The following is a 54672-nucleotide window of genomic DNA, read 5'->3' as shown; positions in this document are numbered from 1 at the left end:
GGTGGCCCAGGGTCGCGGCGCCGCTGCCCGCGGTCCCGTCGAACCAGGCCGTGCCGTCCTCGGTGTACAGCCAGGGGCCGCTGCCGCTGGTGAAGTCCGGCCCCAGGGTGCTGCCCGTGGACCGCGCTTCGGTACTCGCCTCACTCGTCATCACAGGGGGTCCTTTGCGATCCGGGCGCCGACGGCCCGCTGCACATCGGCGAAGTCGGGAAATGACGTGCGGTGGCAGGCGCCGCCGCGCACCGTGGTGCGCCCCGGCAGACACCCCGCGAGCGTCGCGGCGGCCATGGCGATCCGGTGGTCCTCGAACCCCGGCACCACACCGGCCCGCAGCGGCGCACCGCCGCGCACCGTCAGCCCGTCCGCCGCCACCTCGACCCGGGCGCCGAAGGCTCCGGCCATCCGCGCCGTGGTCGTCAGCCGGTCCGTCTCCTTGAACCGCAGCTCCTGCGCGCAGCCGATCCACGAGGTCCCCGGCAGCCGGGCCGCGACCACGGCCAGCAGCGGCACCTCGTCGATCAGCGCGTGCAGCAGCCACGGCTCGTCCACCCGGACGGGCCCGGCCTGCTCCAAACCCCCTCGGACCACCACGGTCCCCACCGGCTCCCCGCCGCGGGGCCGTCCCCCCTCAGTCCCTCCGTTTCCGTACTCGTACGCGATATCGGCCCCGGCCCGCCGCAGCACCTCGAAGAATCCGGTGCGGGTCGGGTTCAGGCACACGCCCGGCACACGCAGCGTGCCGCCGTCGCCCCACAGCAGGTGCGCCGCCACGGGATACGCGGCCAGCGACGGATCGGCCGGTACGTCGATCACCTCCGGCACCGTGAACGCCCCGCCACCCCAGCCGAGTTCGTGGTCCCCCTCGTCCAGCACACCGCCGAACGAGGCGAGCATCCGCTCGGTGTGGTCCCGCGAGCGCACCGGGTGCCGTACGGTCGCGGGCAGCCCCGCGGCGGCCACGGCCAGCAGGACGCCGGACCGTGCCTGCGCGCTCCCCACGCGCAGCTCCACCGTGCGCCCCGGCCGGAACACCGGCCCCTTCACCCATACGGGCAGGCAGCCGTCCTCCCCGAGGTACGCGATGTCCGCGCCCAGCTCGGCCAGCGGATCGACCAGCCAGTCCATCGGCCGGTGCCGCAGCACCTCGTCGCCGTCCACCACCGCCGCGGTGCCGCTCCCCGCGAGCACCCCGATCAGCAGCCGGGCCGCGGCGCTCGACCCGCCGGTCTCCAGATACGGCACGCCCTCGGGCCACCCGGTCACGCCCGGGTGGGGCCGCACCTGCTGCGGCACCGGTAACGCGCCACGCCGGACGGTCAGCGTGCCGCCGTCCGCGTCGACCGCCACACCCAGGGCCCGCATCGCGGGCAGCAACGCCCGTACGGCGCCGCCCAGGTTGGCGTTGCGCACCGTCAGCACCTCGGGCGCGCCGGGAAGCAGCGCCGCCAGCAGCGCCCGATGGCTGACCGACTTGTCCCCCGGTACCTCGACGCTCAGCGCACCGGCACCGACGGCCTCCCCGGCCCGCCCGCCGTCCACCACCAGATCCGGTGAATCGGTATCCGGCCGGTCGAATTCCTTCCGGGGCCCGCTGCGGGCGTCAAGCACACCTTGCTCCTGTTCCTGGGCCTGGGCTCCGGATCAGCGGACTTTCCGAAAGCCCCTTTACCACCTGTGGGTGAACGGCTTTCGGACTTCCGCATTCGGCGAGCCCGACTCAACCACCGATCCGGAGCAACTGTCAATGAAACATTGACCACTTCCACAAGTCCTGACCACCGCCGGCGCCCCCCGAAATTGACCATCTTTCCCTCATACTCGCAACGCCAATCACCGCATCCCCAAAAAGATGTGAAAGCAACTCGGCCCGCGCCACTTCAGCCGCATTCTTGACGCAAACTCCAGTGGAATCACTGAACTTCGTCCGCCTAACGTGGCCGCATGCGCAGGCGAGGGTGGGTCGCGGGCTGGCTGGGCGCCGGAGCCCTGGTTCTCACGGCGTGCGGGGGTGGCGGGGAGGGGCCGCCGCACCACCCGTCGGAGTCGGCACGGCCGTCACCGGGGACGGCCGACTCCCCCTCGGCGAAGCCCGCGGAGCGGCGCGGGGACGGGGCCGAGCTGATCCACCGGGAGTCCGGAAAGGGCAGCGCACAGAATCCGGCGTTCGCGCCCGACGGGAAGTCCCTGCTGTTCACGGTCTTCCACGGCGGTTACAACGAGGGGGCCGCCGCGCTGCGCGTACTGCCCCTGGCACACCGCGACGGCCGGGACTCCCGCACGGCCGTCCGCGACTTGCTGGACGAGCACGACCGGGCGGCGGTGAACCTGCCCGGTTCCAGCTGGCGGCCCTCGGCAGGAGTGACGTTCGCCTCCGACCGGGCGGGCAAGGACGAGATCTGGGTGCTCAGGCCGGGCGGGCGACCGGAGCGGGTGACCGAACACCCGGGGAATTCAGGGTATTTGGAGCCGAGTTTCTCGCCGGACGGAAAGTGGATCGTCTTCCAGGAGAGTGTGGAGCGGGAGGACCCGGACGAAAAGGCGGCACTCGCCGACCGGTCGGCGCTGGGTTCCCTGTGGAAGGTCAGACGGGACGGCACGGAGCAGACGCGGCTGGTGAACGGTCCCGCGAGCCGTACGGACAACCGGGAGCCCAACTGGTCGCCGCGCGGCGACCGCCTTGTCTTCCAGCGCCGGGAACTGGGCAGCGACGCTTGGGCGTTGTATGTGATGAACGCCGACGGGAGCGGCGTGCGCAAGCTGACCACCGTGGCGGGCGAGCACACCGACGCGAGCTGGTCGCCGGACGGCAGATCGGTGGTCTTCTCGTCCACCACGGGCGGGCTCGCCCTGCCGAAGATCTTCGTCATGCCGGTGTCGGGCGGCGCGCCGGTCCAGGTGACGCGCGACCCCGGTACGTACGACGGAGCGCCGAGCTGGTCACCCGACGGCCGCTGGATCGCCTTCGAGTCGCACCCCGGAAGCGAGGACCGGCCGACGTCCTTGTGGCGGGTCCCCGCTCCCGGGAAGCAGTGACGACTACCTTCAGAGCGCGCTCAGTTGATGGTGACGTTGAGCAGGGAGTACTGCGACACCGTCAGCTCCACGCTCGCCTTGTCGCCGTCCGTCTTCCAGGTGACCGGCTTCGGCCCGGGGCCGCCGGAGCCGTCTGGCGAGCTGACCGTGGCCGCCCGCACCTGCCGACCGGCCGGGACGGTGAGGGTGACGGTGCAGGTGGTGGGCTTGGTCGTGAAGGCCGCCGGGGTTTCGCCGAACGCCGTGAAGTTGACCAGCTGCACGATGGTGGCGTCGCCGAGGCGGCTCAGCTCCAGGTGGATACGCGGGTCGCCGGTGAGCGTGACGGCGGGCGGAGCGGCCGTACGGGCCGGTTCGAGGAGCCGGTCGGCGGTGGGCTGGTCGGTGCGCGTGAGGTACTTCAGGCCGAGCAGGTCCTTGATGAACCAGCAGGTGCCCTGACCGAAGGCGTTCCGTTTGGCGGCGGGTACCGGGTCCGCCTTGCGGAAGCCGAGGACATCGGCCAGGGCGTATTCGGCGCGGGTGCCGCCGTGCTCGTCGAGGCCGGTGGGCGCGGGCCCGGTGAGCACGACGGTGCCGCCGCCCGCCACGTACGAGCGCAGCACGTCCGCCTCCGCGTCGGCGACGGCCTGGAGGTTGGGCAGGTACAGCACGCGGTATCCGGCCAGGTCGTCCGCGCTGACGCCGGGGCTGGGCACGGTGTTGAACGGGATGTGCGCGAGGACCAGCGACTTGACCGTGCCGCGGAACTCGCCCAGCCACTGCTGCTTGGTGCAGCTCTCCTCCGGCGTGTCGAAGCTCCACCAGTCCTTGACCCCGGCGGGCGGCTTGGTGTTGACGTACATGCCGCTGCCCTCGACGGGGCTGACGAAGTCGCGCGAAGAGGACGAGTGGTAGACGCCGACCGTGGCCCCGGAGGCGGCGGCGAACAGCTCCTCCTGGTGGGCCGCGACGAAGCCGTACATCCGGGTCCGCATCGCGGTGTCCGTGCTGTCGGTCTTGAACGGGCTCTTGACCTCGTACGGGTTGCAGCCCGCCGCCAGCGTCTCGGCCATCACCAGCGACGCGTCGTCGGCCTTCCAGCCGTAGGAGAAGGCCCACGCCGGCTTGGTGCCGCTGGCCGCGCGGGCGTACTTGTACATCGAGATCAGACAGGTCCAGTCGGAGACCGTGGCGTGCCGCATCCCGTCGTAGTTGCCGAGGATGTCCACCTCCCAGACGTGGCTGACGCCCTCCGCCCGGCGCAGGTACGCGCCGTCGAGGCCCACGGTGGTGGCGTACTTGTAGTCCATGGTCACCGTCTCGACGAAGGTGACCAGGTCCGGGTTGACCGAGCGGCCGGCGGCGGCGATGTCGAGCTGGAACCGGTTGAGGTTGTGGTGGCGCCACTCGACGTAGCGGCGGAAGCCCGCGTTGGTCCAGTCGACCTTCTTGGGCAGCGCCAGGCCGGTGTCGGCCCGGAAGGCGTCCGCGGCCCAGGTGGAGGCGTCGCACCAGCTCAGCGCGCCGTCGAAGTAGATCGGCACGTCCGGCCAGATGGCGTCCACACCGGTGCCCGCCAGGGCCTTGATACGGGTGAGGTAGTGGTCACGCCAGGGCGAGTTGGGGCTGACCCAGCAGCTCTCGTCGCCCGGGTCGACCCAGACGACCAGGCTCCCGTAGAAGACGTTGGGTTTGCCGTCGAGGCCGCGCTGCACCCAGTTCTTGCCGTCGCCGTTCTTGTAGAACGACTTGCCCTTCTCCCCGCCGACGCTGATGACCTCCAGCGAGGGGTAGTACACGATCACCCGTATCCCGGCGGCGTGCGCCAGGTCGGAGAAGCGCTTCATCTGCGCCATGTGAGTGCTGAACTGCTTGTCCGGCAGCCAGTTGGACAGGATCGTGTCGACCTCGATGACGCTCACGTTCTGCGCCTTGAGCTTGTCGATCACCGGCTTCATGTCGCGGGCCGGGTCGGCGTCGTCGTCGAACGTCCCGTCCGCGATCCGGGCGAACCTGGCCCAGTCGGGGAAGGCGGCGGCAGGGGCCGGGGGTCCCGCCGGTACGGCTGCCGGCGTGGCGCCCGCCGGGGCGGCCCACGCCGCGCCCGGCGGACGCTCCCACAGCCCCGGCAGCAGGCTGGTGGCCACGGCCAGTCCGCCCGCGCCCAGCCCGCTCCGTAACAGAGATCTGCGGCTCAGTCTGCGTCCCTCGTTCACCCGTCTCACATCCTCACGTCGAGCACCGACCGCGGTGCGCCGCCCCGGAAACGTTCTCGATTCAACGCCCGTCCCGCGCGGTCGCGCCCCGGTCAAACACAGAACGGCCAGAAGTCGCCGTATGTCCGGATCACACGAGGTGCGCGGCACACCGAGGGCGGCAATGGTCTGGACCTGGAACCGGACGGTCGCCATGCTGTTGACGAGCACACGCCAACCCCTCTCCGGCGTGGAAAGGTGCCCGCCCATGCCCGCACAGCCACCACCCCCTCCGGAACGCCCCGGACCCACCGCCCCCGCCTCCGGCCCGGCCCGCCGCTCGCTCATCGGGGCAGTGGGCGCCGGCGCGCTCGGCGCCGCGCTCGGCGTCCGCACGCCCGCCGCGTGGGCCCTGCCGTCACCCACCCGCCCCGAGTGCGCCGCAGGTCAACGGCCGGTGTTCCTGGGGACGTACGGCAACGGCATCATCACCTGCGCGTTCGACACCAGGACCGGCGCGCTGACCCGGCAGAGCAGCTTCTCCGCGGTGACCGACCCCTCCTTCCTCGCCGTCTCCCCCAACGGCAAGGTGCTCTACGCACTGGACAACGGCGGACGGCAGGGCGCCGTACGGGCCTTCGCCATCGGCGCCGGGGGCGCACTGACCGCGCTGGGCCCGGCGCGGTCCACCGGCGGCGCCAACGTCACCCACCTGTCCGTGCACCCCACCGGCCGCTATCTGCTCAGCGCGAACTACGGCGCGGGCAGCGTCGCGGCGCACACGATCAGCGCCGACGGCAGCGTGGGCGCCCGTACCGCCCTGGTCCAGCACACCGGCTCCGGACCCGACCCCGGACGCCAGGAGGGCCCGCACGCGCACCAGATCCTCACCGACCCCACGGGCGCGCACGTCTTCGCCGTCGACCTGGGCACCGACAAGGTGTACACCTACCGGCTCGACCCCGCGAGCGGCGCGCTGCGGCCGGCCTCCGAGGTCCGCTCGGCCTCCGGCGCGGGCCCCCGGCACATGGTCTTCCACCCCACGGCCCCGTACGCCTACGTGGCCAACGAGCTGAACAGCACGGTCACCGTGTACGCGCTCAACACGGCGACCGGCGCGCTGACCCGCGGCGAGAGCCTGCCCACCGTCCCCGGCAGTGCGGCGACGGTGGTCCGCAACTACCCCGCCGAGGTGGTGATTTCGGCCGACGGCCGGTTCCTCTACCTGTCCAACCGGGGCCACGAGAGCGTCGCCCGGTTCTCCGTCACCGGCGGCGGCGCCGGGCTGCGCCTGCTGGACACCGTGCCCAGCGGCGGCTCCTGGCCCCGGCACATCGGCCTCGCGCCGTCGGGCACGCTGCTCTTCGCGGCCAACCAGTACGGCAGGACGGTCGCCGCCTTCACCGTGAACCAGGACTCCGGCGCCCTCACCCCCTCGGGGGCGCCGTTCGCCACCTCGTCGCTGGGCTGCGTACTGCCCGTCTGACGCCGCTGCTCACCCGCCGCCTTCCACCCGCTCCGGGTCGGTCCACCGGGCCCCGGTGCGCGCCTGGAAGGCGGCGACGGCGGCCTCCACCGTGGGGAAGAAGTGGTCCGGGTCGATGGTGCGGGTCAGTTCATAGCGCTCGATCTTGCGGCGGACGGGGTCCTTGAGCTCGGCGAAGACCAGGTGGACGCCCTGCGCGTTCAGGGTCCGGTCGAGCTCTTCCAGCACGTCGGCGGCGGTGGTGTCCACATCGGTCACCGGCTCCGCCGCGACCACGATCCAGACGGGCGGCGGATCGGCGCGGGCGAGCCTGCGTACCGCGTCGCGGAAGGTCTTGGCGTTGGCGAAGAACAGCGGCGCGTCGAAGCGGTAGAGGACCAGACCGGGCAGCCGGCAGGCGTCCGGATACGAGCGGATGTCGTGGTAGCCCTCCAGCCCGGCCACCCGGCCGAGCACGGTCTCGTACGGCCACCACGCGCGCCGGAACACGTTGAGGATGGACAGCCCGACGGCGATCGCGATGCCCGGCAGCACGCCGAGCAGCGCGACGCCGAGGAAGGCGGCGACCGACAGCAGGCACTCCGCCTTGCGCTGGTGCCACAGCCGAGCCGCCCCGGGCAGGTCGGTCAGGGACAGGGACGCGGTGATGACGACGGCGGCCAGCGCGGGCTGCGGGAGGTCGCGGAAGAGGCCCGGGAGCAGCACGATCATGAGGGTGATCAGGACCGCCCCGACCAGTCCGGTGAGCTGGGTGCGGGCTCCGGCGCGCTCCGCCACGGCCGTGCGCGAGCCGCTCGTACTGACCGGGAAGCCCTGGAAGAAGCCGGCGGCCAGGTTCGCCGCGCCGATCCCGGCCATCTCCTGGTTGCCCCGTACCTCCTGGCCGGAACGGGCCGCGAAGGCCGAGGCGGTGGAGATCGTGTCGGCCAGCGACACCAGGGCGATCCCCAGGGCGCCGGCGAACAGCAGTCCCAGATCGTCCAGTTGCACCTGGGGGATGGTGAACGGCGGGAAGCCCTCGGGGAGTACGCCGACCGTGTCGACGCCGTGTTCGTCCAGGCCGAAGAGGGCCGTGGCGCCGATCGCGAGCACCACCATGACGAGGATCGCCGGCACCTTCGGCAGTACCCGCTGCAGCACCAGGACCAGCGCGACCCCGGCACAGCCGATCGCGGCCGCGGCCGGGACCACTTCACCGTCCGCCAGCCCCCGGACGAAACCGGCGGCCTCGTCGATCAGGCCGTCCCCGTCGACGCTGAACCCCAGCAGCTTCGGCAGCTGTCCGATCATGATGGTCAGCGCCAGCCCGTTCATATAGCCGATCATCGTCGGCTTGGAGATCAGGTCGGCGACGAAGCCGAGCTTCGCCACGGACGCCAGGACCATCACGGCGCCGACCATCAGGGCGAGCATCGAGGCGAGCGCGACCGCGCGCCCCGGATCGCCGCCGGACGCGACGAGCGGCAGCACGGTGGCCGCGATCATGGGCCCGAGCGAGGAGTCCGGGCCCAGCACCAGGATGCGCGAAGGACCGCACACCGCATAGCCGACCAGGCACAGGACGGAGGTGTACAGACCGGTGATCGGCGGCAGTCCGGCCAGGTCCGCGTACGCCATGCCCTGCGGCACCAGCAGGGTCGTCAGGACGACCCCGGCGACCAGGTCCTTGACGAGCCAGGCGCGCCGGTACGTTGACAGCACGCGGAAAGCGGGCACGGCCTGCCGTACGTCGGTCATCGGCGGGCGGCCCGTTCGGCGGCGGGCCGGTCCGGCACCAGGGCGAGCCGGAAGATCCGTTTCCAGGCGATGTGCGGCCGGGGGCCGGGCACTCCGGGGCGCTGCCGGGGCACGAGCACGCGCAGGGCCGACGGCCGCACCTCGCAGTGCACGGGTACGGGCAGGGTCAGCGCCTCACCGTCGACACCGACCGGTATCCGGTCCCGGTCCGCGTCCACGGTCACCGTCCTGCCCGTCGCGCGGGTCAGTCCGGCGGAGCGCTGCCCCCGGAGCAACCCGGCGGCCTGCGCGGCGCTCGACACCCGTACGCCGATCATGCCGAGCACCCCGCCGTTCAGGTACGGCCGCCGCCCCAGCCCGGTGATGTCCCCCATGCCGTAGGGGTTGTTGCTGACCAGCACGGCCTGCGGCCCGGAGACGACCACGTCGTCCGTGCGGGCCGTCAGGCGGGCGCCGCGGTGCCCCACGAGGTAGTCCGGGAGCACGTCCGCGACGGTACGGGTCTTCCCGCCGCGGTAGGACGGGCTCTGCACCACTTCGGCGTACGCCCCGAACGACACGTTGTTCACGAACGGACGGCCGCCCGCCCGGCCGAGGTCCACGCGCATCTCGGTGCCGTCCCGCAGCGCGTCCAGGGCCTTCGCGGGGTCGTCGCGGTCCAGTCCCAGGTCGAGGGCGAAGTGGTTGCGGGTGCCGGCCGGGATGACCAGCAGCGGCACACCGTGCTCGGCGGCGACGTCGGCGACGATCGCCTGCGTACCGTCGCCGCCCGCCACGCCGAGGACATCGGCGCCCTTGACCACGGCCGCCTGCGCCAGCCCGGCGACATCGACGGTGCCCGGCCCTTCCAGCAGGGCCACGTCCGCTCCCAGGGCCTCCGCCTTCTCCCGCAGTCCGAACCGCGCCACCTTGCCGCCGCCGGAGCGCGGATTCATGATCATGAAGGGCTGCCGGGGCGGCGCGGCCGGTGTCTCGGGCATCGCGGCCGGTCGGTCCACGCGTACGAGGGCGGACCGCCCGGCCACCACCGCGGCCAGCCACAGCGCGGCGGACAGCGCGATGACCCAGGCCACATGGCGGTTCACGTACGCGATCAGCACCAGCACCGGCGCCGCGACGGCCAGCGCGAGGGCGAGGGCCCGCCGGGCGCCGCGGTGGGTGAGCGCCCACCACAGGCCGGCCGCCGTCACCACCAGGCCGCCCGCCCCCACCCCGAGCAGGGCGATGGCGCGCAGGCCCGCGAAGAGGAGCAGCACCACCACGGCTGCCGCCGCCGCGAGCAACGCGGCGCGGGCCAGCCAGCGTTCCCGAGCAGTCAGAGCTGTCATGACGGCCTCCAGCCTGCCACCGCCAGCTTGGCACGCCGTCCGCGCGGAAGGCACCCGTCCGGAGCCCGTCACATCGGCTGATTCCGGCGTTATGCGTCGCGGTCCTGGCCCCGGTACGCCTGCATGGAGGCGGCCATCTTCCGCTTGACCGGGGGCAGATGATTGACCAGCCGCATCCCGGTGCGCATCGCGGCGAGGACGGCGCGGCCGAGGACGGGCCTGTGGATCGGCGCGTTGCCGTCCATCTGCTCCAGGGACTTGCGCACCGCGTCGAAGCCGTAGTCGATCATCTGGGTCTCGTAGTCGCGGACCGCGGGGACCAGGGGCATCCGGCCGTCGCGGACGGCCGTCAGGTTCCGGCACAGCAGGAGGGCGTCGCGCAGCGCGGTGTTGGCGCCGACGCCGCGGCCCGGGGTCATGGTGTGGATGGCGTCGCCGATGAGGGTGATGTTGCTGGAGGGCCACTGCTCGACCGGTACGGAGGTGCGTATCCGGATGGGGAAGCAGGTCGAGGGGTCCACCAGGTCGACGAGTGCGCGCAGACGCGCGTCCCAGGTGCGGGTCAGCTCCCGGAACAGCTCGCACAGCCCCGCCCCGTCCCGCTCGTGGATGTCGGCGGGCAGGTTCCGCGTGGCACCGCTGATGCCGAGCATGATGTAGTCGCGGGTGTTGTCGAACTGGAGGCCCGGCCAGTTCTTGATGAGGTCGGCGTCGGTGGCGCCGATGCCGCTCCTGGGCGCTCCGTTCTCGTCCCAGGGGAACCGCATGACGTGGAGGATCAGGGAGTAACCGCCGGGTGCGAGAAAGAGGTTGACGCCGTCGGCGGTCTTGTCGGTCAGCAGGGTGCGGGTGATGTCCGTCAGGGGCACCTTGCCGCCGATGGCGGTGATCCCGGCGTCCTTGAGTTCCGCGTGCGGCAGGTACTGGCGGCGGACCCGCGAGTTGGTGCCGTCCGCGCCGACCAGCACGTCGCCGGTGGCGGACGTGCCGTCCTCGAAGTGCGCGGTGACCGTGCCGTCGGGGTTACGCTCGTAGTGCGTGAAAGCCTTGTCGAATCGCACCAGGTCTTCCAGCCCGGTCAGCAGCACCTGACGCAGCGTCATACGCGAGACCGAGCGCTCCGCCCCGGCCCCGTCCTCGCTCGCCCGCGCGAAGCCGCTCAGGGAGAGCACTTCCTTGTACTTCTCCGTGTACATGGTGAAGTGGTCGGGGGTACGGGCGCAGGTGGCCACGAAGGTGTCGAACAGCTCGGGCGGCAGCAGCCGGGACAGGGCGCGGCTGCCGTCGTGGTCGATGCCGACGCGGTAGCCCTGGAGGCCGCCGCCGCGGGTGCGGTCGCGTTCGAAGACGGTGCAGGCGATGCCGGCGCGCCGCAGGCCGTGCGCCAGCGCGAGGCCGCCGGTACCGGCACCAATGATCATCACGTGCATGGGACTGCCTTCTTCTCGCTCGTGGATGGGGCCGGAGACCGGCTTTTCACGCGGAAACGGGACCGGCCTTGCCGCTGCCGCGCTTCGGGGCGGCCACGGCGCGCAGCCGCTCGGTGTGCCGCTCCTGCACCTCGCGGTTGAAGTCGAGGAAATCGGCGACCAGGGCCAGCTGTTCGTCGTCGTAGCGGGCGAAGACCTGCGCGGCGGAGTCCTCGACGAAGGGCATCATCAGCGCGCGGGCGCGCTCCTGGAGTTCGGGGGTGACCTGCACCAGCGTGCTGCGCCGGTCGGTGGGGTGCGGGGTGCGCGCCAGGTAGCCGCGCTTCTCCAGCCGGTCGATCATCGCGGTCACGCTGCCCGTGGTCAGCCCCAGCCGCCCGCCGAGCTCGCCGGGGGTGGCCCGCTCGGCGCTCAGCAGCAGTTCCAGGCACCGCAGGTCGGTCTCGTTGACCCCGAGCAGGCGGGCGACCTCGCGGTCGAAGTCGTCGACGGCCCCCTGGTACGCCTGTACCGCCCGCCCCAGGGCCGCCTTGATCTCGTTCTCTTCCGGCACGCGACGCCCGTCCTTTCACCCTCGGCCATTTACCTCGAATTCCAAGATACATGAGAATCGAGGGAGATGGCCGTCACCCGGAACGCACCGATGCCGCGGCCCCTCAGCGGATCCGCGGCACCAGTGGCGTATCGGGGCGTATCGGGGAGCGTCAGCCGTTGTCCGGGCTCTCCAGCACCAGCTGGAGTTCGACCTCCTGGTCACCCGACACCGTGCCCTCCGTACGGACGGCGAAGGCACGCGTCAGCACGTCCCGCAGCCGGTCCACGGCCAGCGGGCTGCCCTGGAGGTTCACGGTGACGGCGGCGGCCGGCCGGCTGCCCTCGCGGACATCGCCCCGCACCTCCGAGGTCTCGAAGTTCTCCGTCCAGACCGTCGGGTGACCGGGCTGGCTGGGCTCGTCGTGCGGGGTGTCACCGTCGGCGCGGTCGGAGGCGAAGCAGCTGCGCAGCGTGCCGAGCACGGCTTCGGCGTCCGCCGGGGACTGCGCGCTGAGCACGACCTGCGCGGGTTCGTCGTTGTGGGGTGTGCGGGTCATGTGGGCTGTGTCCTCTCCACGCTGGGCGCTGGGGTGGTGCGGCGGGCTTCCTTGGCCGCCCGTTGGGGTACGACGGTGTACTTCGGGTCCTCGGCGGAGGCGATGCCGGCCGCGAAGATCCCGAAGCGGGTGCACGCGGAACCGGCGAGCAGGGCGAGGCCGCTCGCGGCGGCCAGGGGGCGGGCGCGGCCTCCGAAGAGCGCGCCGCCCGCCGCGCCGAGCGCCGTGAGGGCACGCGCCGTACGCAGCAGCTTTCCGGCCCGGCCGGTGCGGTAGGTCTCCGCGACCATGCCGAGCCGTTCCTCGGCGGCCTGGTGCACGGCGCTGTCGGCCACCGCGGCCAGGACCGCGGCGCAGCGGGCGGGCGCGGTCTCCCGTACGGGCCCGACGACGAGCGCCATTCCGGAGGCCGCGGCCGTCGCCGACGCGGCGAACAGATACGGCAGTTCGCGGTGGGCGCCGTGCCAGGCGGGTACGGCGGTGTCCGCCGCGAGGACCGCGGTGTAGGTGGCGACGGCCGGGCCGAGGAGCGCAGCGGCGCCGGTCGCCGCGGCGCCCGCCCGGGGCAGCCAGCCGGTGACCGCGCAGGCCGCCGCGGCGCCCGCGGCGGGCCCGTAGGCGGCCAGCAGCCAGGAGCCGACGCTCATCGGCGAGGTCGGCTTGAGCACCCGCAGCATGTTCGCGAAGCGGTCCGGTCTGCCGAGGTCGTTGACGAGGGCGGCGGTGGACAGGGAGACCGCCGCCAGGGAGGAGATCTTCATCGCGGTCGCGGTGGTGGTGCGGCCCGTCGCGTGGGCGCCGGCGGCCAGCACCGATCCGGCACCGGCCAGGCCGCCGAGGAAGAAGTACCCGGCGATGTCGCGGGCGCGCCAGGCGGGTGCCTTGATCACCGGCCTGCCGTAGTACGACTGGAACTCGGCCGGCGGCGCCATCAGCTGCTCGCCCCGGCCACCGCGCCTGCCCTTGCCGCGCCGCCGCCCCCGCTGCCCGGCGCCCCGGCCCGGCTTCCCCCCGTCGGGCCCGCCGCGCAGTATCTCCGGCGCGGCCTCCCGGCCGGGGCGCTCGCCCTCCGGGCCCTCGCGGGTGACATCGGAGCCGGTCATCGCCATCCCTTCCGTCCGGTGTTCCTGGCCAGGTGCTTCAGCGCGGGCACCGCGAACGACAGCGCAGCGCCGCCGAGCAGCGAGAGCGCCGCGCCGCCCGCGTGCTTCCACATCGCGGGCAGATCGCGGGTGGTGACCACCGGGTCCGGCGGCAGCCCGTAGACCTCGGGTTCGTCGAGGAGCAGGAAGAACGCGCCGTCGCCGCCGACGCCGTCGGTGGGCTCGTGCCCGTACAGCCGCGCGTCGGTGACACCGGCCGCGTGCAGCTGGTCGACGCGGAGCGCGGCCCGTTCGCGGAGTTCGTCCAGCGGCCCGAACTGGATGGATTCGGTCGGGCACGCCTTGGCGCAGGCGGGTTCCTGTCCGGCGCCGAGCCGGTCGTAGCACATCGTGCACTTGAAGGCGCGGCCGTCGGACGGGCGCTGCTCGATGACGCCGTACGGGCAGGCGGGGACGCAGTAGCCGCAGCCGTTGCAGATGTCCTCCTGGACCACGACGGTGCCGAACTCGGTACGGAAGAGCGAACCGGTCGGGCAGACGTCCAGGCAGGCCGCGTGGGTGCAGTGCTTGCACACGTCGGAAGCCATCAGCCAGCGCAGATCACCGCCCTGGCCGTCCGAACCGGTCTCCGGCGCGTCGGCCAGCGGCAGTTCCGTACGCCCCTCGGCGGTCGGCGGCGACTGTTCGATGAAAGCCACGTGCCGCCAGGTCGAGGCCCCGAGCCCCTGTGTGTTGTCGTAGCTCATCCCGGTCAGGGACAGCCCGTCCTCGGGGATGGCGTTCCACTCCTTGCAGGCGACCTCGCACGCCTTGCAGCCGATGCACACCGAGGTGTCGGTGAAGAAGCCCGTGCGGGGCGGCGCGTCGAGATGGCCCGCGTCCCCCGCGGGGTCCGGTTCCACGCCGCTGAGCAGGTGGTCGGTCATGCGCGGGCCTCCGTCCCGGTGCTCTCGTCGATGCCGGCGCGCTCGCGGTAGGCCGCGACCAGCCGCGGCAGGTCGGGGCCGCGCGGCCGGCGGCCCGGCCGGATGTCCGCGGTCAGCGCCTTGTCCTCCTGGATGTGGGCGTTGGGGTCGAGCGCGATGGCGACCAGCTCGTTGGCGGCGTCGCCGGTCACCACGCCGTTGGGACCCCAGTGGAACGGCAGGCCGATCTGGTGGACCGTACGGCCCTGCACGGTCAGCGACTTGATCCGTTCAGTCACCATGACGCGGGCCTCGATGGCGTTTCGCGCCGTGACGATGGTGGCCCAGCCCAGGTGCTCCAGGCCGCGTTCGGCGGCGAGCTGCGGGGAGACCTCGCAGAAGAACTCCGGCTGGAGTTCGGCGAGGTAGGGCGACCAGCGGCTCATGCCGCCCGCGGTGAAGTGCTCGGTGAGGCGGTGGGTGGTGACGACGTACGGGTAGACGTCGGCGCCCGGTTCGTCGCCGCTGGGGTGGTAGCGGTTGCCTTCCCGGGGGTGGATACGGCGGACGGGCGAGCGCGGCGTGGACGGGTAGAGCGCGTTGCCGAACGGGGAGTCCTGCGGCTCGTAATGGGTGGGCAGCGGCCCGTCCACCAGGCCCGCGGGCGCGTACAGCCAGCCCTTGCCGTCCGCCTGCATGATGAACGGGTCGTCGCCGCGCAGGGCGTCGGGGCCGCTCGCGTCCTTTGGCGGCACGTAATCGGGCGCGCGGTCGGGCACGAAGTCCGGGATGTCGTGGCCGGTCCACTTGCCTTCGTCCGGGTCCCACCACACGTACGCCTTGCGCTCGCTCCACGGCGTGCCGTCCGGGGCCGCCGACGCGCGGTTGTAGAGGATGCGGCGGTTGGCGGGCCAGGCCCAGGCCCATTCGGCGGCCACCCAGTCCTGTTCGGTGTGCGGCTTCTTGCGGGCCGCCTGGTTGACGCCGTTCGCGTAGACGCCGCAGTAGATCCAGCAGCCGCATCGTGTCGAGCCGTCGTCCTTCAGCTCGGTGTACGCGGTCAGCGGGGCGCCGTCCGGGCCGCGTCCGTTGATCTCGGCGAGCACGGCGTCGGCGACCGGCTCCTCCAGCGGCCCCTCGGTCGGATAGTCCCAGGTCAGGTCCTGTACGGGCCGGTCCATGGGATCGGTGGAGCCGGCCAGCTTCGCCTTGATGCGCCGGCCGAGGTGGTACATGAACCACAGGTCGCTGCGCGCCTCGCCCTCCGGCTCGACCGCCGCGTGGTGCCATTGCACCCAGCGGTTGGTGTTGGTGAAGGACCCGGACTTCTCGGTGTGCGCGGCGGCCGGGAAGAAGAACACCTCGGTGCCGATGTCCTCGGTCCGCAGCTCGCCGGTCTCGATCTCCGGGCCGTCCTGCCACCAGGTCGCCGACTCGATCAGCGAGAAGTCCCGGACCACCAGCCACTCCAGGTTGGCCATGCCCAGGCGCTGGAGGCGGGTGTTGGCGGAGCCGACGGCGGGGTTCTCCCCCATCAGGAAGTAGCCCTTGCAGGTGCCGTCCAGCTGCGCCATGACGGTCTCGTACGTGGAATGCGCGCCGGTCAGCCGTGGCAGATGGTCGAAGCAGTAGTCGTTGTCGGCGGTGGCCGCGTCGCCGTAGTACGACTTGAGGAGGCTGACGAAGTAGGCGCGCATGTCGCCCCAGAAGCCCTTCTCGGTGCGGCTCGCGTTCACGAAGGTGTCCAGGTCCTCGTGGGCGTGCGCGTGCGGCATCGGCAGATAGCCGGGCAGCAGGTTGAAGAGGGTGGGGATGTCGCTGGAGCCCTGGATGGAGGCGTGGCCGCGCAGGGCCTGGATGCCGCCGCCGGGGCGGCCGATGTTGCCGAGGAGCAGTTGCAGCACGCTGGCGGCGCGGATGTACTGCGCGCCGACCGAGTGCTGGGTCCAGCCCACCGCGTAGCAGAAGGCGCTGGTGCGGTCCGGGCCGGAGTTGGCGGTCAGGGCCTCGCACACCCGCAGGAACGTCTCCCGCGGCACGCCGCAGATCCGCTCGACCATCTCCGGGGTGTAGCGGGCGTAGTGGCGCTTGAGGATCTGGTAGACGCAGCGCGGGTGCCGCAGCGTCTCGTCGCGGGGCGGCCGGGAGCCGGTGGGGGCGCCGCCGGAGCCGTGCGTCTCGGAGCCGCCGGCCTCCTTGACGCGCGCCTCGTACTGCTCGTCCACCTCACCGGCCGGCGCCTGCACGTCCACACCCTCGTACTGCCAGCTCATCGGGTCGTAGTGGTGCTCGACCTCCTCCAGGCCGGAGAAGACGCCGTCCAGGTCCTCGGTGTCCTTGAAGTCCTCGCCGACCAGGGTGGCGGCGTTGGTGTAGTGCAGGACGTACTCGCGGAAGTCCTTCTCCTTGGTCAGGACGTGGTTGATGATCCCGCCGAGAAAGGCGATGTCGCTGCCCGCCCGGATCGGGACGTGCAGGTCGGCCAGGGCACTCGTGCGGGTGTAGCGCGGATCGACGTGGATCACGCGGGCGCCGCGGGCCTTCGCCTCCATGACCCACTGGAAGCCGACCGGGTGCGCCTCGGCGAAGTTCGAGCCTTGGATGACGATGCAGTCCGCGTGCTGGAGGTCCTGCATGAAGGTGGTCGCGCCGCCGCGCCCGAAGGACGTGCCGAGCCCGGCGACGGTGGAGCTGTGGCAGACCCGGGCCTGGTTCTCCACCTGGACCACGCCGAGGCCGGTCAGCAGCTTCTTGATGAGGTAGTTCTCCTCGTTGTCGAGGGTGGCGCCGCCCAGGCTGGCGATGCCCATCGTGCGCGCCGTGCGGAGCCCTTCGGCGGACTCCCACTCCCAGGTACGGCGACGCGTCTCGATGACCCGGTCGGCGACCATGTCCATGGCCGTCTCCAGGTCCAGCGGCTCCCAGTCCGTGCCGTACGGGCGCCGGTAGAGCACCTGGTGGCGGCGCGAGGAGCCGGTGGTGAGCTGGAGGGTCGCCGAGCCCTTGGGGCAGAGCCGGCCGCGGCTGACGGGCGAGTCGGGATCGCCCTCGATCTGCACGACCTTCTCGTCCTTGACGTACACCTGCTGGCCGCAGCCGACCGCGCAGTACGGGCAGACCGAGCGCACCATCCGGTCGGCGGTGCCGGTGCGCGGGCGCAGCCCCTCGGTGTACGGCGACATCGCGGCGCGGCCGCGGCCCAGCGGGTCGCCCCCGGTCAGCTGCCGGTACACGGGCCAGTCGCGAACCCGTTTGCGCACGCCCATCGCTTCTCCTCCAGCGCGTCTGCGGTCCGCCGAGGCGGCGGGTGCCTCTCCAAAAGGCTCGCCCGCCGAAGCCCCCGCTGCGAGCGGGGGCGGCAGGCGGCGCACTGCCGCGGCGGGCCGGTGCCACCGGTTCCGGACCGGCGGCGCGGGGGCGGGTTCCCCGCGCCGGGCTGGGAAAACCCGCCCGGAGGGGGAAAGATCCACCGGCGCCGGGCGGGGCCGGCGGGCGCCCGGTGTGGGCACCGGGACGCGCCCGGCCGATGCCGTACGGGTGCCATGCAAGTGCCGTGCGGGTGCCGCACGAGTGCCGTCCAGATGCCGTACGAGTGCCGTGCGGGTGAAAGCCCGTGCCCCGGGCGCGGCACGGCGCCATCGAACGGTGCGGGTGATTGACCCGTCCGGGCCCGGGGAACCCCTGCCGCATGGCTGTCGATCACACGCAGGCCCCGGTTCTGGAAGCGCTGGCCCGCTACCGGAAGGCGGGCGAGGTCTCCTTCACGCCACCGGGGCACAAGCAGGCCCGCGGCGCCGACCCGATGGTGCGCGAGGTGCTCGGTGATGCGGTGTTCCACGGCGATCTGCTGGCCTCCGGCGGGCTGGACGACCGGCTGGGCCGGGCCGAGGTGCTGGAGCGGGCCGAGGCGCTGATGGCGGACGCGGTGCACGCGTCGCACACCTTTTTCTCCACCTGCGGCAGCTCCCTGTCGGTCAAGGCGGCGATGCTGTCGGTGGCGGGGCCGCACGAGAAGCTGCTGGTCGGCCGGGACGCGCACAAGTCCGTGGTGTCGGGGCTGATCCTGTCCGGCATGAAGCCGATCTGGGTGGACCCGCAGTGGGACGCGGAGCGCCGGATCGCCCATCCCCCGTCGGCCGAGGCGTTCGAGCGGGCCTTCGCGGAGCATCCGGACGCGCGCGGGGCGCTGGTGACCAGCCCGACCCCGTACGGCGCCTGCGCGGACCTGCGCGCCCTGGCGGAGGTGTGCCACCGGCGCGGGCGCCCACTGATCGTGGACGAGGCGTGGGGCGCGCACCTGCCCTTCCACCCCGACCTGCCGTCCTGGGCGATGGACGCGGGCGCCGATGTCTGTGTGACCAGCATCCACAAGATGGGCAGCGGGCTGGAGCAGGGCTCGGTGTTCCACCTGCGGGGCGACCTGATCCAGCCGACGGTTCTGAAGTCACGGGCGGACCTGTTCGGCACCACCAGCCCTTCGGTGCTGCTGTACGCCGGGCTGGACGGCTGGCGGCGGCAGATGGCCCTGCGGGGCCGTGACCTGATGGGCCGGGCCCTGGACCTGGCCGCCCGGGTACGCGCCGACATCGAGGCCATCGACGGGCTGCACGTCAACGACCGGACCGACTTCTGCGGCCCCGGCCTGGCCCACGACTTCGACCCGCTGCCCGTGGTGATCGACGTCAGCGGGCTGGGCACGAGCGGCTACCGGGCCGCCGACTGGCTGCGCGAACACCGCGCCGTGGACGCCCATCTCGCCGACCACCGCCGGATCAGCGCCCAGCTCACCCACGCGGACGACACATCGACCACCACGGTGCTGCTCGACGCGCTGCGCGACCTGTCGCGGCACGCGGCGGAGCTGCGCCCGGCACCCGAGGTGGCGGTGCCGTCGCCGGGCGAACTGCGGCTGGAGCAGGTGTGCCTGCCGCGCGACGCGTACTTCGGCGAGACCGAGGACGTACCGGCGAGCGCGGCGGCCGGCCGGATCGTGGCGGAGATGCTGACGCCCTATCCCCCGGGCATCCCGGCGGCCCTGCCGGGCGAACGGCTCGACGCGCCGGTGGTGCGCTATCTGACGAGCGGGGTACGGGCCGGGATGAACGTGCCGGACGCGGCCGATCCCGAGCTGAAGACCATCCGGGTGCTCGTCGAGGGGAACGGCTGACATGCGTACGGCGCTCATCGTCATCGACATGATCAACACCTATGAGCACGAGGACGCCGAGCGGCTGCTGCCGTCGGTCCGCGAGACGCTGCCCGGCATGCTGCGCGCCCTGGAGCGCGCCCGCGCCGACACCTCGGACGTCGAGGTCATCTACGTCAACGACAACTTCGGCCGGTGGCGCTCGCACCACGACGAGATCCTGCGTACCGCGCTGGACGGCCCGCACGCCGACCTGGTGGAGCCGCTCCGCCCCGACGACTCCTCGCTGTTCGTGGTCAAGGCCCGCCACTCGATCTTCTACGAGACACCCCTGGAGTACCTGCTCGGCCAGCACGGCATCCGGCGGATAGTGCTGTGCGGCCAGGTCACCGAGCAGTGCGTGCTGTACTCGGCCCTCGACGCGCACATCCGCCACCTGGACGTGACCGTCCCGCGCGACGCGGTGGCCCACATCCACCCCGACCTCGCCGACGCGGCCTTGCGGATGATGGAGCGGAACATGGGCGCGCGCGTGACGGAGTCGGCGGCGGACGATCTCTTCGACTGACGGCGCGTCAGCGTCGCGCTGGGACCTGCCCGTTCAGTCGATGACCGCGGTGGCCTCCACCTCGACCAGGTGCTCGGGTATGTGCAGCGCCGCGACGCCCAGCAGCGTGGACGGCGGCACCGGCGTGACGCCCATCTTCGCGGACGCGCGGGCGACGCCCTCCATGAACAGGGGCAGCTTGTCCGGGGTCCAGTCCACGACGTACACGGACATCTTCACCACATCGCCGAAGGTGGCGCCGGCCTCGGCCAGGGCCGTACCGACGTTGAGGTAGCACTGCTCGACCTGCGCGGCGAGGTCGCCCTCGCCGACCGTGGCCCCGTCGGCGTCCCACGCGACCTGCCCCGCGGTGAAGACCAGCCTCGATCCGGAAGCGATCGACACCTGCCGGTAGGCGGGGATTTCCGGCAACCCCTGGGGGTTCACCAGTGTGACGGCCATGCTGCCTCCTCGTCACCGGACCGGGTTCGCCCGGTCTCCTGCGGTTACCAGGGAACCGTAGGAGAGTGGCCGCTGACATGGAAGAACGAACTTTTCGGTGACTGGGGCACCTGTTGGTGACCCAGCAGCTGAGCACCCCTTTCTCCCCCTTTACCCCGAATGGTCGATATGTCGATTCAGGAGTACGTTGGAGAAGGCATCGGGGCATCACCGGACAACGGTGATGACATCTCTTCGAGGGAGCGAAATGATGCTTGCCCAGACCGTTCGGACCACCGGCCTCGCGCTCGACAGGGAAGCACTGGGATGGGTCACGGCCCAGCCCGAAGCGCCGTTGAGTGACGCGCCACTGCCCGCTCCGGAAGGCGCCGCATGGGGCGTCCTGCTGCTCGGGCTGCTGATCTCGCCCAAGGAGCCCAAGGAAACGAAGCGCCGGTGATCTCGGAGCGCGCACGCACCGCCTACAGCGAATCGGCGGACCGCCTGGCCCGCCGCGCCCTCGACGCCCTTCAGGGTGCCGGGGGCGCCGCCGTGGCCGCGCCCCACGTCGAGGCCGCGGCGTCGGAGCCCGAGGGCGATCCGGCGGTGGCGCTGGGGGCGGTACGCATTCTCGGGGCGGACATCCTCGCCCCGTACGTCCTGACCGGCCTCCCCCCGACCGAGGGCGAGACGGCCGCCATCGGCCTGGCCCTCGGCGCCCTGCCGCCCGCCGATCCGCCGCCTCCCGCGCCGCCCGAAGGCCCCGAGCAGGCGTGGACCGTCGCCTGGGTGGACTGGGGACTCGCCACCACGCTCTCCCGTCTCGCCCCTGACGACTCCCCCGCGGTACCGGCCCCCACCCCCCAGGGCCCTCCGCGGTGCGACGACTCGGCACCCCGCCGCCTGCCGATCTCGCCTGCCTCCGGCGAGTCGGTGGAAGGCTGGGTGCCCTGGTCCATACGCATGGGGCAGTTGGCCTCACTGGCCCTGCCCGGACTGGACGGCCCAGTGCACGCCGCCGCCCGGTCCGGCGTCCTGGGACTGGCACGCGGCGCCACCCGCGCCACATTGCGCCGCGACTTCCCCACCGCCGCACGCATCACCCGCTGGCTGGCCTGGCTGCACGCCGACGGAGCCCGACTGCCACTGGACCCCGCGCTGCTGACCGAGTACGTCGGTCTGGTCGGCGGCGGTGAACGCACCGCACTGGACACAGCAATCGCCCGCCGGCTACTCGGCCTGGAGGCCATATGAGCCCCGCCCCGGCACACACCGCACACGACATCAGCTCCCGGGCCTTGGCGTGGCTGCACACCAACCGCGAGTACGGGGCGCTGTACGACGTGTCGCGTGACGAGCTCACGGACGACGGGGACGTGTACAAGTCCCTTTGCGAGACGGCGCTCGCCGCCTCGCTGGTCCTGCGCAGCGGCGTCGCCGGGACCACGGACCTCGGGCTCGCGCGCGAACTCCTGGACTTCTGCTGGGACCAGCTGGACCGCGGTGCGCTGCTGTACGAGCGGCTGCTGCGCCACCCGCTCACCACCGATCCGATGGAGACCTACGCCCACTTCGCCCGCGGCGGCTACCGGTACCCGCAGTTGGAACGGCTGCTCGCGCACCACGTCGCGCTGCGTGCGACGCACGCCGTGGAGCATGTGCCCAACCGGCGGCTCGCAGTGGCCAACGCCGCGCGGGTCGTCGGGCTCGACGAGGGGCCGGGTGCCCACGACTGGGGCGGGCTGACCCGGGCGACCTGGCTCGGCGCCACGCCCGAGCCCTGGCACATCGACTGGCTGACCGGCTACTCCGTCACCCACACCGTCTTCCACCTCACCGACTGGGGGCGGCTGCCCGGCGGCCTGCCGGCGGATCTCGCGGAGTACCTCACCCAGTGGCTGCCGGTCTGGACCGACATCTGGGCGGAGGCCGGGCAGTGGGACCTGACGGCCGAGCTGATGATCGTCGGCGCCTGCCTGCCCGAGCCGTGGGCCGAGGACGACGACTGGCGGCGGCTGGCGGCCATCCAGCACGACGACGGCCTGGTGCCGCGCGACGACCAGCCCGTGGACGGCGACCCGGCGCAGCGTTACGAGGCCCACCAGCACCCCACCGTCGTGGCGGCGATCGCCGGAACCCTGGCCCTCGTACGCGCCCTGGACGCCCCGAAGCAGCCCGGCTCATGACCGGGACACCGGCCGTCGCGACGGTCCCCTTCGCCTGGGGGCCACCTCCGGCACGGGACCTGCCCGAGGCGCTGCTGTCCGCGGCCCCGGGCGCGAGCGCCGTCGCCGTCGGCCTGTACCGGCGCGGGCAGCGGTCGTTCGCCGTCCGGGGCAGCACCGCGTTCGGGGGCGGGGTGCCGGTCGAGCCGTCCACCCGCTTCGAAGTCGGCTCGCTCACCAAGACGTTCACCGCGCTGCTCTTCGCCGAGCTGGCGGCCCGCGGCGACGTGGGCCACCACGACCCGGCCGCCCGCCACCTGCCGCCCGGCACCTCGGTCCCCGTTCGCGGTACGGAGATCACCCTCACCCACCTGGCCACCCACACCTCGGGCCTGCCCCGGCTGCCCCCGGGCCTGCTGCGCTCCGCCCTCGGCCGGCTCATGGCCAACCCGTACGCCGGCTTCGGCCGCGCCGACGTGCTGCGCGCCCTGGCCCGTACCCGGCTGCGGTCCCGGCCGGGCGACCGGGTGCACTACTCCAACTTCGGCGCCGGCGTCCTGGGGCACGCCCTGTGCGGCGCGGACGGCGGCGTCCCGTACGAGGACCTGCTCGCGGCCCGCGTCCTGCGGCCCCTCGGCCTGCACGACACCAGCGCCACGCCCGGCCCGCCCCCCGGCTCCACCCAGGTCACCGGCTACTGGCACCACCACCCCCGGCCGCCGTTCGCCATCCCGGGCCTCCCCGGCGCGGGCGCCGTCCGCTCCAGCGCGCAGGACCTGCTCACCTTCGCCGAGGCCCTGATCAGCCCGGGAACCGCGGCCGTCACCGGCGTACCATCGGCTCCGCTGCGCACCGCTCTGGAGGACGTCGTACGCCCCCGGCTCGTCCTGCCGCGCAGCACATCGCGGCTCGCCCTGATCTGGAACATCCGCCCACGCGCCGACGGCTCCGGGCTCTACCACCACTCGGGCGGCACCCGCGGCTGCACGGCGTTCGTGGGCTTCAGCATCCGCCACGACACCGCACTGGTCGCCCTGGCCAACTGCGCGTCCGGCCCCGGCAACACGCTGGTGCAGCAGGCGTACGAGACGTTGTCGGGGCTGGTCAGGGAGCGGGTCGGGGGGTGAGGCCCGGGGACGCGCTCACCCGTACGCCTCCCCGCCCATCTCCAGCCCGGCCGTGCCCGCCGTCGTATCCGCCAGCCAGGCGCGAAACGCGTCCAGGTCGGATTCCGGCAGCCCGACCTCGATCCGTACGTCGGCCCCGTACGTCACCTCGCGCACCGCGCGCCCCGTGGTCCGCAGATCGTTCTCCACCCGCCCCGCGCGCTGGTGGTCGACCGTGACGGTGACCAGCCGGAAGCGCTGCCGGGTCACCGTGCCCAGCGCGTCCAGGGCCTCGCCGACCACACCCCCGTACGCGCGGATCAGGCCGCCGGCGCCCAGCTTGATGCCGCCGAAGTAGCGGGTGACGACCGCGACGACGTACCGGACCTCACGGCGCACCAGCATCTGGAGCATCGGCACCCCCGCGGTACCGCCCGGCTCACCGTCGTCGCTGGCTTTCTGCACCCCGCCGTCGGCCCCGAGGACGTACGCGAAGCAGTTGTGCCGCGCGGTGGGGTGCTCCCTGCGGACGCGCGCGATGAAGTCCTGGGCCTCGGTCTCGGTCGCCACCGGGGCGAGCGAGCAGATGAAGCGGGACTTGTTGATCTCGATCTCGTGAACACCCTCGCGCGCGAGAGTCCGGTACTGCTCCTGCATCCGGCCACCCTATGCGGCGCGGGGAGCGGCCGGTGAACGGCGTCTTTTCTTGTCCCGTCCGGACAGATTCCGCGGTCCGCCGGTACGGACGGGGCACCATCGTGCCCCTGTGCCCGGCGGCCGGCCGCGCCCGTACGAGCGGCGAGCGTCCCCGGCGGCCCCGGGCGGCCCGTCACCGGAAACGAGGGGTGTTCTCCGTGCCCGACCTCCTTGGCCCGCGGCCACCGCGCCACGACCTGCCCGACGCCGCTCTGATACGCGCGGTACGCGGAGGCCGGGTGGGGCACTTCCGGGAGCTGTACCACCGGCACTACGCGGCCGTGTACGCCTATGCCGCCGCCTGTATGCCCGCGTCCCTGGACGCCCAGGAGCTGACCGGCTACACCTTCGACCAGCTGCTCCAGCAGCTCGTGTCGCCCACCGTGTCCGTCGTAACGCGCGACGACGACTCCCCGCGGCGGGAACTGCTGGACCACGTACGGACCGGGGCGATCGCCCGCTCGTACCGGGCCGCCGGGGCCCTATCGCCCGGTTTCCGCGCCTGGACGGCGGCGGGCGCGGCCTGGCCCATCGGCGAGGACGACCAGCTGGCCGACGCGTTCCGGCGACTGCCCTCCGCCGCGCGGTGCCTGCTGTGGCACCTGGTCGTGGAGCGGGACGGCCCGGAGGCGACGGCACTGATCAGCGGCGTGCCCCGGCGGCTGCTGCCGGGCAGCTGCGACCAGGCCCGGTCCATGCTGCGCCAGGCCCGTACCGACCTGTATCTGGAGCGGCTGGACCGCCAGGAGTGCCGCGAGGCGGTGGCCCGGCTGGGGCTGAGCGCGGCGGCGCCGCTGGACGAGGGCGGCGCGGCGCACTTCCGCCGCTGCCCGAAGTGCCGGGCGGTGTACGAGGACGTCGCCGACCTCGACGCCCGCCTGCGTGAACGGCTGCCCGCCCGGCTGCTGGGCTGGTGGCCCGGCGACTCCTACCTCAAGACCAAGGCGTCAGTGACCGTACCGGCCCTGGACCCGCCCTTCCTGCAACAACAACTGACCCGCTCGACCGCCTACTCCACATCCCCACCACCAACCCCCCGAAAGAGGCCCGCCTCCGCAGCCCTCCATTCCCTCCACTTCCTCCACTTGACCAGCGCATTGAGCCTCCGCTCGCCCCGGGCCGCGCGTGCCGCCCTGGCGGCAGCCCTGTTCGCCGCGGGCCTCATCCTGGGCAGCGTGACCGCCCCCGCATGCGCCACCCGATCCACCGGCGCACCGGCCCCGAAGGGAATCTTCCACCCCTCGCACACGTTGTCGGATGCAGACGGCCGCCTGCACGCGACCGCATCATCCGAAGGGCCTCGGCCCCGCCCACGGGAGGCAGCTGTGTACGGCGATCCGGCGACGATCCGCAGGATTCTCCAGGAAACCGGCGACACGTGGGCGGTCGTGGGGTTGTCCACCAACCGGAACCGCGCGGCATACGGCGTAGCAGACGTACTCCAGCGCTACGGCAAGCGCATCGTCCCCGTCCACCCCAAAGCCGAGCCCGTCCACGGCGAACAGGGCTACCCGACCCTGACCGACATCCCCTTCCCCGTCGACGTCGTGGATGTCTTCGTCAACAGCGAACTGGCCGGCGCCGTAGCCGACGAGGCCATGGCCATCGGCGCCAAAGCCCTCTGGTTCCAGCTCGGCGTCATCGATGAAACCGCCTACGCCAAGGCCCGAGAAGCCGGCCTCGACATGGTGATGGACCGCTGCCCGGCCATCGAAATACCGCGACTGGGCTGAGCGGCGCGGGCGCCCGGCCCGTGCGCTCCCGCGTCACCGCCGCAGCAACTGCCAGAGGCGGTTGCGTGCGATGGCCTGGGCCACCGGCCAGCTGGTCCAGGACAGTGCCAGGTATCCGCCGGCGGCGCGTACGGCTTCCTTCAGGCCGAGGAGGGTGTAGAGGCTGCCGTTGTCGCACCAAGTGATGCCGGACAGGTCGAGTCGCAGACAGCGGGAGCCGGCCTCGATCAGGGTGACGATGGTGTCGCTGAGGCTGTTGACGGTGTGGACGTCGAACTCACCGGTGAGGAGCAGGGCCGTGCTGCCGTCGGGGGTGCGCTGCACGTCGATGACCAGGCGTGAGTCGGACGGTTCGGCCAGCTGAGGGCCCTGCGGCGGCTGCCGTCGCATGGGCGTCACCTCTTCTCCCCGGGCAATGGCGAGTGACGTCGGCACGGCGTGCCCGCGCGGACCGGGGCCGGGTGGAAGGCGAGGGGCGTGAGGGTGCGCTGCGGTACCCGTGGGGGCGGTGGGGGCGGTGATGCTGAGCCACGTACGTCCCGTTCGGCGGTACGGGGGCGACGTCGGCGTGCGGGGCCCGGGGCGCGGCGGCGGCGCATGGCGCGTCTGCGTGATGAAGATCCACCGGCATCCTCCGAGCGCTGATCGGGGCACAGCCCACCCGACGCCGACCAGACTTCCCGGCACACCGCACGCCTGACACGTGTTACTGGCAGCGTACGAGCCGAGGCGTTGCGTGGCCCGGACATCGGTCGCACGCAGCGCGCCTTTCGCACCGTCACCCCGCAACGGGCACACGCTCTTCACCGACGCGCGGGGCACATCAGTGCACTGTCGCCCCCCGGAATCCCTGTGGCACCGGCATCGGCTGCTGACCGCCCGGATGGGTACGGCCGTGTCGGTGGCCGTTCATCGAAGTGCTGGTCTAGGGAAAACAGGCGTGGGGCATACCGTCGGTATGACATTGCAGGACCACCATTCGCCTGCCACCGGGCCCGGGGACGAGAACGAGCGGCCGCTCGACGAAGTCGCCGCCGAGCACGCCGCGCTGATGACACAAGCCGCCGTGCGGGCCCGAAGCTGCCTGGAGGTCGACGACCTCCGGGGCGCTTTCACGGCCGCCTGTGAAGTCCAGTCCGCGTGCGGCCTCGTATCCGAAGCCCTGGTCGTCATGCTGTCGCGCCAGCGGCTGGCGGCCAGGCGCCTGCTGGAGGACCCGGCGGCGGAGCCCAAGGACCATCGGGGCGGTGACGCGCCGAATGGGACAGCGGTGACGTGAAGGGTGTGCATGAGGCGAGTAGCCCGCATGGCGGGGGTGGTTCGGATGGCTTGGTCCGTGTGACCGGCCCGGCCGTCCGGCTCCGCGCGTGCAAGGCCGCGGCATACGGGTACCGGTGAAGGGCGGGAAGGGCCGGCGCGGCGTCGTGGCCGGTCGGCGGACTCGCGTCCCGGGACGCGGCTCCTCTCCACGTCCCGGGCGGGTGCCGCGCCCGTCGTGGCCGGGGTTGCGAGTGTGCCCCGCTGCGATGGGCGGGCACCGGCCGGATCCGTGCGTCCGCTGCTGGAACCGCGGATCCGGCAACCTGCGCGAGCGTCTCCGGCCACCCGGCCGTACGAACAGCCGGACGAACAGCCGGAACAACCCTGCCAGGAACCCGGCAGGCCCTAACAGGGTAGGACCGCCGGGGAAGCCGCTCAACGAGCGTCTCCGCACGGGCGGTTCCCCGGCCGCCAGGTCGCTCATGCGAGACGACTCCGGCCGGCGGGGCCCGAGATGATCGAGGAGATCGTCGGCACGATCTTTCTCCCGCTGGTCCGCTAGCAGTGCTCGGTCGGCTCTACTGGGACGCGGTGTCAATCAGGAACTTCTGGGCGGCGCCTCCCGTGCAGCGCTGGAGCATGACTTCGGCGCCCGCGGCCGTACGGGAGCCCCTTATGCCCAGGCACCGCTGTCCGTCGGCGCGGAAGACGTACCGGCCGTGCTCCCCGCCCGTACCGGACGGTTCTCGCTCGACGCGGAAGCTGCTCGCCTCGCCGCAGGCGTTCCGCGGTTCCAGCAGTCCGTCCGCCGGGCCGCCGGACAGGGCCTTCAGGCAGCCCTTTCCGCGGGCGGGGTCGGGGTGCACCCAGGCGATGCGGTAGGTGTGCGCACCGGCCGGTTCCAGCTTGGTGCGCTGCGGTGCGACGTCGCCGCACGGCCGCTGTACGGCCACCACGCCGTCGTAACGCCCTTCCTGGGCCGGGCCTTCGGTCACGCAGAGAGCGGTGCCGCGGCGGGACGGATCCGTATCCAGCCCACGGGGGCCGCCCGCTGGGCACCGGCCTTCGCGCCGGTTGCCGCGTCGCCGCCGCGCCCGGACTGCCGCTGGTCCGGCGTGGTGGCTCCGGTCGTGGCTTCGTGCTTCCCAGGCGCGCCGGAAGCAGAATCCGCAGGGGAACCCTTGGAGACCAGCATCCAGGCCGTGATGCCCACCGCGGCGAGGGCGGCTGCCGTCGCGAGGAGGAGTGGGGTGCGGCGGCCGATGCGTCTGGGGGCCGTTGCCTGTTCACCCGCCGCCACTTCGGTGGTTGCCGTCGCGGATTCGCCCGCCGGCCCCACCGCGTTACGGGCCCGTGCCGCCACGTTCTCGCGGGCCTCCAGCCAGGCCGTCAGCCGCTCCCCCTCCCCGCAGGCGCGTACGAAGACGGCCAGGACTTCCGGGCGTGGCAGCCGCCGGCCGCCCAGGACGTCCGCGAGGGTGCTGCGCGCCAGTACCTCGCCCTGCTCGGCGGCGCGCTGTTCGAGCTGCCGGTAGGTGAGGCCGCGGCGCTCCTTGAGGTCCCGCAGCATGGCGAGAAACTCCGTTACGTCACGGGCCGCGGCCGGATCCGTGTTCCCCCTGATGTCCATGGCGCGAATGATCGGGCACCCGGCCCGGTGCGGCTATACGAGAACCCGCCAACTGCGCGCGGTTCCGGACAGCGACCGGACAGGAATCGGACAACGACCGGACACACTCGGGCCAGGGCGCTCATCAGGCCGGACATCGTTCCAGCAGTACCGGACACAGCGCGGGGGCGAGCCGCCCTTCAGCCCGCTTCCGCGGCTGTTTTCGGACAGCCCAGCCCTTCGACGACCATCGCTCCGGGCAGCTCCCCCAACGCCTTGCCCGGGACGATGAGCTTGCCGCGCCGGCCGCCGCTGCCGATCAGTACGTACGGGGTGTCCGCCACGGCGGCGTCCAGGAACAGGGGCCAGTCCGCGGGCAGGCCGATCGGGGTGATGCCGCCGTACTCCATGCCGGTCTCGCCGACGGCGGTGTCCATGGGCGCGAACGACGCCTTGCGGGCGCCGAGTTGGCGGCGTACCGCCCCGTTCACATCGACCCGGGTGTGCGAGAGGACCACGCAGGCGGCGAGGGTGACGGCGCCGCCCCGCTTGCCCGCCACGACCACGCAGTTCGCCGACTGTTCCAGGAGCCACGCGCCGTGGTGCTCCACGAGGACGGCGGTGTCCGCGATCGCCGGGTCGGTGTCCACGTAGTGGAACTGCTCGACCGGTACGGTTCCCCGCCAGCCGCGGAGCGCGGCGGCGACCGGTTCGGGCAGCAGGTCCAGGCAGTCCAGGGCGGGGCGGACCACGTCGAAGGCATCCATGGGCACGGGCATGCGGCCCAAGCTAACAGGGCGCCCGGATCGTACGGTGTGCCGTCTCAGCCGGTGAGCGGGATGAGGACCGCCATCGTCATCACCAGCGGGCGGTCGCCGTCGTTGCGGTAACCGTGCGCCACCTTGGCCTCGAACGTCGCCGCGCCGCCCGTGGGCACGGTGTGCTCCACGCCGTCCACCACGAGTGTCAGCTCGCCCTCGGTGACGTGGAGCAGTTCGACCGAGCCGGGCGGGTGCGGGTCGGAGGTGCTCTGCTCGCCGGGCATCAGCCGCCACTGCCACAGCTCGAAGGGGCCGGGGGCCTCCCCGCCGACCAGGAGGGAGGTGTAGCTGCCCGCTTCGGTGGACCACATGCGGACCGCGTCCCCCGGCGCCACGATCCGTACGTCCGGGCCCCGCTCGTAGTCGAGGAGGGTGGTGATGCTGACGCCCAGCGCGTCGGCGATCTTGACGGTGGTGCCCACGCTCGGGTTGGTCCGGGCCTGCTCGATCTGGATGATCATGCCGCGGCTGACCCCGGCGCGGGCGGCCAGCGCGTCGAGCGTGTAGCCGCGCTCGGACCGCCAGTGCTTGAGGTTGCGGGCCAGCGACTGGGTGAGCTGGTCGAGGTCGGTCACGGTCCGGTCCGTCCAGGGGTCGGGGTGCGGGGCTGCGGTGTGGCGTGTGGTGCACTTCGGCGTGCAGCACACTGTACTGCGGCGGACGGCCGCCCCGGCCCTGTAGCTCAGCACCGCTCCGGCGCCGTCCCCCTGGTCAGCCCCCCGGCAGCGACCTCAGCGATGCTGCTCGATAAGCATCCGGGCCATCCCCTGCGCCCTCCGGGCAGCCTCCCGGTCCCCCTCGGCCGCCGAGATGATCGAGCCCTTCATCAGGATGTGCCACGAGCGCGCGAAGCCGTCGGTGTCCCGGAGACCGGCCTCCTCCGCCAGCGACCGCACGAAGGCGCGGATGTTCTCGAGGTGGGCGATGCTCGCCCTGCCCAGCGGGTGGTCCCGGCCCATTTCCAGCAGGACGTTGATGAAGGTGCAGGCGTCGAAGTCGGGTCGGCGGAACCATTCGTCGAACACGTCGAAGACGGCGAGCAGCTGCTCCTCCGGGGACGTGCCCCGCTGCCGCGCGCCGGCCGCCACGTAGCCCAGCGTCCAGCGCTGCTCGCGGCACCGGAGGAATTCCAGCACCAGCTCGTCCTTGGAGGGGAAGTTGCGGTAGAGGGTGGCCTTGGCCACCTGGGAGCGGGCGATGACCTCGTCGACGCCGACCGCGCGGATGCCGCGCCGGGAGAACAGCTCGTACGCCGTCTCCAGGATGCGTTCGCGCGCCGTGGCGGACGGGCGGGCGGCCGGCACCGCGGCTCTGGCGCCGGCGGCGTCCCCTGAAGCCATCGGGTCCCCCTGATGAACGTGGTGGCGATCGTGGACATGCTCATCCACCCTGACACCGTACGGGTCCGGCCACCGGGACAGAACGGCCGGGCCGGACTTCGACACCCCTTTGACGGTTCGGACGGACCGGACGGATCTCTGCGGCGCTTCCCCTCGGACGTCCACTTGGACGGTACGCGCCGGGCTGGTCACACCCGGGTGGCGGCGGCTACCGTCCGCGCATGGAAGGAGTCCAGGCAGTCTTCGATCCCTGGTCGCCGGATTTCGTCGCCGACCCGTATCCCGCCTACGCCGAGCTGCGCGCCCGCGGCCGGGTGCACTATTTCGCGCCCTCCAACCAGTGGCTCGTCCCGCGCCACGCGGACGTCGCGGCGCTGCTCCGCGACCGCCGGCTGGGCCGTACGTACCGGCACCGCTTCACGCACGAGGAGTTCGGCCGTACCGCTCCGCCACCCGAGCACGAGCCGTTCCACGTGCTCAACGACAACGGCATGCTCGACCTGGAGGCGCCCGCCCACACCCGCATCCGCCGTCTGGTCTCGAAGGCGTTCACCGCCCGTACGGTCGAGCGGCTGCGGCCCTACGTCGAAGCCCTGGCGGACCGGCTGGCCGCGGATCTGGTCGCGGACGGCGGCGGGGACCTGGTGGCGCGGGTCGCGGAGCCGCTGCCCGTCGCGGTGATCGCCGAAATGCTCGGCATCCCCGAGGCCGACCGGCATGCGCTGCGCCCCTGGTCGGCCGCCATCTGCGGCATGTACGAGCTGAACCCGCCGGAGGAGACGGCCCGGCGCGCGGTGGCCGCTTCGCTGGAATTCTCCGGCTACCTGCGGGAATTGATCGCCGCTCGGCGCAGTGCGCCGGGGGACGACCTGATCTCCGGGCTGATCGCCGCGTACGACGAGGGCGAGTCGCTGAGCGAACAGGAGATGATCTCGACCTGTGTCCTGCTGCTGAACGCGGGCCACGAGGCCACTGTCAACGCGACGGCCAACGGCTGGTACGCGCTCTTCCGCCACCCGGAGCAGTTGGCGGCCCTGCGCGCGGCCCCGGCCGCGCTGCTGCCCACCGCCGTGGAGGAGTTGCTGCGCCACGACACGCCGCTCCAGCTCTTCGAACGCTGGGTGCTGGACGACATCGAGATCGGCGGTACGGTCGTGCCGCGCGGCAGCGAGATCGCGCTACTCTTCGGCTCGGCCAACCACGACCCGGCAGCCTTCGACCACCCCGAACGGCTCGACCTCGCCCGTAAGGACAACCCGCACATCTCCTTCAGCGCCGGTATCCACTACTGCATCGGCGCGCCCCTGGCCCGTATCGAACTGGCCGCCTCGCTGGCGGCGTTGCTCCGCCGGGCCCCTGACCTGCGCCTGGCCGCCACTCCGGAACGCAAGCCGAACTTCGTGATCCGAGGACTGCGCGAGCTGCTGGTCGCGGTGTGAGCGCGCCTACCCAGACCCGCCGCCCACCTCGTCCTGCGGTACGTACACCACCCACACCTGCCCGGACGCGAACGCGAGCCGGGCGCCCGACGCGGTGGTGAAGTCCGTACCGCCGTCGGCGGACGGACGTGACCAATGGGCCTCATACGCCTTGCCGTCGCGCAGTACGCGGGCGGGCCCCGCGCCGGTGGTCTCGGTGTAGGGGGAGTAGGCGCCCATGCGGTCGTGGTAGCGGGACGCGTGGATGCGTACGCCCTGGACGACGACCGTGGGGACCGCGAGCCGCTGTCCGCCCGTGGCGCGGACCGGGTCGCCGTCCATGGACACCAGCCAGCCGTGCCGCTCCGCCGACCAGTCGAAGGTGAAGCGGGCGGACGGGTACCGGGCCGTGTACGAGGAGGTGGTGCGGCCGCCGGACGGCGCGGCGCCGAAGCGGAAGCCGATGTCGCGGGCGGTGCTCGCGTTGGGCGCCGCCTTCAGGGCGCGTGCGGGGCTGACGTAGAGGTTGTGCGGCGCCGCGCGCTCCTTGCTGCGGGAGTAGGCGCCGCCCGCCTTGCCGAGCGGCACCGGATACAACGGGGCGGCTTCGACGACCGGGTCCAGCTTGGTCTGCGTACCGGAGTAGGCGAAGGCGGGGCGGCCGAACTGGCGCAGCAGTTCCAGGTCGGATTCGCGCGCGCTGCGCACCGGGCCGACGGACTCCGGCAGCCGGGAGGAGTAGACGGCCAGCAGCCGCGAGAGCCCGGCCTCGACCCGCTCCACGTAGACGAGGTCCGCGCCGTCGAGGCCCGTCTGCGGGCGTGCGGCGCGTACGTTGTCGATCTTCACGGCGAGGACCGGAGCGGGCCGTGCGGCCTTTCCGATGAACGGTGAACGCCCGCTGGTCCCGCCCTGCTGACAGCCGCTCGCCGCGCCGGCCAGCAGGGCGCAGAGCAGCGCCGCCGTCGCCGTCCCCGTACGCCTGGTCAACCGCACCGTGGTCCTCCCGTCCGGCACCGCCCCGTCCGACGAGGACACCACAGGAACGGCCGTGTGGCGAGAGGGCACTGGGCCGCTCGGGGCAGGCCGCCGCGGTCCCAGGGTCCGCGTGGGCGGCCCTGCCGCACGGTGGCATGCTGTCGGCGTGAACCGACCCGAGATCCTCCTCACTGTCGCCCCTGAGCTGCGGCTCTTCGTCCCTTCCGAGCGGCGCGAAGGCCGCACCGCGCTGCGTACCGACGGGACGTCCACCCTCGGACACGTCGTGGAATCGCTCGGCGTCCCGCTGACCGAAGTGGGCCGCCTTCTGGTGGACGGGCGGGAGACGGCGGTGTCGCACGTGCCGCGGGACGGCGAGTCCGTGGAGGTGTGCGCGGTGCGGCGGCCGCAGCGGGTGCCGGGCGCTCCGCTGCGGTTCCTGCTCGACGTGCATCTGGGGACGCTCGCGCGGCGGCTGCGGCTGCTGGGCGTGGACGCGGCGTACGAGAGCACGGACATCGGCGATCCGGCGCTGGCCGCGCGGTCGGCGGCCGAGCGGCGGGTGCTGCTGTCGCGGGACCGCGGTCTGCTGCGGCGGCGCGAGAACTGGGCGGGCGCGTTCGTCTACAGCGACCGCCCGGACGAACAACTGCGCGACGTGCTGGGACGGTTCGCGCCGGAGCTCGCGCCGTGGACCCGGTGCACGGCGTGCAACGGGCTGCTCAAGGAGGCCGAGAAGGGCACGGTCGAGGAGCGGCTGGAGGGCGGTACACGGCGTACGTACGACGTGTTCGCGCAGTGCACCGCCTGCGGGCGGGTGTACTGGCAGGGCGCGCACCACGCGCGGCTGGAGGCCGTCGTGGACGCCGCGGTCCGTGAATCCGGCGGGGCGGCGACCCGGCACGGATAGCGGCTTGGGCGCACGCCCGGAAGGTGCGCCCCCTGAGTGCGTATCTCTGGGCACACGCCTCCTGAGGGCGCGCCCTCAGCTCACGGCGCGTCCGCGGGCCGCCGTACCGCCGCCCCCTGCCCCGGCTCCCCCGCCCCCGCGCCGCCCGTCTCCGCCTCCAGCGCCGCCAGCGCGACGAGCTGCCGGGACGTTACGCCTTCGGGTATCGGCACCGGCGCGGGGGTGCGCAGCGGCGGCTGCCAGCCGGCCTCCGGGTCCCAGGAGCGGACGACCTTGGCGGGCGCCCCGGCCACCACCGAGTGGTCGGGGACCTCGCCCCGTACGACGGCGCCGGCCGCGACCACCACGTTGCGGCCCAGCCGGGCGCCCGGGAGTATCACCGCTCCGGTGCCGATCCAGCTGCCCGGGCCGATGGTGACCGGTTCGCTGCGCGGCCACTGCTTGCCGACGGGCAGCTCGGGGTCGTCGTAGCTGTGGTTGGTGGTCGTGACGTACACGCCGGGGCCGAAGAAGCAGTCGTCGCCGATGGTCAGCCGGACATCCGCGATCACATGGCTGCCGCGGCCCAGGACGACGCCGTTGCCGAGGGTGAGGATCGGGTCGGGGCCGAGGTCGAGGTCGGGCATCATGCCAGCGGTCAGCGTCACGTCCTGGGCGATGATGCAGTACGCGCCGATCTCGATCCACGGGTCGCCGAAGATCGTGCCCTGCGGGTAGGCCAGCCGGGCGCCGGCCTCCAGTCGGCGGAAGCGGTACGGCCCCGGGCGCTCGGCGGTGACGGCGCCCGCCTCCCGTACCCAGCGCGCTCCGCGGTGCACCGCGCGGGACACGGCCCGGCGGCGCCAGGCCACCACAGACGAGAACACGTTCTTCTTTTTCGGCACGCGGCCAGTTTCTCATCCCGTTCGAGCCCCCTGACCAGCAGGGCGTACCCATGTGCACGCCCGGCCCCCGAATTCTCGAACGGAATTCGGGGGCTCTCGGTGTACTGGCCAGGGTACTAACCGGCCTTCCGCCGGTGTCCTCGCGGATGGCGGCCAATGACATTCGCGGCCAGCGCCGCTACCGCGATGAAGCCCTTGTCCAAGGCTTCCCTACGCTCCTCGGCCTTGTCCTCACAGGTGGCACAACCGGTGACGGGCACCGGGTCCAGATCACCGAACGGCTCTGTGAGATGCACGGGCGGGCTCTGCCTGGGCAATGAGGTCACCCCTCCACCCGGCCGTCGTCGGCCGACGCACGCTCGGCCGGGGTGGCCAGCCGCAGGCCCACGGCTTCCGCCTGCCACGCGATGCCGCTCGCGCTCATGATCAGGACCCGGTCCGGGCCCTCCCCGTCACGGAGCACCTTGCCCACTCGACCGCTCGCGCGGTCGAACACCCACACGCCGGCTCGATATGTCATCGGACACCTTCTTTGCTGCGCTGGTCTTCCTTGCCCTCTCACCTTTCGGGTACAGGCGGTGCCTTGGCCAGGCGGGCGCGTTGACACGTAATCCTGTCAACGCAAATTTCCGTTGACCGGCCTCCGGTCAACGCCCCGGCGTTGACACTGTGTTACGTCAACGCGAGAGGAGCTGACCCATGTCGGCAGCGGATAATCTGGACCCGTACTCGTCCGTACTCGGTTTCTTCGCCACGGATTTGAGGCGGCGCCGGGAACGTGCCCGCGTCTCCCAACGTCGCTTGGCCCAAGAGGCCGGGATCTCGGCCTCGTACCTGAACAAGATCGAGTCGGCGCAGCGGCTCCCCACCGAACGGCTGGCCGTGGTGAGTGACGCGATCTTCCGCACAGAGGATCACTATCGGCGCCTCTGGCCGCTGGTCATCAAGTACGCGTACCCGCCATGGTTCCGGCCGTTCGTGGAGCTGGAGGAACAGGCGACGCGCATCCGCTCATTCCAGGTGCAGGTAGTGCCTGGGCTGCTGCAGACAGAGGCGTACGCGCGGGCGGTTCTCTCCACCAGCCGAGCTGACGCGGAGTTGATCGAAGAGCACGTTGCCGCTCGGCTCGCGCGGCAACGCATCCTCCAACGTGCCGAGGCCCCGCGCCTCTGGGTGGTGCTGGACGAGAGTGTGCTGAGGCGGCGTCAGGGCACCCGAGCCGTGATGCGGGAGCAGCTTGACCAACTCGCGACAGCAGCGGAGAACCCCCGCATCGTGGTCCAGGTCATCCCTTACGACGAGGGTGGGTACGCTGGTGGCATGGCCGGGTCGTTCGCGATGCTGCATCTGGACACCGGGCCAGACGTGGTGATGGCCGACGGATTCCGGCAAGGCCAACTCCTGGGTGACGCAGAGGCCCTGGCGGAGGCCGATCACACTTATGATCTCCTCCTGGCTGTCGCCGCACCGCCCGACAGGTCGCTTGACATGATCGCCGCAGCATCAAAGGATCTCAGCCAATGACCCACAGTGCAGCAGCTGGTTCACCTTCCGACGGATGGAGGAAATCGAGCTACTCCGCCAATAATGCCGGGGACTGCGTGGAAATATCTCTCGCGGCCGGGCTTTCCGGGAATGTGCCGGTGCGGGACTCCAAAAACCCCGCGTCGGTCACCAGGTTCCCCTGTGCGGCTTGGGATGAATTCATCCAAGCCGTCAAGGCGGGACACTTCTAGCAGCAAGCAAGACAGCGGGCGGGGCAGCCATGGCTGCCCCGCCCGCCCTCACCGCGACAGCGCCCGCCCACCCGCCTATCGTGGGTCCATGGCACCCGCGCGGCAGGCGTCCGAAGGCCGCCACGAGTCGGCCGAGGAACGCGCCGACCGACGGTGGAACGAACTGCTGCAAGAGGTACGGGTCGCCCAGACCGGCGTGCAGATCCTCTTCGGCTTCCTGCTGACCGTCGTCTTCACGCCCCGCTTCGCCACCCTCGGGCCGACCGAGCGGGCCATCTACGTGGTGACGCTGTGCCTGGGCGCGGCGGCGACCGGCGCGCTCGTCGGCCCGGTCGCCTTCCACCGGTTCGTCACCGGGCAGCACATCAAGCCGGAGACGGTCGTCTGGGCCTCCCGGCTGACCATCGTCGGCCTGGTGCTCCTGCTGGCCACCGTCACCTCGGCATTCCTGCTGATCCTGCGCGTCGCGCTGCACGACAGCGCCGTCCCGTGGATCGTCTCGGGCCTGGTGGTGTGGTTCCTGCTGTGCTGGTTCGCGCTGCCCGCCTGGGCCCGGCACCGGTACGCGGCCAGGAAGTGAGCGCCGCCGCGCGGTGGCGTCCGTCCGCCCCGCGTCGGACGGCGGGGTGCGGGAACCCGGGTTACGGTCCCACCGGGGGCACCACGGCGTCCGCGCGCCCTGCCGACCTCTGAGGAGCTGCCATGATCCGGGCCCTGGCCATCGTCTGCACCCTGAACCCCTCCCCCACCCGCTCCAGCAGTCAGCTGCTGGCGGACCAGGTACTGGCCGAACTCGGCGACCTCGGGGTGACCTGCGAATCCGTGCGCGTCGCCGACCATGACGTGCGTCCCGGCGTCGCCGTGGACATGGGCAACGGGGACGCCTGGCCGGGGCTGCGCGACAAGCTCATGGCGGCCGACATCGTGCTGCTGGCCACCCCGATCTGGCTCGGCCACCCCTCCAGCCTGTGCCAGCGCGTCCTGGAACGGATGAACGCGGACATCGCCGAGACCGACGACCAGGGGCGGCAGCTGACGTACGGCAAGGTCGGCGCGGTGGCCGTCGTCGGCAACGAGGACGGCGCCCACAAGGTCAGCGCCGACCTCTTCCAGGGCCTCAACGATCTGGGCTTCTCGCTGGCGCCCAATGCCGTCACGTACTGGGTGGGCGAGTCGCAGCACACCACGGACTTCCAGGACCTGGACGAGCGCCCGAAGGCGGTGGCGGACTCGACGCGTACGGTCGCCATCAACGCGGTGCACCTGGCGCGGCTGCTGCGCCAGTACGGGTATCCGCCGTCGCCCTGACCGGCCGCCGCCCGCCGCGGCTCAGCGGCGCCGGCCGTTCCGTACGGGCTTCAGCACCGCGCCGACCGCCGCTCCCGCCACCGCCGAGGCCGCCGCCACGAGGACGGGGTGGCGTGCCAGGGCCGCCTGGGGCGCGTGCGGGCTGGAGCTGTCGTCGAAGATGCCGTGCGCGCCGTGGTCCCGGCCGTCCGGGCCGTCCGCCGGCTCCCACAGGTTCACCGGCCGCCCGGTGCCCGGACGCCCGTCCATCTGCTGCGCGTCGTAACCCGTACGGGCGAGATAGCGGTCCAGCAGGGCGGGCGCGATCCGGTTGCCGAGGATGGTCGCCACGGTGGAGGCGCCGACGTAGTACTGCTTGCGCCGCGGGTGGTCCGCCGCGTGCACCACGGCCCGCGCGGCCACTTCCGGCTGGTAGACCGGGGCCACCGGCCGCGGGTGCTTCGGCAGGCGCGAGAGCACCCAGTCGAACTGCGGGGTGTTGACGGCGGGCATCTGGACGACGGTGACCGCCACCCGGCTCTTCCGGTGCAGCAGTTCGGTGCGCACGCTGGACGTGAAGCCGTTGATGGCGTGCTTGGCGCCGCAGTAGACCGATTGCAGCGGTACGGAGCGGAAGCCGAGGGCGGAGCCGACCTGCACGATCGCGCCCGCGTCGCGCGGCAGCATGCGCCGCAGCGCGGCCCGGGTGCCGTTGACGAACCCGAAGTACGTGACTTCGGTGGCGCGCCGGTACTCCTCCGGCGTGACCTCCGTGAACGGCGCGAACACCGTGCTGAACGCGCAGTTGACCCAGACGTCGATCGGCCCGAAGGCGTCCTCCGCCGCCTGGGCCGCCGCCTCGACCTGCTCCGGGTCGGCCACGTCGGTGGGCACCACCAGGGCCCGGCCGCCCCGCGCCTCGACCTCGGCGGCGGCCGCTTCGAGTCCCTTACGGCCGCGGGCGAGCAGCACGACATCGGCTCCGCGGGCGCCGAAGAGCCGGGCCGTCGCCCGGCCGATCCCGGCGCTGGCGCCCGTGACGACGACGGTCGGCGCCCCGGCCCGGTCCCGGCGGCTCACCGGGCACCGCGCGAAGCACCGCCGAAGAGACGGGCGAGGGCGCGGAAGGGGAGGGTGACGACGGTCGCGATCGCGTTCCCGATGGCGCGGAGCACATCGGCGATGGCACTGAGCATGGGAACCTCCGTAAGGGATCGGGCGGCCCGTGCGGGCCCTGGCGCGTCGGCTACGGCAGCGGTGTGCCGCCGGTCGCGTTGACGATTTCCGCCGTGATGTAACTGGCCTGCTGGGACGCGAGGAAGACGTAGGCGGGGGCCATTTCGACGGGCTGGGCGGCCCGCTGGAGCGGGCTCTGCTTGCCGAATCCGGTGGTGTCCGGCAGCGTCGAGGGGATCAGCGGCGTCCAGACCGGGCCGGGAGCCACCCCGTTGACGCGGATGCCGCGCTCGGCGAGCTGGCCGGCCAGTGCGTGGGTGAAGGTGACGATGGCGCCCTTGGTGGTCGCGTAGTCGAGCAGCTGCGGACTCGGCTGGTACGCCTGGACGGAGGTCGTGTTGATGATGCTGCCGCCTTCCGGAATGTGCGGCAGTGACATCTTGCAGAGCCAGAACATGCCGTAGAGATTCGTCCGCAGCACCCGGTCGAACTGTTCCGTGGAAATGCCCTCGATACCGTCCGGCTGCGCCATCTGATAGGCCGCGTTGTTGACCAGGACGTCGATACGGCCGAATTCCCGCACCACCCGGTCCACCAGGGCGCGGCACTGCTCCTCCTCGCGGATGTCGCACGACACCGCGAGGGCCCGCTGTCCCGCCTCCTCGACCAGCCGGACGGTTTCCTTCGCGTCCTCCGCCTCTTCCTCCAGGTACGTGAAGGCCACGTCCGCCCCTTCGCGGGCGAAGGCCAGCGCGACGGCCCGGCCGATGCCGGAGTCCCCGCCGGTGATCAGCGTCCGGCGGTCGCGCAGCCGGCCGGTGCCCTCGTACGAGGTCTCGCCGTGGTCGGGCCGGGGCGTCATGGCGTCCGTGGCGCCGGGATGCGGCTGGTCCTGCTGGGGGAATTCCGGCTTCGGGTGCTCGTCCACGGGATTGCGCTGGTCATTTCCGGTCATCGTCGATACCTCCACATACGGATACGTTGACGCGGTACCCGTCCTGCCCCGGCGAACACGTGACGATTTCCCCTTTCCGCATCGCGTTTCCGTACCGCGGGCGGCCGCTTCCGCCCGGCCCGGGGGCGCGAAGAAGGGAAAGCGGGGAAAGGAATCGGGAACAACGGGGCGGCGCAGTACCGGAATAGGCGTACGAACGCGCCACCGAGGCCGGCGTTCCAGGCCGGTCCTCGATGACGCGTGACGCACTTCTCGACGCCCTGTCCGGCAGCGGCGGCCAATGCCACGCGAAGGCTTCCCGACCGCCGTCCGCCCGGCTCAGCGCGACAGGTCGGGGTCGTCCACGATGTGCACGGCGGCCTCCTCCGCCGACGCGGCGCCGCCGTCGATACCGACGTCGCGGCCCACCTCGTCGTCGCGCAGCCGCAGCGCGTCGCCCTCGTCGGTGCCGGTCATCCGCCCGGCGCGCTCGTCACCCACCTGGCGGTCCACGGGCTCGCCCTCGGCGTCCGGCTGGTCGCCGATGCCGTCGCCGTCCGGGGGTTCGACGTCGGGCAGCTCCTTGGCGAGCCGTTCGTCGAGGCTCTCGCCCGTCCGCTGTTCGTTCGCGGTGGTGCCCGTCTGATTCACGGCCAGTGGCTTTTCGGGCGGTGAATAGCCCTGGTCCAGCATCTCGTCGTAGTCCGGTTCGTCGAGAGCGTCTTCCATATCGAGTTCGTCGGACGTTCCCTGCTTGTCGGACGCGGTCGGCTGGTAGACCTCGTCGCCCATCGATTCATCGGACATGGCTGCTCTCTTTCCAGCGCGATGACGGTCGGTCGGGGTTTCCTCGGTACGGGATTGCTTACCTGCCGAGCCCCAGCGATTCCACGATGCGCTGTGCGTTCTCGTACCGCTCGTCGCCCGGAAGACGTTCGGCCAGTTCGACCAGCCGGTCCGGGGCGTGGTTTTGCCGGAGCGTGCCGACGATGGTGTCGCGGTCCGCCGGATACACACTGCGGCCCAGGTGCTGGGCGAGTTCCGTACGGATCGCGACGGCCTCGGGCGTCAGGCCGTCCGGGGTGCTGCCGGGCGCCGGGCCGCCGGCGGTCCGGTCCACCGCGGGCTGGTCCTCGCCCGAGGGCTCCAATTCATGGTCCTCTTCCGCGCGCAGTGCGCGGTCGGCCTTCAATTCGCCCTGAAGCTGCTTCTTCATCATGTCGTCCCGGGCCGGGCCGGTCTTGTTCGTACCGTGATCCATTGCTTTCCTGCCTCCAGGACTCACTGCTTTTCCTGATCCCCGCCCCGCACGTTTCACCCCTCCCGTGCCATGCGTTACGGAGTGCCCGTTGGCCCTTTCGCGAAACAGGTCCGCAGCCGAGAGCGAACGGCGCGCACCGCCGGCCGGGTGACCGGTGCGCCGGTACGCCGGTCAGCCGCGCCCGGCCCGCGCGAACGGGCCGGAATCCGCGGGACCGGTGATGATCCGGCGGGCGACCTCGGTCAGCTTGGTCTGGTGTGCGCGGGCGTACCGGCGCATCAGCGCGAACGCCTCGTCCGGTGTGCGGCCCAGCCGCTCGGCGAGCACGCCCTTGGCCTGCTCGATCAGGACGCGGCTGACCAGGGCGGTCTGGAGCTGCCCGGTCCGGTCCCGGAGGCCGTGCAGGTCCTGCCGGTACGCCAGCCCGATGCCGACGGCGTCGGCCAGCGCCTGCCCGACCGTGACCTCCCTGCGGCTCAGCGCGCCGTGCTGGTGGAAGAGGTTGACGGCGCCCAGGCGGCGGTCCCGATAGCGCACGGGCAGGGCCGTGGTGGCGCTGTAGCCCTTCTCCAGGGCATGGGCGGTGAAGTGCGGCCAGCGGGCGCGGGCGTCCGGGTGGCGCAGCGGGACGTCGGTCAGGCCCACCCCCGTACGGCAGGCGTCCCGGCAGGGGCCCTCGTCCAGTTCGACCTGGACCCGTTCCAGGTCCTCGGCCGCGTCGTCCCGGGCCGCCGCCATCACCTGCGGCTCCCGCTCGTCGGCGAGCAGCACACCGCCCGCCTGCACCCCCGGCAGCCCCAGGCAGTACGCGGCCAGCCGTTCCACCGGGCCGGCCGCCTCCCGTCCGCCGGCCGGGTCGGCGAGTTCGAGCAGGGCGGCGATCAGGTGTTCTTCCCTGTCGGCCGGTGACATGGCGGGCTCCCCCCTCGGCGGCCCGTATCCGGCCGCCGGTATTCGGACCGGTATATGCCGGCCCCGGGTATCCCGGAACGGACCCGCCAAGCGCCCGGCAGGGGCACGGGCGCGCACCGGGGCGCATCCCGGCCGCATCGCGCCGCACACCGCCCCCCGTACGGAACGCCCGCGTCCGCCGTCAGCCACCGGATCTGGCTGGGACATGAGCACTGAATCGCGCCAGAAGGGGTATCCGCACAAACATGCGCCTAGCCGTCCTGGACGCCGGATCGAACTCCGTACACCTGCTGATCAGCGAAGTGGCCGGCGGCGTGCCCTTGCCGGCCCACTCGCTCAAGGACCGGGTCCACCTGGCCGAGCACGTCACCCGGGACGGGACGGTGCCCCCGGAGGGCGCGCGGCGGCTGGCCGGCGCGGTGGCGCGGGCCCGTGAGCAGGCGGCGCGCTGGCAGTGCGACCGGCTGTTCGCGTACGCCACGGCCGTGGTCCGGGACGCCGCCAACCGGGACGAGGTGCTGGCAACGGTCCACGCGGAGAGCGGGATGCGGCTGGCGGTGCTGCCCGGCGAGGTGGAGGCGGAGCTGACGTTTCTCGCGGCCCGGCGCTGGACGGGCTTGCAGGCCGGCCCGATGGCGCTGCTGGACATCGGCGGGGGCTCGCTGGAGATCGCGTTCGGCCGCGGCGCCCGGCCCGATTTCGCCTACTCCCTCCCCCTGGGCGCGGGCCGCCTGACACGGGAGTTCCTGCCCGGCGACGGCCGTCCGGACCGCGAGGCGCTGCGCGCACTGCGCCACTACGTGCGCGATTCGCTCAAGGACGTGGCGGCACGGGTGCGCTGGGAGGAGCCGCGCACGGTCGTGGCCACCTCCCGTACGTTCCAGCAGCTGGCCCGGCTGTGCGGGGCCGCGCCCGGCCGCGACGGCCCGTTCGTCGCACGCCACCTGGCCCGCAGGGACCTGAAGCGGGCGGTCCGGCAGCTGGCGGCGCTGCCCCCGGACGAGCGGGCCGCGCTGCCCGGCATCTCCGCCGCCCGCCGCCGCCAGGCGCCCGCCGGGGCCGTCGTCGCCCACCAGGCGATGAAGGCGATGGGCATCGACCGGGTGACCCTCTGCCCGTGGGCGCTGCGCGAAGGCGTACTGCTGCGCCATCTGGAGCACGGCAGTCACGACTGGTGGCCCGGCGCCGTGCTCCGCCACGGCACCTCAGCGGCCCGCACCAGACCCGGCGGCGGTACGGCATCCCGCCTGCCGCACCGCCCGCCGCCCGACCGGGCACCGGCCGGCTGACGCCGCTCCGCCCGTAAGGCGACGCCAGGCCGCGGCGTACGAGCTTCCGTCCGCGCCGCCCGCACCACCTCGACTGGGCCCGGACCCTGCCCGTCCGCCATCATCATCAAGCCACACCGGGCGTCCGCGCCCCGTGCCGGAGTCACCATGAACCTGTCGACCTACCGCGTCGCCGACCGCCTCGTCATAGAGGTTCCCGAGATCATCGACATCGCCAACAACCATCAGATGGCCGCGGGCCTCCAGCAGGGTCTCCTGCACGCGCTCCCGGCCGACGGCGTCGTCATCGACCTTCGCGCGCCCATCATCACCGTGGCCGGGCTGCAAACCCTGCTGCGCTGCCAGCGGACCGCGCGGGAGCGCGGCGTGACGCTGAGCGTGGCCGCGGACCGGCCCATGGTCCGCAAGGCGTTCCGCCTCACCGGTGTACACCGCACCATCCCGCTGCACAGCTCGCTGGCGGACGCCCTCGCCGCTGCGTGACCGCCGGCGAACGCGGCCGTGCCGTCACACAAATGAGGTGTTTACCAACTGGTGTGGCGAGTTACCCGTCCCCCAGCCTTCCGCAAGCGGCCGCCGGAAGGCAGGCGCCGGACCGGTTGAGAACACAGCCGCCGGCGCCGCTCTTCCCCTTTCTTCGCTCAGGAGGGCGGTCTTCGCTCAGGAGGGCGGCCGGTGGCCGTGGCGCCGGGGAATCCGCTGCGGCGCACCGCCCTTGAAGACCAGCGGGTGGGCGGGCAGCCGGTCGGGGGACGCGGCGTGCCGGTAACGGTCGATGGAGGCGGCCCGCCCGTACGGGCCCGGCCTGCGGTACTGCCGCCCGCGGGCGACCGCGGCCTGCGGCTCGGCCGAGGGGGGCCGCCGGGGGCGGCGGGGGCGGAGGAGGGCTTCTTCGTACCGGCCCAGGGCAATCACGAGTCCGAGCATCGCCAAAGGCCAGAGGGCGGCGAGCAAGGGCATGGCCGCTCCCTTCCTTGCCGGGCGTACACGCTGGCTGGAGCTTTACGTAGCTTCACGGGTCACCCTGCGGCGAAACGGCAAACCACCGGGTCAGCGCGACCACTCCACCGGTCGTGCGCACCGGACTTCTTCCACGCCCCGGTCGCGGCGCCCGTCACGCGAAGAAGTGCCTGGTCGGCGCCGCGCACCTCCGTACGAACCGGTCACGATGGCAACCGCGAAGCCCGCTGCACGAGTTGCGGAAGAGGGGCGCGTGTGCGGTCCGGCGCGCCGGCCCCCGTCCGGAACCGGTCCGGCCCCCTCAGTCCAGTCGGGTGAGGTCCGGCCGCAGCCGGTGCCAGGTCGGCTGCCGGAGGCGCCCGGCGGAGGTCCAGCCCGTGAACGTGACCTCGGCGACGAGCCGCGGCTCCGCCCAGTGGGCGCCCGGCACGTCGACCGGGTTGACGAAGGGCGGGGTGTCCCGCCGTACGACCTCCAAGTACCCGGCGAGTTCCCGGCGTTCGCGGCCGGAAAGCCCCGACCCGACCGAGCCGACGTAGCGCAGTCCGTCCGGCTCGTCCAGACCCGCCAGTACGGCGCCGGGCAGCCCGGACAGGCCGCCGCGGCCCTCCGTCCAGCCGCCGATGACCACGTCGAGGGTCACCAGGTGCTTCGTCTTGCGCCACTCGGCCGACCGGACGCCGGGGGCGTAGCGCGACGTCAGCCGTTTGGCGACGACCCCCTCGAAACCGGCGTCCAGGGTCGCCTCCCACGTCTCGCGCGCGTGGCCGGTCACATACGCCGGGACCGACCAGTGCGGCCCCTCGTCGAGCCCCAGCCCCGACAGGACGGCGCGGCGCTCCACGTACGGGAGTTCCAGCAGCGGCCGCCCGTCGAGGTACAGCACGTCGAAGAGGACGAGGTGCACCGGGTGGTCCACGGCCAGGCTCGTCGCACGGCGCCTGCTGGTGACGCCCATCCGGCGTTGCAGCAGTCCGAAGTCCGGCCGCCCGTCCGCGTCCAGGACCACCACCTCGCCGTCCAGCACCGCGGACCGGCCCTCCAGCCGCTCACCGAGCGGCGCCAGCTCGGGGTACGTCGCCGTCGCGTCGTTCCCGGCCCGGGTGACCAGCCGCAGCGTCCCGTCCCCCGGCGCCTGGCCCAGGCACCGCGCCCCGTCCCACTTCGCCTCGAACGCCCACTGGTGCTCCTCCCCCGCCGCGGGCAGCGGGCCGGGGGTGGCGAGCATGGGGCGGAGCGTGGGCAGTGCGCCGGAGGGGGCCATGTCTTCGATGGTGGTGCCGACACGTATGGCGCGCAGGCGGAGCGGGCGCCACCCCGCGGCGCTACGGCTCTCCGACCGCCGCGCGGTGGCTCTTCGCCAGCTCGGTGTACATCGCCGCGTTGAGGCGGATGCCGTCCCGCTCCTCCTCGGTCAGCTGCCGCACGACCTTGGCCGGAACTCCGGCGACGAGTGACCCCGGCGGCACCCGCATCCCCTGCGGCACCAGCGCTTGCGCCGCGACGAGCGACCCGGCACCGATATGCGCCCCGTTGAGGACCGTGGCTCCCATCCCGACCAGTACGTCGTCCTCGACCGTGCACCCGTGCAGCACCGCGTTGTGCCCCACCGAGACCCGCTCACCGACCGTCACCGGAAACCCGGGATCGACGTGCACCGTGCAGTTGTCCTGAATGTTGCTGTCCGCACCCAGCACGATCGGACCGCAGTCGGCCCGCAGCACCGCGTGATACCAGACGCTCGCACCCGGAGCGAGGGTGACCTCACCGACCACGACAGAAGTCGGCGCCAGGAAAGCCCCCGCATCGACGTCCGGCTCCTTGCCGCCCACGCCCGCAATCAGTGCTCGCTGCTCCATGGCCGTACTCCTCGTCGCCGGGTCGGTCGTCGCGCCTGGTGGCAGGCTAAGCGACGCGGCATCGGGCGCTTGAGGCGGGCCGTCGGGAGGGGCCGGGGAAGCTCCCCGGACCGGTCAGGACTTGGTGCGGGTCTGGGCCGGGACCGGGCCCAGCATCTGCTCGCTGATCCAGTGCAGCGACTCCGGCATGCGCTGGATGTAGGTGTGGCCGCTGTGCCGGCCGTCGGGAATCTCGAACAGCGTGTGGTGGACCGGGCCGCCGGTGTGTTCCTTGATGAACTTCTTCACGTACGGCACGGCCACCTCCTTCGAACCCAGCTCGAAGGCGAGATAGACGTCGGGGCCGCCCTTGGCCTTCAGCTGCTCGGCCAGCCAGCGCGGGTCGTTGGCGCGCTTCTCCTTGGGGTGGCCGTTCCACATCGGGGAGTCCGGCAGGGTGTCGGGGCCGTTCGCGATGACCGCCTTGAATTTCTTCGGATTCTTCAGCACGGCCTTCAGGCCCGCGAAACCGCCCGAGGACGAGCCCATGAACGCCCATCCGTCACGGTTGTCGTACGTACGGTAATTGGCGCGGGCGAAATCCGGGACGTCCTCCGTCAGCCAGGTGCCCATCTTCGGCTGGCCGGGGATGTCACTGCCGTCGTAGTACTTCTTCTTCGGGTTCAGGACCGGCATCACCAGGATGAACGGCAGCGTCTTGCCGGACTGCGACCATTCGGCGATCTTCTCCTCCAGCTTGAAGTCGCCGCCGATCCAGTAGTTGTTCGGGTAGCCGTACGAGCCCGGCAGCGCTATGAGCACCGGAAAACCGCTTTTCGCGTACTGCGGCTGGTTGTACTGCGGCGGCACCCAGGACCATATGTCACCGGTGAACCCGGATTTCTTCCCGTGCCAGCGGGTCTTGACTATCTTCGTGCCGTCGTCGCCGGTGGTGCGCTCGGTCACGGCGTTCGACCGCGGCCCGGTGGGCTGGACCACCTTGGCGTTCCCGCTGCTCGCCTCGCGCGCCTGCGGGCGCAGCTGCGGCACATGAGAGGCGTCGACCTCGTCCCGGTCCTTGGTTCCGCAGCCGGCCGCGAGCCCCATCGCCAGCAGGCTCACCGCGGCGACGGCCGCGGTACTGGTACGCAGGCGCTTCATCGGGACGAACTCCTCGCAAACTCATGTCCGGGTGGGGACGGCGGGTGCTGTCCTCCGCCCGTCAGGCGAAAGACACCAGAATAAGATCCGCCGGTCGGCCGGCCGACGCTCCCCCGGGGAGCACCGTTTCCGGCCGCCCGCCACGTGGCACGGCGGCACGGCCGCACACCCCGTTGTGCGCTTCCAGGCATATGGATGTCGAACAGGCGGGTTCAGGTTCCCTCGATCGGTATGTCGGGATGCAGTTGATTCGCGCCCCGGGCTCCGGGCATCGTGTTTTTCCGACTGGCGACAGCGCGGCACGGTGCGGTGCCGCGGACGGGGATGACCGATGAGCGCAGGGGCCGAGGACCCGCCGCCGCCCGGAATCACGGGCCGCGCGGCGGAGCGCGGCGCCCTGCGCGAGCTGCTCGCCCGGAGCCCGCTGGTGACCGTGACCGGCCCCGCGAACGTGGGGAAGAGCACACTCGCCCGTGCCGTCCTGGAGGAGGCCGCGCGGCACCACGGCCGCCCCGGCGGCTTCGTCCGGGTCGGCTGCCGGGAGGACGTGGCCGAGGACGGCGTCACCGCGGCCCTCAGCCGGGCGGCGGGCCTGCCGTACGACACGACGCCGCAGACCCTGGCCGCCCACTGCGCCCGGCTCGGCCTGACCGTACTGCTCGATGACTGCGATCCGGTGGCGGGCGCGTGCGCGTGGCTGGTGCGGCAGCTGCTGCGGGCGGGGGCGGCGGCGGGGCGCGCGAGGGCGGCGGGGCCGGTTCTTCGGCCGGGGGCAGCCGGGCCGGACGTGTCTGCCGGGTACGGTCTGCGGATCGTGGCCACCGCGCGGCAGCCGTTGGGGGTGGGGGCGGAGCGGGTTGTGGGGGTGCGGGGGTGGTCACGGCCGGATGGTGTGGGGGCTATCGCGCGGCAGGTGCTCGCTCCGCAGGTGACCGCCCCCACACCGCAGGTGATCACCTCCGAGCAGCAGGCGCCCTCCCCCAAACCGCACGTGATCGCTCCCGAGCAGCAGGTGCTCGGCCCCACACCGCCCGTGATCGCCCCCGAGCCGTACGGGACCGCCACCCTCATGCCGTACGTCCCTGCCGCCACCAGCGGCCCACACCCCTCCCCCACCCCGCTCACCCCCACCGACCACCTCGTATGGGCGCGCCTCTCCGTCCTCTCCGGGGACTTCGACGGCTGGCTGGCGGGGTGTCTCGGCATCAGCAGTGACGTTTCTGCGCAGGACGTCGAGGCGGCTCTCGAACGTCTGCTGCGGGCCTCCGTCCTCGTCCGCGTACGGAACGCCCAGACCACCGCCCGCACTGCCAACCCGGGCGTCCCCGGTCCGGCCGCCCCACCCCGCTACCGTCTCCCCGCCGCCGCCCGCGCCGTCGGCCTGGCGCGCGTCCGGGCGGCCGGCGAGGAAGGCGTAGCGCTGCGCGCGTTCCGGATGGCTTGCGCCGCGCTTGCCGCCGAGGCGCAGATCGCCTGGCAGGGCCCCGACCGCCGGATCGCCGTACAGCTGGTGGAGACCGAGCGGCACAACCTGCGGGCCGCGCTGGCCCGGCCCCCGCTGGACGCCGCCGACGCCCTCACCGCCCTGGACACCGCGGTCTCGCTCTGGTTCCGGTGGGGCGTCTGCGGCCGTCGGCGGGAGGGCCGCGCCCATCTCGGGCGTCTGTTGCGGCACTGCGGCGACGACACCGCCGTACGGGCCCGCGCCCTGTGGCTGGCGGGCTGGCTCGCCGCGCAGGACCACGCCCTCCGCACCGCCGAGTCGCTGCTCGACCGGGCCGCGCGCGCGGCCGCCCGGCACGCCGACGCGGACACACTGGCCCGCGTCGCGCACGCCCGCGGCGTCCTGGCCCTGCGCCGCGCGGACACCGGCACCGCCGTGGCCTGGCTGCGCAGGGCCGCCGAGCACACGTATCAGGACCCCTGGTACGGGCCCGGGCCCGCGTACAGCCAGGTCCTGCTGGCCATCGCGCTGGCGGCCTCAGGACCGGCGGGCGCCCCCGTACCCGCACCCAGGCCGTGGGGCATGGCCGCGGCCGTGCCCCTCACCCCCGCCCGCACCACGCAAAACGAAACCCGCAGCGGTCCCCTCCCGGGGCCCCGCTGCGGGCTCGGTCCCACCTGACGGAACGCCGTCGCGTCACTCTGCCAGCGCGTCCACCGGCTTGGCGGCCGCCGCCTCGCGCTGGGCCGCCGCCTTCGCCGCCCGCCGCTTCATCACGACGAACGAACCGATGCCGAACAGCGCCGCGGCCACCAGCCCCACCCAGGAGAACTTGCTGAGCCAGGACTCCGCGACCTTGCCGACGTAGTAGATCAGCGCGGTCGTGCCGCCGGCCCAGATGACGCCGCCGAGCACATTGGCGATGAGGAATTTCCAGTACGGCATTTTCAGCACGCCCGAGAGCGGCCCGGCGAAAATGCGCAGCAGGGCGATGAAACGGCCGAAGAAGACGGCCCACATGCCCCACTTGTCGAACTTCTCCTCGGCCATCGCCACCTGGTCGGGCCCGAAGTGCTTCGGGAATTTCCGGCCGGCCCAGTTGACCAGCGGCTGACCGCCCTTGCGGCCGATCAGATAGCCGATGGAATCTCCGATGATCGCGCCGGCGGACGCACAGGCGCCCAGCACCAGCGGATTGATGTGGTCCTGGGTCGCGGCCAGCAGCGCCGAACTGACCAGGACGATCTCACCGGGCAGCGGAATGCCGAGGCTCTCCAGGCCGATGACCAACCCCACGATGAGGTACACGCTCACGGCCGGAATCGTCTCCAGCCACTCCATCTGCAAGGCCGCTTCCTCCAACTAGATGCCGGGCCCCCGCGGGCCACTGCCCGGCGTCCGCGACGCCGACGAAGACCGGAAGTCCCCCCGGGCGTCCGCGTGCCGCGGCGCGCCCGGGCAGCCTACTCGATCTCCTTCGGCCGCCCCGCTGCCCCGGCGTCAGGGACACGGCCCGCCGCGCAGCACGCGACGGGCCGGTGAACACCTGGGCGGCGGGCCGCTGACCGGGCCACATTTCCGTACCGTCGTACGAGACGCGCCCTGGCGGCGCGGAGTTGCCTCGGAGCCCGCGGCAATCTGCGAGAGGGGTACGCGGGAAGGTGCGCGGTGGCCCCGGGCAGGTGCGGGGCCACCGATGCCGCACCCGTCCTACTTCTCCTTCGCGGGGTCGTTCGGGCGCAGCGTCCACACGATGGTCATCTCGCCGGTGACCGCGCCGTCCTCCCTGGTGATCGCGACGTTCACCGGGAACTCCGGCCGCTCGCCGGCGTCCAGCTCGGCGATGACGTCGGCGACCGGGCGGCCGATTTCGGCGGTGGCGGTGACCTCGCCCATGGCGAGCTTCCGGTAGCCGATCTCGGCCCGTACGGCGAGCGGCACGGCCCGCGAGAGCTGGTCGCCGAAGGCCGCGAGGACGATCGCGCCGCTGGCCGACTCGGCGAGGGTGAACATCGCGCCGGCGTGCGGCCCGCCGACGTGGTTGTGGTAATCCGCCTGGTCGGGCAGCCGGACCACGGCCCGCTCGGCGGTGGTCTCGACGAATACGAGGTTGAGCGTGCGGGCCATCGGTACGGTGGCCGCCATCATTGCGCCGATCGACGGCTGGGTGTCGGAGGACATGCCGCCATGTTACCTATGAGTAGCTTATCGGGGGAAGCCCCGGCCGGTTTTCCCGCCGGAGGACCGCGACGCATATCGTGGTGGCCCATGTGGCCAGGTCAGCAGCCGCCCGAAGGCGAACAGAACCCGAATTCCGCGCGGCATCCCCTCCGGGGGCACAGACCGGCGCGGCCGTGCTGAACACCGACCGCGCGGACGGCCGAGGCGGCGTCCGCCGCCCCCGCCGCCTCCCGGACTGGGCCGGACGCAACTACACCCTGCTGACATCCGCCGCCGTGGTCGCCAACCTCGGCAGCGCGGGCTCGCTGATCGCGGCGGCGTTCGCGGTGCTCGGCACCGGCGGCTCGGCCACCGACGTCGGCCTGGTCGCCACGGCCCGTACGGTGCCGCTCGTCGTCTTCCTGCTGATCGGCGGCGCGGTCGCCGACCGGCTGCCGCGCCACCGCGTGATGGTCGCCGCGAACGCGCTCAACTGCGTCTCACAAGGTCTCTTCGCGCTGCTCGTACTGACCGGCGAGGCCCGGCTGTGGCAGATGGCGGTGCTGGCCGCGCTCGGCGGCACCGGGCAGGCGTTCTTCGCCCCGGCCTCCGAGGGAATGGTCCTCTCCAGCGTCTCCGGGGAACACTCCGGCCGGGCCTTCGCCTTCTTCCGTATGAGCATGAACGGCGCCAACATCGGCGGTGCCGCACTCGGCGGCGCCCTGGTCGCCGCCGTCGGACCCGGCTGGGTCCTGGCCATCGACGCCGCGGCCTTCGCCGTCGCGGGCGCCCTGCGCGCCTTCCTCGACGTCGGCCACATCCCCGAGCGCGCCCCCACCACCGGTCTCCTGCGCGACCTGCGCGACGGCTGGCGCGAGGTGGTCTCCCGGCCTTGGCTGTGGGCCGTGATCGGGCAGTTCGCGGTCGTCAACGCCGTCGTGGTGGCGGCCGAGGCGGTGTACGGGCCGATGGTCGCCGAGGAGCACCTGGGCGGCCCCCGGCCGTGGGGCCTCGCGCTGGCCGCCTTCGGCGCGGGCACGGTCGGCGGCGCGCTGCTCATGATGCGCGTCAAGCCCCGACGCATCCTGCTCACCGGCGTCCTGTGCGTCTTCCCGCTCGCCCTCCCGTCGGCCGCGCTCGCCGTTCCGGTGCCGGTCCCCGTGCTGCTCCTGGTGATGTTCGGCACCGGCATCGCGCTGGAGGTGTTCGGCGTGCTGTGGATGGTGGCGCTGCACCAGGAGATACCGGAGGAGAAGTTCTCCCGGGTCTCGTCGTACGACTGGTTCGGCTCGCTGGCGATCACTCCGGCGGCCACCGCGCTGGCCGGGCCCGTACAGGACCTGATCGGCCGGACCGCCGCACTGTGGGGCTGCTCCGCGCTGATCGCGCTGCTGACGGCGGCCGCGCTGTGCGTACGGGACGTCCGCCGGCTGACGCGCCGGTCCAGCGGTACGCCGGAGCGGCGCGGCGCGCCGGAAACGGCCCCGGGCACCGGGGCCGCCTCAGCCGATGCTGAAGGCCCCGTCGGGCGGGCGGGGTGACGGTACGGCCTGGTCGTCGTGGACCGGTACGGCGTCACCGATCAGCCGTCGGAGCGCCGCGCCGTGCTCGACCCGCGCGGGGAACACATCGGCCGCGGTGCGCCGGGCCAGCTGAGTGATCGGCAGTTCGGCCCGGGACGCGGCCATCACGATGTTGCCGAAACGGCGGCCGCGCAGCACCGCGGGTTCGGCGATCACACAGAGGTGGTCGAAAAGGGTGGCGAAATTGGCGAGCTGGGCCCGCAGGAAGTCGAAAGGCGCGCTGTCGGCGAGGTTCGCCGTGTAGACCCCGTACGGCCGCAGGACGCGGGCGGCAGCACGCGCGTACTCGGCCGAGGCCAGATGCGCGGGCACCCGCGAGCCACCGAAGACATCCGCCACGATCACGTCCGCGCTCCGCTCCGTCGCCGCTTCCAGAGCCGTACGGGCGTCCTCGGCCCGCACCGCGATGCCGCTGTCCGGGGGCAGCGGCAGATGTTCGGCGACCAGGGCGAGCAGCCCGCGGTCGGCCTCGACGACGTCCTGGCGGGAGCCCGGACGGGTCGCGGCGAGATAGCGCGGCAGGGTCAGCGCCCCGCCTCCCAGGTGCAGCACGTCGAGCGGCTCGGTCGGAGCGGCGGCCGCGTCCAGGAGGGCCGCGAGACGGCGCGCGTACTCGAATTCCAGCTCGGTCGGCGCGTCGAGATCGACATACGACTGCGGGGCACCGTCCACGGTCAATAGCCAGGCGCGCGCCCGGCCCACGTCCGGCATCAGCTTGGCGGTGCCGCAGTCGACGGGGCGGGTTATGGGGATGGGGTCGGGGGTGGGGGTGGCGGTGTCGGGAGTGGGCGGGCCGGGGTTCGCTTCCGGGGCCGGGGACGGATCGGGGGACGAGGCCGGGGCGGGTGCCGAGGCCGGTTCCTGGCCGGTGCCTCGCATCTCCGGGACCCGCACGGAAGGTCGCTGCGGTGAATACGGCGAATCCGACAGCTTCGGCGCGTTCGCAGCCTCCTGCGACTTGGGCGGCTCCGGAACCTCCTGCGACTTCGGCGACCAAGGGATCTCCCCCGGTCCCGTCCCGGCCACGTCAGGCGCCGCCCCGGCTGTCCCGTCCTCGGCCCGCGTGTCCCGTATCCGCCCGGCTGCTTCGTCCACCGTCCCATTGTGCCGGTACGGGGGCGCGCTCCGACCCCCGTCGAACCGGCCGCGTACCGCCCGTACCGCCCCCTCCGCCTCCCCGCTTCACTCCTCCCACACCGCCCGGACCTCCTTGACGTGCGCCGCGGCCTGGCGGCGCCCGGCAAGGGCCGCGGCGGCGCGCTTGGCCGGGTCCAGGACGTTGCGGCCGAAGGCGGCGCGGGCCGCGCGGTCGGGCACGATGACGCTCACCCGCGCACCGCGCCGCGTCAAGGCCGCCCCCTGCGACCGCGCACTGGCGAGGGGACCGCCGCCGGCCGCCACCGGCGCCAGGACGACGACCCGGCCGTACCCGGCGGCGAGGTCCGCGTTGGCGCTGGAGTGCACGCCGCCGTCGATCCACCGCTGCCCGCCGATGCTCACCGGCGGCCACACGCCGGGCACCGCGCAGCTCGCGCTCACCGCGTCCACCAGACCGGCACCGCTCGTGTCGTCGAAGGCCGTCCGCCG

General features: G+C 72.7%; 56 protein-coding genes (2 of these 56 only partly in view). 20 read left to right on the top strand and 36 right to left on the bottom strand.

Annotated features, from left to right (window positions below; all coding sequences use genetic code 11):
- Positions 1 to 151, bottom strand: the beginning of a protein-coding gene (locus CP984_RS36675; RefSeq protein ID WP_003985609.1) for an aspartate aminotransferase family protein. The gene continues 1124 nt to the left of window position 1, outside the view; only the first 151 of its 1275 coding nucleotides appear in the window; it begins with the start codon at positions 149 to 151; its stop codon lies beyond the left edge, outside the window.
- A complete protein-coding gene (locus CP984_RS36670) occupies positions 151 to 1608 on the bottom strand; it encodes a 3-phosphoshikimate 1-carboxyvinyltransferase (protein WP_003985608.1) in 1458 nt (485 codons plus the stop codon). The genes CP984_RS36675 and CP984_RS36670 overlap by 1 nt, the downstream gene beginning before the upstream one ends.
- A 333-nt stretch (positions 1609 to 1941) precedes the next feature.
- Here CP984_RS36670 and CP984_RS36665 point away from each other — a divergent pair, with 333 nt between their 5' ends.
- Positions 1942 to 3033 (top strand): TolB family protein, encoded by a 1092-nt coding sequence (locus CP984_RS36665; protein ID WP_003985607.1) that lies wholly within the window; start codon positions 1942 to 1944, stop codon positions 3031 to 3033.
- Positions 3034 to 3053: 20 nt separating this feature from the next.
- Here the strand turns inward: CP984_RS36665 and CP984_RS36660 are convergent, their stop codons facing one another.
- Positions 3054 to 5231, bottom strand: a complete 2178-nt coding sequence (locus CP984_RS36660; RefSeq protein WP_030312024.1) for a type 1 glutamine amidotransferase family protein — start codon at positions 5229 to 5231, stop codon at positions 3054 to 3056.
- Between the two features lie 247 nt (positions 5232 to 5478).
- Between CP984_RS36660 and CP984_RS36655 the strand changes: the two genes are divergently transcribed.
- A complete protein-coding gene (locus CP984_RS36655) occupies positions 5479 to 6696 on the top strand; it encodes a lactonase family protein (RefSeq protein WP_043977291.1) in 1218 nt (405 codons plus the stop codon).
- A 9-nt stretch (positions 6697 to 6705) separates the two neighbouring features.
- Here the strand turns inward: CP984_RS36655 and CP984_RS36650 are convergent, their stop codons facing one another.
- From CP984_RS36650 to fdh, 8 genes are all read right to left on the bottom strand, one after another.
- A complete protein-coding gene (locus CP984_RS36650; protein WP_003985604.1) occupies positions 6706 to 8433 on the bottom strand; it encodes a SulP family inorganic anion transporter in 1728 nt (575 codons plus the stop codon).
- On the bottom strand, positions 8430 to 9761 hold the full coding sequence (locus CP984_RS36645) for a diacylglycerol/lipid kinase family protein (RefSeq protein WP_003985603.1): 1332 nt from the start codon (positions 9759 to 9761) through the stop codon (positions 8430 to 8432). Before CP984_RS36645 ends, CP984_RS36650 begins: the two co-directional genes overlap by 4 nt.
- An 89-nt stretch (positions 9762 to 9850) precedes the next feature.
- Complete coding sequence (locus tag CP984_RS36640) at positions 9851 to 11191, bottom strand: FAD-dependent oxidoreductase (protein WP_003985602.1); 1341 nt, start codon at positions 11189 to 11191, stop codon at positions 9851 to 9853.
- A 46-nt stretch (positions 11192 to 11237) separates the two neighbouring features.
- On the bottom strand, positions 11238 to 11744 hold the full coding sequence (locus CP984_RS36635; protein ID WP_003985601.1) for a MarR family winged helix-turn-helix transcriptional regulator: 507 nt from the start codon (positions 11742 to 11744) through the stop codon (positions 11238 to 11240).
- Between the two features lie 151 nt (positions 11745 to 11895).
- Complete coding sequence (locus tag CP984_RS36630) at positions 11896 to 12282, bottom strand: hypothetical protein (protein ID WP_003985600.1); 387 nt, start codon at positions 12280 to 12282, stop codon at positions 11896 to 11898.
- On the bottom strand, positions 12279 to 13385 hold the full coding sequence (gene nrfD / locus CP984_RS36625; protein ID WP_078575233.1) for an NrfD/PsrC family molybdoenzyme membrane anchor subunit: 1107 nt from the start codon (positions 13383 to 13385) through the stop codon (positions 12279 to 12281). The genes CP984_RS36630 and nrfD overlap by 4 nt, the downstream gene beginning before the upstream one ends.
- Positions 13382 to 14311, bottom strand: coding sequence for a 4Fe-4S dicluster domain-containing protein (locus CP984_RS36620; protein ID WP_003985271.1), 930 nt, complete (start codon positions 14309 to 14311; stop codon positions 13382 to 13384). Before CP984_RS36620 ends, nrfD begins: the two co-directional genes overlap by 4 nt.
- Positions 14308 to 17556 carry a formate dehydrogenase gene (gene fdh / locus CP984_RS36615; protein ID WP_003985269.1) on the bottom strand — a complete coding sequence of 1083 codons (3249 nt, stop codon included), beginning with the start codon at positions 17554 to 17556 and terminating at the stop codon, positions 14308 to 14310. The genes CP984_RS36620 and fdh overlap by 4 nt, the downstream gene beginning before the upstream one ends.
- 422 nt (positions 17557 to 17978) lie before the next feature.
- Between fdh and CP984_RS36610 the strand changes: the two genes are divergently transcribed.
- Both CP984_RS36610 and CP984_RS36605 read left to right on the top strand, forming a co-directional pair.
- Complete coding sequence (locus tag CP984_RS36610) at positions 17979 to 19457, top strand: aminotransferase class I/II-fold pyridoxal phosphate-dependent enzyme (RefSeq protein WP_003985267.1); 1479 nt, start codon at positions 17979 to 17981, stop codon at positions 19455 to 19457.
- A gap of 1 nt (position 19458) precedes the next feature.
- Positions 19459 to 20004, top strand: coding sequence for a cysteine hydrolase family protein (locus CP984_RS36605; RefSeq protein ID WP_003985266.1), 546 nt, complete (start codon positions 19459 to 19461; stop codon positions 20002 to 20004).
- A 33-nt stretch (positions 20005 to 20037) separates the two neighbouring features.
- Here CP984_RS36605 and CP984_RS36600 read toward each other — a convergent pair whose 3' ends face one another.
- Positions 20038 to 20445 (bottom strand): RidA family protein, encoded by a 408-nt coding sequence (locus tag CP984_RS36600; protein WP_003985265.1) that lies wholly within the window; start codon positions 20443 to 20445, stop codon positions 20038 to 20040.
- Between the two features lie 250 nt (positions 20446 to 20695).
- Here CP984_RS36600 and CP984_RS36595 point away from each other — a divergent pair, with 250 nt between their 5' ends.
- From CP984_RS36595 to CP984_RS36580, 4 genes are read left to right on the top strand one after another with little or no spacing between them, the layout of a single operon-like run.
- Positions 20696 to 20884: a hypothetical protein gene (locus CP984_RS36595; RefSeq protein WP_003985264.1), complete on the top strand. Its 189-nt coding sequence runs from the start codon at positions 20696 to 20698 to the stop codon at positions 20882 to 20884.
- Complete coding sequence (locus CP984_RS36590) at positions 20881 to 21678, top strand: hypothetical protein (RefSeq protein ID WP_003985263.1); 798 nt, start codon at positions 20881 to 20883, stop codon at positions 21676 to 21678. The genes CP984_RS36595 and CP984_RS36590 overlap by 4 nt, the downstream gene beginning before the upstream one ends.
- The gene (locus CP984_RS36585) at positions 21675 to 22610 is read left to right on the top strand and encodes a DUF6895 family protein (RefSeq protein WP_003985262.1); all 936 of its coding nucleotides are present in this window, start codon (positions 21675 to 21677) and stop codon (positions 22608 to 22610) included. The genes CP984_RS36590 and CP984_RS36585 overlap by 4 nt, the downstream gene beginning before the upstream one ends.
- On the top strand, positions 22607 to 23716 hold the full coding sequence (locus CP984_RS36580) for a serine hydrolase domain-containing protein (protein WP_003985261.1): 1110 nt from the start codon (positions 22607 to 22609) through the stop codon (positions 23714 to 23716). The genes CP984_RS36585 and CP984_RS36580 overlap by 4 nt, the downstream gene beginning before the upstream one ends.
- Positions 23717 to 23731: 15 nt before the next feature.
- On the opposite strand, the gene CP984_RS36575 is transcribed toward CP984_RS36580, so the two are convergent.
- Positions 23732 to 24352 (bottom strand): YigZ family protein, encoded by a 621-nt coding sequence (locus CP984_RS36575; RefSeq protein WP_003985260.1) that lies wholly within the window; start codon positions 24350 to 24352, stop codon positions 23732 to 23734.
- A gap of 1364 nt (positions 24353 to 25716) precedes the next feature.
- On the opposite strand from CP984_RS36575, the gene CP984_RS36570 reads away from it, so the two are divergent.
- A complete protein-coding gene (locus tag CP984_RS36570; protein WP_003985259.1) occupies positions 25717 to 26124 on the top strand; it encodes a CoA-binding protein in 408 nt (135 codons plus the stop codon).
- Positions 26125 to 26157: 33 nt separating this feature from the next.
- On the opposite strand, the gene CP984_RS36565 is transcribed toward CP984_RS36570, so the two are convergent.
- Positions 26158 to 26514 carry an STAS domain-containing protein gene (locus CP984_RS36565; protein ID WP_003985258.1) on the bottom strand — a complete coding sequence of 119 codons (357 nt, stop codon included), beginning with the start codon at positions 26512 to 26514 and terminating at the stop codon, positions 26158 to 26160.
- 568 nt (positions 26515 to 27082) lie between these two features.
- Here CP984_RS36565 and CP984_RS36560 point away from each other — a divergent pair.
- Positions 27083 to 27403, top strand: a complete 321-nt coding sequence (locus CP984_RS36560; RefSeq protein WP_129820913.1) for a hypothetical protein — start codon at positions 27083 to 27085, stop codon at positions 27401 to 27403.
- Between the two features lie 559 nt (positions 27404 to 27962).
- Here CP984_RS36560 and CP984_RS36555 read toward each other — a convergent pair.
- The 5 genes from CP984_RS36555 to CP984_RS36535 all read right to left on the bottom strand — a co-directional run bounded on the left by CP984_RS36555 (position 27963) and on the right by CP984_RS36535 (position 31154).
- A complete protein-coding gene (locus CP984_RS36555; RefSeq protein ID WP_078575209.1) occupies positions 27963 to 28379 on the bottom strand; it encodes an RICIN domain-containing protein in 417 nt (138 codons plus the stop codon).
- Positions 28376 to 29014: a helix-turn-helix domain-containing protein gene (locus CP984_RS36550; protein ID WP_078575207.1), complete on the bottom strand. Its 639-nt coding sequence runs from the start codon at positions 29012 to 29014 to the stop codon at positions 28376 to 28378. Before CP984_RS36550 ends, CP984_RS36555 begins: the two co-directional genes overlap by 4 nt.
- 179 nt (positions 29015 to 29193) lie before the next feature.
- Positions 29194 to 29772, bottom strand: coding sequence for a YbaK/EbsC family protein (locus CP984_RS36545; RefSeq protein ID WP_003985256.1), 579 nt, complete (start codon positions 29770 to 29772; stop codon positions 29194 to 29196).
- 44 nt (positions 29773 to 29816) lie between these two features.
- Positions 29817 to 30389 (bottom strand): helix-turn-helix domain-containing protein, encoded by a 573-nt coding sequence (locus tag CP984_RS36540; RefSeq protein ID WP_003985255.1) that lies wholly within the window; start codon positions 30387 to 30389, stop codon positions 29817 to 29819.
- A gap of 156 nt (positions 30390 to 30545) precedes the next feature.
- Complete coding sequence (locus CP984_RS36535; RefSeq protein WP_003985254.1) at positions 30546 to 31154, bottom strand: TetR/AcrR family transcriptional regulator; 609 nt, start codon at positions 31152 to 31154, stop codon at positions 30546 to 30548.
- 221 nt (positions 31155 to 31375) lie between these two features.
- On the opposite strand from CP984_RS36535, the gene CP984_RS36530 reads away from it, so the two are divergent.
- Positions 31376 to 32593, top strand: a complete 1218-nt coding sequence (locus CP984_RS36530) for a cytochrome P450 (protein ID WP_003985253.1) — start codon at positions 31376 to 31378, stop codon at positions 32591 to 32593.
- Between the two features lie 6 nt (positions 32594 to 32599).
- Here the strand turns inward: CP984_RS36530 and CP984_RS36525 are convergent, their stop codons facing one another.
- The gene (locus CP984_RS36525; protein ID WP_003985252.1) at positions 32600 to 33562 is read right to left on the bottom strand and encodes a DUF3048 domain-containing protein; all 963 of its coding nucleotides are present in this window, start codon (positions 33560 to 33562) and stop codon (positions 32600 to 32602) included.
- Positions 33563 to 33716: 154 nt separating this feature from the next.
- Between CP984_RS36525 and CP984_RS36520 the strand changes: the two genes are divergently transcribed.
- Entirely contained in the window at positions 33717 to 34460 is a 744-nt protein-coding gene (locus CP984_RS36520; protein ID WP_030177780.1) for a Mut7-C RNAse domain-containing protein, read from the top strand.
- A gap of 80 nt (positions 34461 to 34540) precedes the next feature.
- Here the strand turns inward: CP984_RS36520 and CP984_RS36515 are convergent, their stop codons facing one another.
- Positions 34541 to 35344: an acyltransferase gene (locus tag CP984_RS36515; RefSeq protein WP_043977297.1), complete on the bottom strand. Its 804-nt coding sequence runs from the start codon at positions 35342 to 35344 to the stop codon at positions 34541 to 34543.
- A 322-nt stretch (positions 35345 to 35666) separates the two neighbouring features.
- A complete protein-coding gene (locus tag CP984_RS36510) occupies positions 35667 to 35864 on the bottom strand; it encodes a hypothetical protein (protein ID WP_053819212.1) in 198 nt (65 codons plus the stop codon).
- 179 nt (positions 35865 to 36043) lie between these two features.
- Between CP984_RS36510 and CP984_RS36505 the strand changes: the two genes are divergently transcribed.
- From CP984_RS36505 to CP984_RS36490, 4 genes are all read left to right on the top strand, one after another.
- The gene (locus CP984_RS36505) at positions 36044 to 36868 is read left to right on the top strand and encodes a helix-turn-helix domain-containing protein (RefSeq protein WP_003985957.1); all 825 of its coding nucleotides are present in this window, start codon (positions 36044 to 36046) and stop codon (positions 36866 to 36868) included.
- On the top strand, positions 36865 to 37080 hold the full coding sequence (locus CP984_RS36500) for a DUF397 domain-containing protein (RefSeq protein ID WP_003985958.1): 216 nt from the start codon (positions 36865 to 36867) through the stop codon (positions 37078 to 37080). Before CP984_RS36505 ends, CP984_RS36500 begins: the two co-directional genes overlap by 4 nt.
- An 88-nt stretch (positions 37081 to 37168) precedes the next feature.
- The gene (locus CP984_RS36495) at positions 37169 to 37660 is read left to right on the top strand and encodes a DUF6328 family protein (RefSeq protein WP_003985959.1); all 492 of its coding nucleotides are present in this window, start codon (positions 37169 to 37171) and stop codon (positions 37658 to 37660) included.
- Between the two features lie 122 nt (positions 37661 to 37782).
- Complete coding sequence (locus CP984_RS36490) at positions 37783 to 38388, top strand: flavodoxin family protein (protein WP_003985961.1); 606 nt, start codon at positions 37783 to 37785, stop codon at positions 38386 to 38388.
- A 21-nt stretch (positions 38389 to 38409) separates the two neighbouring features.
- Here CP984_RS36490 and CP984_RS36485 read toward each other — a convergent pair whose 3' ends face one another.
- From CP984_RS36485 to CP984_RS36465, 6 genes are all read right to left on the bottom strand, one after another.
- Positions 38410 to 39447, bottom strand: a complete 1038-nt coding sequence (locus CP984_RS36485) for an SDR family oxidoreductase (RefSeq protein WP_003985962.1) — start codon at positions 39445 to 39447, stop codon at positions 38410 to 38412.
- Positions 39444 to 39563, bottom strand: coding sequence for an LPFR motif small protein (locus tag CP984_RS42710; protein WP_003985963.1), 120 nt, complete (start codon positions 39561 to 39563; stop codon positions 39444 to 39446). The genes CP984_RS36485 and CP984_RS42710 overlap by 4 nt, the downstream gene beginning before the upstream one ends.
- Positions 39564 to 39613: 50 nt before the next feature.
- Positions 39614 to 40498 carry an SDR family oxidoreductase gene (locus CP984_RS36480; protein WP_003985964.1) on the bottom strand — a complete coding sequence of 295 codons (885 nt, stop codon included), beginning with the start codon at positions 40496 to 40498 and terminating at the stop codon, positions 39614 to 39616.
- 318 nt (positions 40499 to 40816) lie between these two features.
- On the bottom strand, positions 40817 to 41284 hold the full coding sequence (locus tag CP984_RS36475) for a DUF5709 domain-containing protein (RefSeq protein ID WP_003985965.1): 468 nt from the start codon (positions 41282 to 41284) through the stop codon (positions 40817 to 40819).
- A gap of 58 nt (positions 41285 to 41342) precedes the next feature.
- Positions 41343 to 41738: a DUF2795 domain-containing protein gene (locus CP984_RS36470; RefSeq protein ID WP_003985966.1), complete on the bottom strand. Its 396-nt coding sequence runs from the start codon at positions 41736 to 41738 to the stop codon at positions 41343 to 41345.
- Between the two features lie 171 nt (positions 41739 to 41909).
- Positions 41910 to 42650: a GAF and ANTAR domain-containing protein gene (locus CP984_RS36465; RefSeq protein WP_003985967.1), complete on the bottom strand. Its 741-nt coding sequence runs from the start codon at positions 42648 to 42650 to the stop codon at positions 41910 to 41912.
- A gap of 245 nt (positions 42651 to 42895) precedes the next feature.
- Here CP984_RS36465 and CP984_RS36460 point away from each other — a divergent pair, with 245 nt between their 5' ends.
- The gene (locus tag CP984_RS36460; RefSeq protein ID WP_003985968.1) at positions 42896 to 43939 is read left to right on the top strand and encodes a Ppx/GppA phosphatase family protein; all 1044 of its coding nucleotides are present in this window, start codon (positions 42896 to 42898) and stop codon (positions 43937 to 43939) included.
- A gap of 147 nt (positions 43940 to 44086) precedes the next feature.
- Positions 44087 to 44422: an STAS domain-containing protein gene (locus tag CP984_RS36455; protein WP_003985969.1), complete on the top strand. Its 336-nt coding sequence runs from the start codon at positions 44087 to 44089 to the stop codon at positions 44420 to 44422.
- 177 nt (positions 44423 to 44599) lie between these two features.
- Here CP984_RS36455 and CP984_RS36450 read toward each other — a convergent pair whose 3' ends face one another.
- From CP984_RS36450 to CP984_RS36435, 4 genes are all read right to left on the bottom strand, one after another.
- Positions 44600 to 44899, bottom strand: a complete 300-nt coding sequence (locus CP984_RS36450; protein WP_003985970.1) for a hypothetical protein — start codon at positions 44897 to 44899, stop codon at positions 44600 to 44602.
- Between the two features lie 301 nt (positions 44900 to 45200).
- On the bottom strand, positions 45201 to 46163 hold the full coding sequence (ligD, locus tag CP984_RS36445) for a non-homologous end-joining DNA ligase (RefSeq protein WP_003985971.1): 963 nt from the start codon (positions 46161 to 46163) through the stop codon (positions 45201 to 45203).
- A gap of 61 nt (positions 46164 to 46224) precedes the next feature.
- Positions 46225 to 46758, bottom strand: coding sequence for a gamma carbonic anhydrase family protein (locus CP984_RS36440; RefSeq protein WP_003985972.1), 534 nt, complete (start codon positions 46756 to 46758; stop codon positions 46225 to 46227).
- A gap of 114 nt (positions 46759 to 46872) precedes the next feature.
- Positions 46873 to 47898 (bottom strand): alpha/beta hydrolase, encoded by a 1026-nt coding sequence (locus CP984_RS36435; protein WP_003985973.1) that lies wholly within the window; start codon positions 47896 to 47898, stop codon positions 46873 to 46875.
- Positions 47899 to 48229: 331 nt separating this feature from the next.
- Between CP984_RS36435 and CP984_RS36425 the strand changes: the two genes are divergently transcribed.
- Positions 48230 to 50023: an ATP-binding protein gene (locus tag CP984_RS36425; protein WP_050498763.1), complete on the top strand. Its 1794-nt coding sequence runs from the start codon at positions 48230 to 48232 to the stop codon at positions 50021 to 50023.
- A 15-nt stretch (positions 50024 to 50038) separates the two neighbouring features.
- Here the strand turns inward: CP984_RS36425 and CP984_RS36420 are convergent, their stop codons facing one another.
- Together CP984_RS36420 and CP984_RS36415 are read right to left on the bottom strand one after the other, a co-directional pair.
- Positions 50039 to 50683, bottom strand: coding sequence for a DedA family protein (locus CP984_RS36420; protein WP_003987262.1), 645 nt, complete (start codon positions 50681 to 50683; stop codon positions 50039 to 50041).
- 369 nt (positions 50684 to 51052) lie between these two features.
- Positions 51053 to 51523, bottom strand: a complete 471-nt coding sequence (locus CP984_RS36415) for a DUF4442 domain-containing protein (protein ID WP_003987263.1) — start codon at positions 51521 to 51523, stop codon at positions 51053 to 51055.
- Between the two features lie 173 nt (positions 51524 to 51696).
- Here CP984_RS36415 and CP984_RS36410 point away from each other — a divergent pair, with 173 nt between their 5' ends.
- Positions 51697 to 53043, top strand: coding sequence for an MFS transporter (locus CP984_RS36410; protein WP_003987264.1), 1347 nt, complete (start codon positions 51697 to 51699; stop codon positions 53041 to 53043).
- On the opposite strand, the gene CP984_RS36405 is transcribed toward CP984_RS36410, so the two are convergent.
- The gene (locus CP984_RS36405; RefSeq protein ID WP_063781743.1) at positions 53005 to 53796 is read right to left on the bottom strand and encodes a spermidine synthase; all 792 of its coding nucleotides are present in this window, start codon (positions 53794 to 53796) and stop codon (positions 53005 to 53007) included. The genes CP984_RS36410 and CP984_RS36405 overlap by 39 nt on opposite strands.
- 471 nt (positions 53797 to 54267) lie before the next feature.
- Positions 54268 to 54672: the 3' portion of a patatin-like phospholipase family protein gene (locus CP984_RS36400; RefSeq protein WP_030177790.1), read on the bottom strand. Its footprint extends 438 nt past the window's final position; the window shows 405 of its 843 coding nt (coding positions 439-843); the start codon falls outside the window, past its right edge; the stop codon is at positions 54268 to 54270.

Source organism: Streptomyces rimosus, assembly GCF_008704655.1.
Lineage (GTDB): Bacteria > Actinomycetota > Actinomycetes > Streptomycetales > Streptomycetaceae > Streptomyces > Streptomyces rimosus.
This window is presented reverse-complemented; position numbering and strand designations above follow the sequence as displayed.

What these genes read in the sequence shown, in the direction of transcription:
- CP984_RS36620 (WP_003985271.1), bottom strand. Translation starts at nt 14,311, where the DNA reads ATGACCGACCACCTGCTCAGCGGCGTGGAACCGGACCCCGCGGGGGAC.
- CP984_RS36500 (WP_003985958.1), top strand. Translation starts at nt 36,865, where the DNA reads ATGACCCACAGTGCAGCAGCTGGTTCACCTTCCGACGGATGGAGGAAA.
- CP984_RS36630 (WP_003985600.1), bottom strand. Translation starts at nt 12,282, where the DNA reads ATGACCCGCACACCCCACAACGACGAACCCGCGCAGGTCGTGCTCAGC.
- nrfD (WP_078575233.1), bottom strand. Translation starts at nt 13,385, where the DNA reads ATGACCGGCTCCGATGTCACCCGCGAGGGCCCGGAGGGCGAGCGCCCC.
- CP984_RS42710 (WP_003985963.1), bottom strand. Translation starts at nt 39,563, where the DNA reads ATGCTCAGTGCCATCGCCGATGTGCTCCGCGCCATCGGGAACGCGATC.
- CP984_RS36600 (WP_003985265.1), bottom strand. Translation starts at nt 20,445, where the DNA reads ATGGCCGTCACACTGGTGAACCCCCAGGGGTTGCCGGAAATCCCCGCC.
- CP984_RS36605 (WP_003985266.1), top strand. Translation starts at nt 19,459, where the DNA reads ATGCGTACGGCGCTCATCGTCATCGACATGATCAACACCTATGAGCAC.
- CP984_RS36475 (WP_003985965.1), bottom strand. Translation starts at nt 41,284, where the DNA reads ATGTCCGATGAATCGATGGGCGACGAGGTCTACCAGCCGACCGCGTCC.
- CP984_RS36490 (WP_003985961.1), top strand. Translation starts at nt 37,783, where the DNA reads ATGATCCGGGCCCTGGCCATCGTCTGCACCCTGAACCCCTCCCCCACC.
- CP984_RS36405 (WP_063781743.1), bottom strand. Translation starts at nt 53,796, where the DNA reads ATGCCGGACGTGGGCCGGGCGCGCGCCTGGCTATTGACCGTGGACGGT.
- CP984_RS36440 (WP_003985972.1), bottom strand. Translation starts at nt 46,758, where the DNA reads ATGGAGCAGCGAGCACTGATTGCGGGCGTGGGCGGCAAGGAGCCGGAC.
- CP984_RS36640 (WP_003985602.1), bottom strand. Translation starts at nt 11,191, where the DNA reads ATGCACGTGATGATCATTGGTGCCGGTACCGGCGGCCTCGCGCTGGCG.
- CP984_RS36460 (WP_003985968.1), top strand. Translation starts at nt 42,896, where the DNA reads ATGCGCCTAGCCGTCCTGGACGCCGGATCGAACTCCGTACACCTGCTG.
- CP984_RS36530 (WP_003985253.1), top strand. Translation starts at nt 31,376, where the DNA reads ATGGAAGGAGTCCAGGCAGTCTTCGATCCCTGGTCGCCGGATTTCGTC.
- CP984_RS36415 (WP_003987263.1), bottom strand. Translation starts at nt 51,523, where the DNA reads ATGTCCTCCGACACCCAGCCGTCGATCGGCGCAATGATGGCGGCCACC.
- CP984_RS36655 (WP_043977291.1), top strand. Translation starts at nt 5,479, where the DNA reads ATGCCCGCACAGCCACCACCCCCTCCGGAACGCCCCGGACCCACCGCC.
- ligD (WP_003985971.1), bottom strand. Translation starts at nt 46,163, where the DNA reads ATGGCCCCCTCCGGCGCACTGCCCACGCTCCGCCCCATGCTCGCCACC.
- CP984_RS36510 (WP_053819212.1), bottom strand. Translation starts at nt 35,864, where the DNA reads ATGACATATCGAGCCGGCGTGTGGGTGTTCGACCGCGCGAGCGGTCGA.
- CP984_RS36480 (WP_003985964.1), bottom strand. Translation starts at nt 40,498, where the DNA reads ATGACCGGAAATGACCAGCGCAATCCCGTGGACGAGCACCCGAAGCCG.
- CP984_RS36420 (WP_003987262.1), bottom strand. Translation starts at nt 50,683, where the DNA reads ATGGAGTGGCTGGAGACGATTCCGGCCGTGAGCGTGTACCTCATCGTG.
- CP984_RS36610 (WP_003985267.1), top strand. Translation starts at nt 17,979, where the DNA reads ATGGCTGTCGATCACACGCAGGCCCCGGTTCTGGAAGCGCTGGCCCGC.
- CP984_RS36575 (WP_003985260.1), bottom strand. Translation starts at nt 24,352, where the DNA reads ATGCAGGAGCAGTACCGGACTCTCGCGCGCGAGGGTGTTCACGAGATC.
- CP984_RS36495 (WP_003985959.1), top strand. Translation starts at nt 37,169, where the DNA reads ATGGCACCCGCGCGGCAGGCGTCCGAAGGCCGCCACGAGTCGGCCGAG.
- CP984_RS36455 (WP_003985969.1), top strand. Translation starts at nt 44,087, where the DNA reads ATGAACCTGTCGACCTACCGCGTCGCCGACCGCCTCGTCATAGAGGTT.
- CP984_RS36560 (WP_129820913.1), top strand. Translation starts at nt 27,083, where the DNA reads ATGACATTGCAGGACCACCATTCGCCTGCCACCGGGCCCGGGGACGAG.
- CP984_RS36580 (WP_003985261.1), top strand. Translation starts at nt 22,607, where the DNA reads ATGACCGGGACACCGGCCGTCGCGACGGTCCCCTTCGCCTGGGGGCCA.
- CP984_RS36550 (WP_078575207.1), bottom strand. Translation starts at nt 29,014, where the DNA reads ATGGACATCAGGGGGAACACGGATCCGGCCGCGGCCCGTGACGTAACG.
- CP984_RS36650 (WP_003985604.1), bottom strand. Translation starts at nt 8,433, where the DNA reads ATGACCGACGTACGGCAGGCCGTGCCCGCTTTCCGCGTGCTGTCAACG.
- CP984_RS36535 (WP_003985254.1), bottom strand. Translation starts at nt 31,154, where the DNA reads ATGGCTTCAGGGGACGCCGCCGGCGCCAGAGCCGCGGTGCCGGCCGCC.
- CP984_RS36595 (WP_003985264.1), top strand. Translation starts at nt 20,696, where the DNA reads ATGCTTGCCCAGACCGTTCGGACCACCGGCCTCGCGCTCGACAGGGAA.
- CP984_RS36585 (WP_003985262.1), top strand. Translation starts at nt 21,675, where the DNA reads ATGAGCCCCGCCCCGGCACACACCGCACACGACATCAGCTCCCGGGCC.
- CP984_RS36645 (WP_003985603.1), bottom strand. Translation starts at nt 9,761, where the DNA reads ATGACAGCTCTGACTGCTCGGGAACGCTGGCTGGCCCGCGCCGCGTTG.
- CP984_RS36435 (WP_003985973.1), bottom strand. Translation starts at nt 47,898, where the DNA reads ATGAAGCGCCTGCGTACCAGTACCGCGGCCGTCGCCGCGGTGAGCCTG.
- CP984_RS36465 (WP_003985967.1), bottom strand. Translation starts at nt 42,650, where the DNA reads ATGTCACCGGCCGACAGGGAAGAACACCTGATCGCCGCCCTGCTCGAA.
- CP984_RS36545 (WP_003985256.1), bottom strand. Translation starts at nt 29,772, where the DNA reads ATGCCCGTGCCCATGGATGCCTTCGACGTGGTCCGCCCCGCCCTGGAC.
- CP984_RS36425 (WP_050498763.1), top strand. Translation starts at nt 48,230, where the DNA reads ATGAGCGCAGGGGCCGAGGACCCGCCGCCGCCCGGAATCACGGGCCGC.
- fdh (WP_003985269.1), bottom strand. Translation starts at nt 17,556, where the DNA reads ATGGGCGTGCGCAAACGGGTTCGCGACTGGCCCGTGTACCGGCAGCTG.
- CP984_RS36470 (WP_003985966.1), bottom strand. Translation starts at nt 41,738, where the DNA reads ATGGATCACGGTACGAACAAGACCGGCCCGGCCCGGGACGACATGATG.
- CP984_RS36565 (WP_003985258.1), bottom strand. Translation starts at nt 26,514, where the DNA reads ATGCGACGGCAGCCGCCGCAGGGCCCTCAGCTGGCCGAACCGTCCGAC.
- CP984_RS36505 (WP_003985957.1), top strand. Translation starts at nt 36,044, where the DNA reads ATGTCGGCAGCGGATAATCTGGACCCGTACTCGTCCGTACTCGGTTTC.
- CP984_RS36450 (WP_003985970.1), bottom strand. Translation starts at nt 44,899, where the DNA reads ATGCCCTTGCTCGCCGCCCTCTGGCCTTTGGCGATGCTCGGACTCGTG.
- CP984_RS36665 (WP_003985607.1), top strand. Translation starts at nt 1,942, where the DNA reads ATGCGCAGGCGAGGGTGGGTCGCGGGCTGGCTGGGCGCCGGAGCCCTG.